Raw genomic sequence first — 57,671 nt, 5'->3', positions numbered from 1 at the left:
ACTATAACTTGTTATTAAATGGGTATGATTTGTGAAATGTTCAAGTCAAAAAGCTGAAAACTCTTCGGATTAATTACGCCAGATCACACTGGCCATACGACCTGTTTGACCATCACGTCGATAAGAGAAAAAATGTTGAGAGTCAGTGACTGTACATAGTTTATCAGTATACACCTTAGTCACGCCTAATTCGGCTAACTGACGAGTCGCAATCGCGAATATATCGGCCAAATATTTACCCGTATTTTGTTCAACAAAGTCGCTACAATGTGCGCTATCTAAATCACAAAATTGCGTAACAACTTCAGGGCCAACCTCAAACGCTGTAGGGCCGATAGCTGGGCCTAACCAAGCAAAAATATCACTCGGGTTACAATGAAACTTCGCTAACGTATTCGCCAATATACCAGCAGCCAAAGGTCGCCACCCGCCATGCACGGCAGCAACTTCTCCACCGCATTTGCTTGCTAATAATATAGGTAAGCAATCAGCGGTCATAATAGCAAGCGGCTGCAAACGAGCGTTAGTATACAAAGCATCGGCTTGCGGCCATGGCGTAACTGGCTTTTTTTCATTTGCGACAAATACACTGTTACCGTGTATTTGTTCAAGCCAAATGGCTTTAGCAGGTAGATAAGCACTAAGCGCTTGATGATTTTTTATAACAGCATCATGGTCATCACCCACATGATACCCTAGGTTAAAACCTAGGAATGGCCCAGTCGATGCACCACCACATCGTGTGGTTGATAATGCACCAACTTTATCTTGAATAGGCCAATTAGGAAGGATCACAGCAAAAACTACAATGCCAAATCGGGATTTTCTTTTGTATCTGCGCGTAACGCTTCAGTGACTATTTGCATGTCATCAGGAATAGGCGCTTCCCATGTCATAATTTCACCTGTAATTGGGTGAGCAATACTCAATTTGATCGCATGCAGTGCTTGGCGTTTGAAGTCTCTTAGTTGAGCAAATAACTCAGGTGTGGCATTACGTGGTGGGCGTGGTCGGCCACCGTAAAGTTGATCGCCAATGAGAGGATGATTTAAATGCGCCATGTGAACACGAATTTGGTGGGTACGACCCGTTTCTAGTCGTAAACGTAAACGCGTGTGCGCTCTAAACTTCTCAGCAACACGGTAATGCGTGATTGCCGGTTTACCCATTTCATGAATAGCCATATGTGTACGCTTAGTTGCATGACGACCTATCGGCTTTTCAACCATGCCACCCGCGGTCATTGTGCCATTACATAAAGCTTCATACTCACGGGTAAAGTTTTCACGCGCCTGTAAGTTCTTTACCAAATGAGTTTGTGCTTGAATTGTTTTTGCTACCACCATCAAGCCTGTCGTATCTTTATCTAGACGATGCACAATACCTGCACGAGGCACATTAATAATATCAGGGTGATGATGCAGTAGTGCGTTTAATACAGTCCCATCAGGGTTGCCCGCACCAGGATGCACAACTAAGCCCATCGATTTATTGATCACTAAAATATCATCATCTTCATAAACAATATTTAACGGGATATCTTGTGCCTCATATTCACGAGGTGCTTCAATAAGCGTTTCAATAGCCACCACTTCACCACCTAGTAACTTTTCTCTAGGCGTATTAAATACTTCACCATCAACGGTGATTTTATCATCCAAAATCCAAGTTTTTATTCTTGAACGTGAAAAATCGGGGAACAATTGCGCCAAAATTTGGTCTAGACGTTTACCACCTAGCTCAGTAGGGACTTCAGCTTGAAGAGAAATTTGCTCTGACATCTGTAACTTTACCTAAATTACCAGTGCAAGCTTTGCTCGACTGGGTTAGAATCGCATAATTGCATAGTTTACTCGGTTTTGCCCACTTGGCCTAGCCGAAGACAACAAAGGTAGTAAAATAAAATGATAATGAACTTAGGGAAGCGCGCCTTTGCTATCGTAGTAAGCGCCTCATTTTTAGGATTAGCGGCATGTTCGTCCGCACCAGAACAAGAAGATATCGAACGCGTACCAAATAAATCAGCGCAAGCATTATATGATGACGCAAAACAAACATTAGACTCCGGACTTTATGCTAGAGCCATTGAACTATTAAGTGCTATCAACTCTCGCTACCCATTTGGCCCTTATTCACGCCAAGTACAGATGGATTTAGTGTTTGCACATTATCAAACAGGCAATACAGAACAGGCGCTTGCCACTATCGACCGTTTTATTCGCTTAAACCCAAACCATAAAAACTTAGACTACATGTATTACATGCGTGGCTTGGTAAATATTAAAGCGGATAAAAATGCGTTCCAAGAATACTTTGGTGTTGACCGAGCTGACCGCGATGCAAGTCGCACTAGAGTTGCTTTTCAAGACTTATCTACACTGGTAAAAAGCTATCCGAGTAGCCCTTATATACCAGAAGCTAAGAAGCGTCTCGGTTGGTTGTTAAATAGAATGGCTCGATACGAAATAAAAGTGGCTGAATATTACTTTGAACGTGAAGCGTTCCTTGCGGCTGCTAACCGTGGAAAATATGTTGTTGAGCATTACTCTCAAAGTAGCTACCTCAATGAAGCCCTTATGATCATGGAAAAAAGTTATGACAAACTGGGATTACGTGATTTAAGTGAGCATGCTAAGCAAACTAGAGCCCTAAACAAGCGTTAACTTCTTTTTGAATAACAAAAAGCCGCAATATTAATGCGGCTTTTTAGTTTAGAACCAACCCCATTTAAATCGCTTCTTCGTCTTCTTCACCAGTACGAATACGTACTACGCGCTCAACATCAGTCACAAATATTTTTCCATCACCTATTTTACCTGTTTGCGCCGTCTTGAGAATAACATCAATAGCCCTATCGACGTCTTCATCTGCTAATACAATGTCGAGCTTAACTTTAGGCAGAAAATCAACCATGTATTCAGCACCACGGTACAGCTCTGTATGTCCTTTTTGACGGCCAAACCCCTTTACTTCACAGACAGTCATACCGGTAATACTAATATCTGATAATGCTTCTCTTACATCATCTAATTTAAATGGCTTTATTATTGCTTCTATTTTCTTCATGATTCTTTAGTTTTCCATTGGCAGTGTGTCGATTTTAGTCAATCCTAAAACCGTTAGCAAACAAAGAGATTGGATCTGAACAAAAAACAACGTCATAATGAGTAAAACTAAAGTATGAACCGCTGTCTTTAGGCTTGGAGTATACAATGAGAAATATACGTGGCTTCACCTTGATCGAATTATTGATCGCAATCGCTATCTTAGGAATACTTGCCGCTATTGCATTATCAGGTAGCAATAACCTCGCACAAAATAATCGTTCAGAAGCATTTCTGCTCGATTTAAAAAGAACGATTTCATTTGCCAGGGCAAAGGCAACAACCAGTGATGAAATTGTCATTGCTTGCCCTGTCAACCCTTCTAGGCTGGCTGCTCGTAGCAATATGTCATGTGAGAATAACTGGTCGAATAACAATGTTATTGTGTTTATTGACGCAGATAATAACGGTGCCTTTAACAACAATGATACTTTACTAAGAGCAATCGACATGTTGCCTGATGGTGATAAATTGACATTCAGTGGTTCAAGCAGTATTCGTTTTGATAGCAGTGGCAGAGTAACCTCTACCGTTGGCAGTTTTATATATTGCCCCGCGGGTGGAGACGGAAAAAGCAAAGCACTCAAATTGGCTTTGTCTGGTAATGCTTTTTACACCGGTGATGTTGACCAAAACTGCTCTTAATACAATAAGAAATAAATTGTAGCCTAAGGTGTGTAGTGTGGGCATGAACTACATTGACGTCTTCTCGCTTTTTACTAAAATTATATCAATTACATTAAAAGAACGATCAAATTTTACGGCAAATAAATACCTTAGTAACCGGAAAACATCGATATGTAATTAATCAGCATGAATAATTTTTTACACCACCAATACACCATTTAATTTACTGAAATGGGTTTTAGGAATATTGGTGTGTCACAAAAGACGATATGGAGATCCATGGATGGATACCTTAAAGAGACAAAATAGTTATGCGTTTACCATGATAGAGATGCTTATAACAGTGGCTATTATGAGTATTTTATCCCTACTTTCTTTGGCCAGTTACTCAGAGATATTATCTAACCACCTACCCGAACAGCACTTGCGTCTAGTGAAAAAAACACTCACATTCGCACGAAGTCAGGCCATGGTCTTAGATAAAAATATCACGATATGCCCTCTCATCAATAACAAATGCCAACCGAAACAGTGGCATAAACCGCTTACCGTTTTCATCGATAATCAAGATTTACGTATATTTGGTCAAAATGACAAACGACTTATTATTATTGATGCTATTAAGCATCCCCATAACTTCACATACCCACGCCGCGCTATTGTTTTTAAACCTAATGGCAGTATAAAAGGCTTCACAAATGGCACATTTGTATACTGCATCGAAAGAAAGTCAGGTAAGCAAGTCGGACTTGAGCTGACTTTGAGCTTGGCTGGCCGCTCTAGATTAAGAGCAACCGATAAATGCAAATGACTAATTTATCGTTCCCAACACTCATCTGCGGAGCCCGAGCCGGTATTTCCTTTCAGCCCTAGCTCATTTATTGTCAATGTTGTACATACTGAATCAGAACTGACAGGGCCCCCCTCTGCGGTTGCAGTAATAATGAACGTACTATTATTGACTGTCGCCGCAATAGAGAAGTAACCATTTTCACTAACAGCAGGTACACCAATGTCTTCTAAGTCTGTTGTATACTGCCGATTATCAACAAAGAATTGTTCTTGTTTATTCGCTGCATCCAATAAAATTACCATGGCATCGGCACGTGCAGCTCTTTTTGCATAGCGTTCATAGTTCGGAATGGCAATTGCTACCAAAATCCCGATAATCGCAACCACAATCAATACTTCTATCAAGGTAAAACCTTGTTGCCATTTTGCGCTATTTCTCATCATGTTCTTCCCTTTTATAAATATATAATTGCTGTGTTTGCAAACCAAAATTCAATGGTGCGGCTGTTAACACGACCTTGCCATCGATGGTGATCGGCGCGCCATCCCCCTTCACTTCAGGTGTAATAAACGGCACTCCCGATGCTGGTCCAAAGTCTTCACTATCATCACCCGAGGCAATGGCTGGCCCTATCATTCTCACTACGGCTCTGCAATAGTTTGAATCTGAGCTTGAAACCCCTGTTGGTTTTTCACAGGTGAAGTAAGGCTGAGGAGCTTCAGGTACAGCAGTTTGCGTATCAAAGCTCACATTATTATAAACTTTGGTACCATAATGTAAGTGAAACGCATAAAGTTTGCCGGCTCCTGCCTCTACTTTACACTTGGTTGCTGTGGTTGGAGGTGTAAACGATGTAAAATAAGCCACGCCTCCGGCAACCGAAGCTTCAGATAAAGACTTTTCAGATGAGCCCAAGCGGTATTTCCAGCCATGGAAGGTACCTAACTTCCCTTCTAAGTCGGTAAATCGTTCATAATTATTCAGCCGCTTCGAGAAAGGATCATTTGTGACATTTAATAAATCCTTTACTTTAATCGCCTCCGGAATATCATCTCCCTCAAAAGATTTCGTTACTGAATTTTCATCTCTTATCATAAATAAGAAATCAACGGTGCCTGTCGATGATGGGCGAGTTCGATTACCCGAACCAACTAAAATGGCTTCATAAGGTGTATCTTTTCGTGTTTTAAGGTCACCATTGCTGGTTTCTGTAACTGACACCTTACTAAAATAGGTTCTCGCGACTACTGGGGCATGATAAAAACGCCTGTCAGTTGATACCGAGTTACCTGCGAGCAGAGCCAATCTAAAGTGCGTCCACGGCTTATCTGAGTCCGTTGGGTCAGCACCTGGCATATCTACTCGCCATACACCACCGCCGGTATCTGCCATGTATAAACGATCATCAAAACCATCATAGTTTGAGTCTAATGCGGCAACCCCACCCACGATGCTATGGCGACCTTTAAAACCCTTGTCACGTGTTAACGCCCAAATTAGATCCCCTGTTTCAGCCTTAACAATAAAAAGCCCTTCCCCTATTGAATCATTACTTTTAGAAGTATTGTCTTTATTGGTATCGTATCCTGCGGTAAATATCACAACAGGATCATCACCTTGATTTTCTATATGTGTGACTAGAGGCTTGGCCCAAGTCTGACCGAGCTTTGCAAAGTCACCGGTTCCACCCGTGATTGGCCCGCCCCACATCATATTTGGCGAATCTGGGTTGGTAATATCTAAAGCGTAATATTGATTACCACCACGACGAAGGCCAAAAAACAACCAAACTTTGTCTCCGGATGACACGAGGTTATCACCATCTCTATCATCATGATAAAGTGTAGATTCTCCATCTACCCCATATAACTTGGTGTCTTCTTGATTATTTTTTTGCGCTTTAAGCACTGGTAGCAAACTTTCCGGAATAAAAGCCCAGCTTTCGGTCATCGTATTGCCTTCATCTTTAAACATGTGCAAAAAGCCGGCGTTGGTGCCAATCAAAAGTCGAACATTTGGATTAGCCTCGGTTCCATAATTGATAGACACCACTTTTGAGTGTAATGGGTCACCAAAAATCGTCTCTCGACGCTCATTATCATTGCCGTCATTATCTTCATCATCAACATCAATACCTGTCGCCCACTGCATGATGCTAGACAACTCCGTTGAAGATGCATTCATTTTGTCTGCAAATGTATCAATATCATTGCCATACTGGCGAAGCGCTTCCGCATATGTAAAGTCATGTAATGCTGCATCACCAAAATCAGAGTAAATTTTACGGGTATTTTGTCGACTCAATTGATAATTTACACCGCCTTTATCAACCGCATTGCCATCTTTTGAACCAGGCTCAGACCAGAATGTTGTCGCATTTTGATCTATTTTCCCATCACTATCGATTGCTGCTTTTCCCGCCATATCAACTAACAATTTATTATCCTGCACTTTGAGTTTTTTTAAATTGCCTTTCCACCGTGTATGAGTCTCAGGTAAAAACATCGTGTAATACAAAGAGTCGCTGCTTTTGGTTTGATTACCTGTATTTGCAGCAACAGGCAATGCAAAGCTGTCTGCTTCTTGACGAATACTATTTGTAACTGATTCGAATGCCGCTGATAGTTGAGAAGAGGTATTTGCTTGTAAATATTGCCCTCCCCCTAGCTCAGCCGTTTCTTCAAGAATACTCTCACCGCTAGGGCTCATACCCGTACCGAAACCAATGGTATATACTCGCCCTTTATGATTATTAGTTTCATCACCATCGTAAATATCAAAGTCATCACCGTTACCATGAATTGACCGAGCTAAGGCTGGCATATAATTATTACTAATCGGCGCCGCAACTCCAAAGTTAGCACGATACAAGTTTTTAATACTTTCATTTCTACCCGTATCTCCTGAGGGGTCACCATCTGTCATCACAATAATATTAACGGAGTTATCACACCGTTCAGGATCCCCTGCATTTCGATGAAATGGTGAGATATAGCTATCCCCATTTTCAATACTAGTGTCTCGTCCCCCAACATTCACAGAGTAGTCTCGTTTATCACCCGTTAGATATAAATACGCTTCCCACAATGTCTCACTTAAAGGCGTAGAGCCATTAGCAACTAAATTACCGATTTGTGACTTAATCGTTGATTGACTGGAACCTATACCAGCTAAAACATACCCACCGCTTCCCCCATTAAAGCGCATTAGGCCAAATTCAATATCCGAATTATCGTTGACTAAATCAGTAATCGCGCTTTTGGCCACACCTAGGCGACTATCCGAGCATAAATTATATCGACCGCGATAATAGTTGTAACCACAACTGCGACCTGTTTGGCTTGAAAACGCCATGCTGCCTGAGGTATCAAAAATAATCATCACCCGAGGCTTTTCATCTACCTCTATATTATGTTTTACGTAAAGCTCTATATCTTCGGCTATTGATTGAAATGTTGCCACGCAGCCAAGCAATAAAATTAGCATCATATTTTTCATATTATTTCCCCGCGCTCGCACTGATCATCTGCTGGCCAACACCCACCACAACTGTAAGCCGATGCTTTGCTCGTGTACCATATTCTACTGTCGTGCTGATCTCAGTTAAGTTACAAACAATGCCTTTGGTATATTTAAATGACCGAGGGCAGTCCAATTCTTTTGGGCCGTTATTTAAGCCTCGCATGACATTATCCGTGCCATGCATCCCATCAAATGTATTATTCTCGGCTAATTCAAGTTGATTAACTGACATCAAGAAACGACTCTGACTATTGCGATTCCCCTCTTCTAGAATAACCCTCTGTACCTCTCCAACCAGTAAGTTCTCAGCTTGTTCTCGCTCTTGTGCTGCATTGGTAATTTTTAAATCAATGCTGCTACTGCTCATTAAGGTCACAGCCACTGCCGTCACTGCAACAATCATGATCATCGCGGTTACCAATACAATGCCATTTTGGTTCTTTATATTCGCCATGCCATAGTCCCATTAAGCCTGATAGTGGTAGAAAAAACGGTACGTCGATAATAATCAGAAAACGTATGTGTTCTGCGGTCAGCATCAAAGCCTAACGTATAAGTCCGACTATTTAGCTGTAAACCTGGATCGGGCTCCAACGCTCGTACCAAGAGGTAAATTTGTACAGTTAAAATACCGTCATCATTTTCCCAGTTTGATGCTGTCATATCAGGCGTACTTCGATAAGTATCAACCCGAAAATCGCCGTTGGTATCTAGCCCAAAAACCAGTCGAAAATCTTCAATGCCTTCCATGACTGTTTCTTGATACATTCCCGTTCGAGTTAATCGTAAGCGTTGTAAAGTGGGGATGTCTCGCTCGATATTATTAATCGTTATTGTCTCAGTTGATAGATAGTAAACATGATGGCTGTATGGCCAAACTGTTGAATTTACAGTCGGTAAATTAATGGTATTGGCACCGGAAACAAACTCAGCTCGCTCTTGGTCTGAGATAAAATAGAATCTATTCTTATCAACCCCCTGAGCTACCCCTCCATTAAAAACAACAGGATTTCCTTCTAACAATTTTAGTTGAATAACATCAGTATTTTTTACACTACTAGCAATACAATCTAATACATTAGACCCATCTGACACCTCTGCGTAAACAGGCCTAAAATTCGTCGGCGTTTCATCCGGAAAGCTGCCATTATTTAACCCCCCAAAGCAATCGTTGCTTGGGTTTGACACACTTTCGACATTTTCTTCGGTAAACCCTTCATCGTAAAAAGTCCCCCAAAAGCCAACTTGCTCAATATCTCGTTGTAAAATAGACAAAGCTAACCGACCCGTTTCTTGCATTTCACCAATCGCCATCGTATCCCGAGTCGTCACCTTCATACTAATATAGGTGGCAATAACCCCTCCTAAAATCAATACCCCAATGAACATAGATATCATTAACTCAAGCAGAGAAAACCCATTCTTTTTCATTAAATCCCCCTCGCAAAAACAAAGCTATTCAGCACAACCAGTCGACGTTGATCATCATTTGTGCCGCAGTTTATCGCTTTAGTTTCATCCGTTGCCTTTATTTTTTGTCTGCCGCGCCATGACACAATCACTTCAACATCAAAACCTCGACCTTGGGTCCCTGCCGATGACTGAGGATTAATACACACCGTCGTGTCATCCAAGGTACCGGTATTCTCTCTCGCCCTAATCGCTAATTTCCATTGCTCTAAATCTAGCGCAGCAATTGCTGCACTCGAACACTGCGCACCAAAACAACGTCGTTGCGCATTTAATGGGGTCTGGCTTGTGAATGTTAACTTATAATTACTCGACAATTGCACTGAATCATTGACTCTGATCCTCTGCATAATATCATTTGCTAACGCGACGGCTGCCGCTCGCTGCATAGAATCGAAACTCGCTTGTTTGGCTTTTGCTTGCAGCGCTACCGCGCCCAATAACCCAAAACTCAGTACCATAAATGCAATCAGTACTTCCAATAGCGTAAAACCATTTTGACGGCTGTAAGAGGGGGCCATTAAAAAACCTCAGGTGAAAATCTTTGCTATATTAAGAATAAAATATTCTAAACGTAACTCAATAACCAATTCTCTGAACGGTCAAAATCTCAGATGAACGGATTGCCTATGAAGCAGGCGACTATAAAACGAGGGAGGAAGTGTATTTAATCTTGGCTGATACTAAAAACCGCAAAGGAACATGACAGGTTAACAACCGTTAGATGAGGCCTTTAAGGTCTTTTGCTGCGCGTCGGCTTACAGGTAAAAGCTCAGAAAATCCTTTTAATTTTAGTAACAACCCAGATGATGATGATCTCAGGGATTCAATTGCATTGCGCCGTACTAATGTATTTCGATGTATCTGAATAAACGCTTGAGGATAAGTCGCTAGTAAGCTTTTAAGACTTTCATCAATAACTGCCTCCCCTCCTTCAAACCAAATATGGGTGTACTTATCTTCCGCTTTGGCAACCATTATCTGAGCAACATCCACCGAACGGGTTTGTCCTGCCAGTTGATATTGGATTTTCGGAGAATAAAATCGAGACATAACAGCTTCTAACTGTTCAAACTGTACAGGCTTTACCAGAAAGCCTGATGCAAACACGTGAAACGCATCTAATGCAAATTCAGGATGAGCCGTTACAAAAACAATCTTAATATTGTGATTCGAATGACTTAAGCGCTGAGCCACCTCTAAACCACTCAACCCTGGCATATCAATATCAAGCAATAGTACATCCGGGTTTTCTTGATTCACAAGCTCTAACACTTGCGCTCCATGCTCCGCCATACCGCAGCAATCAAAGCCAGAAAGATTACCCATTAGCCTTTTGGCTCTTTGTCGCGCTAGTGGTTCATCATCTGCAATTAAATACTTCACAGCTTCACCTGTAGAGGAAGAGTTAGAGAGGCAAAATAACGCTTATTTGCTTGTTTTATTTCGAGCTTTGCCTCTGGACCGTAATGCAAAACAAGGCGTTCTTTTATATTGCGTTGTGCCATACCTTGCCCTTTATGTTTAGAAACATCAGTACCTATCGTATTACTGATGGTAACTTTTACAGCATGGTCGAATGCTTCAACTGAAATGCTTATTTCACCGCCGGCGATAAGTCCTTCAACACCATAATTTATTGCATTTTCAACTAAGGGTTGAACTGTTAAAACTGGCACCAAAATATCGGGTATAGTAGATGGAAGAGACCAATCTACTGACATTTTATTACCAAAACGCCACCGCTCAAGTTCAATATACTTCTTTGATAATGCAAGTTCTTCAGTAAGCGGAACTAGTTTATTAGGATGCATAGCCCATTGCGATAAATTTGCGAGCGTTAATACTGCTTGCTCAGCGAAGTCTGAGTCTTGTTGTGTAAGTTCTGCAATCGTATTTAAACTATTGTAAAAGAAATGCGGTCTGATCCTAGCATGTAAAGCATCAAGTTCTAATCTAGATAAAGTAGCATACGTGGTAATTTTATCGCGAAAAATAGCCATGAAATGCAAAAATAAAAAAGTAACAAATAGACAAATTGCACTATTCTTGGCGATAAAAGGCCAATCAAGAAACTCTGCGGATGTCACCTCAAATACGGCAACACCTAAGCTTAATAGGAAAGTGATTACTTGGAATACGATGACAATAACGCTGTATTCGAAAATACCTGAATATCTATTTAAGTAATGCTGTAGCAACGAAAGTACAGTAAAGCCAATGGCACTTACGCAGTGAACAAATAAACTTATTATGCCCAGCCGAACCCAAATAGATTCATAACTCATAGGAGAAAAGGCCAGTAATAATGCCAGAGTCTGCGAGGCGACTAGCATAGCCAGTACACCCCGTTCAGTGACTATAGCAGGGAGCAATCCATTGGTTAAATCAGGTGACTTAAACATGGCTGCATGCTTAGTTAACGCAATTCAATCGGCACAGCAAATACAACATTTTCTTCTTCACCTGGGTTCTCAATGACAGTTTCCCCCCCAAGTTCTTTCAAACGTGTAATAACCTGCTGAACTAAGACCTCTGGTGCTGATGCCCCCGCAGTGACACCCACACTGTTAATGTTATCAAACCAGCTTTCACTCATACTGCTCGCATCATCAATCAAGTATGAAATCGTACCCATTTTATCCGCAAGTTCACGTAAGCGATTTGAGTTTGAGCTGTTTTTTGCACCAACAACCAGTAACACATCAACTTTATCAGCTAAATCTCGCACTGCATCTTGGCGATTTTGAGTTGCGTAACAAATATCATCTTTACGCGGGCCATGTATATCAGGAAATTTACACCTCAGTGCATCAATCACATCCGCAGTGTCATCCACTGACAAAGTAGTCTGACTACAATAAAATACATTGCTCGGATCTTTTATCTCTAATGCGTTCACATCTTCTGGTGTCTCTACAAGGTAAATACCACCATCATCATTGGCATACTGCCCCATAGTGCCCTCGACTTCTGGGTGACCGTGGTGGCCTATCAAGATACACTCTGTGCCCTTACGACTCGCTCGTGTTACTTCCATATGAACTTTAGTCACTAACGGGCACGTTGCGTCAAATACCTTAAGCTCACGTCGTTTTGCTTCTTGACGCACTTGCTGAGACACACCATGTGCACTAAAAATAACAATGCTATCGTCTGGTACCTGATGTAACTCTTCCACAAATACAGCACCACGCGCTTTCAGGCCATTCACAACATATTTATTGTGAACAACCTCATGGCGGACATATATCGGGCTTTCAAAAATATCTAGTGCACGCTCCACGATGCTTATTGCACGGTCTACACCTGCACAAAAACCTCTTGGGTTGGCTAGTAAGATATCCATTAGTTGCTTACCTCAAGAATATCAACTTCAAACGTCACCTTTTGACCTGCCAGCGGGTGATTAAAGTCAACAGTGACTGACTCGCCAGCCACTTCACGTACAAGCCCAGGCAAATCGGTACCATCTGGTTGAGTAAATGCAATGATACTGCCAACCTCTGCGGGTGTATCAGCTCCGAATTTACTACGGTCAACATAATAAATATTATCTGGGTTTGGTTGACCAAACGCATCGTCAGGCTCTAAGTCAAATGACTTACTGTCACCAACAACCAAACCCAATAAACATTTTTCAAAGTTTTCAGTCAAGCTGCCATCGCCCATAAATAACTTTGCAGGCTTATTATGCACTTTAGTCGAATCAGCAGCAGAGCCATCCTCAAGCTTTATCGAAAAATGAAAAAGCACCTCAGACTGAGACCCTATCACTTGTTCACTCATGCTTTTTTCTCCTGAGAAGAATCACCTTTAAAGGCATCAAATAATAATAGACCAGCACCACCTACAATTGCCATATCAGCAATATTGAACGCCGGATAATGCCAGTTTTGGTAGTAAAAATGTAAAAAGTCAATCACGTAACCATGGACAAGCCTATCGACCAAATTTCCTATCGCACCAGCCAAAACTAATGAGTAAGCACCACACAAAACCCAGTTATTTGCCGGTAATTTGCGTAGCCAAAACAGCAATAACGCACTAATTGCCACTGCAATAAAACTTAAAAACCAACGTTGCCACCCACCCGCTTCACTTAAAAAACTAAACGCAGCACCGTAGTTGTGCATGTAGGTAAAATTAAAAAATGGCAGCAACTCGATTGACTCATAAAGTTTCATACTATCCATTACTGCAGCTTTGGTAACATAGTCTACTGCAAAGAGCAGTAGACTTAGCCATAACCAAACTAAACCACTTTTTTGAGTTGAGTCGGTCACATTATACTCCTATGCAAACTGACGCTGTTCGCCGTCACCTTCAACGTTAGTAATACAACGACCACACATATCAGTATGTGTCTCGTGACTACCCACATCATCGCAATAGTGCCAACAACGCTCACACTTTTGAGCGTCGGTTGCAGCAACAGTGATAAACAAACCATCGATTTCAGAGGCAATCGCATCTTCCGGTTTGTTACTCGCAGGTGCAATAGTCACTTTCGACGTAAGTAATACAAAACGTAGCTCATCACCTAGCTTTTGCAGCCCACTCGCTAAATCGCCATCAGTGTAAAGTGTCACTTCGGCCTGCAACGTCGCGCCAATGACTTCTTCTTTACGTGCACTCTCTAACACACGGTTCACTTCATCACGCACAGCAAGTACACCTTGCCAATATTCATTGCTCAACTGTCCTTCAGAGGCATCGTTAAGGCCTTCATACCATACATCGGTAAATACAAACTGGCTGCGCTTACCTGGTAATGCCTGCCAAATTTCTTGTGCCGTAAAGCTCATGATTGGCGCCATCCAACGCGTCATTGCTTCGGCAATATGATAAAGCGCTGACTGACATGAACGACGTGCATGGCTATCACTCTTTGCTGTGTACTGACGGTCTTTAATGACATCTAAGTAGAATGAGCCAAGCTCACCGGTACAGAAATTCATTAGCTTCTGAGTCACTACCAACATTTGATAGTTATCATAGGCTTTCAAAATTTCGGTTTGCAATTGCGCTGCTCTTGATACAATCCAACGGTCTAGCTCAACCATATCATCAATTGCCACTAAATCTGTCTCAGGGTTGAACCCGCTTAAATTCGACAATAAATAGCGACTCGTGTTACGAATACGGCGATAACGATCAGCTGAGCGTTTAAATATTTCATCTGATACCGTCATTTCTGCGGTGTAATCCGTTGATGCCACCCATAAGCGTAAAATATCTGCGCCAAGCTTGTTCATAATGTTCTGTGGAGAAATAACATTACCTAAAGACTTTGACATCTTACGGCCGTTTTCATCAACAGTGAAACCATGAGTCAGGACTTGTTTATATGGTGCATGACCATTAATAGCAACCGAAGTCATCATTGACGACATGAACCAGCCTCTGTGCTGATCTGAACCTTCAAGATATAGATCTGCTGGGCCTGTAAGCTCTTCTCGTGCATCCACTACACATGCATGTGATACACCAGAATCAAACCACACATCTAAAGTGTCTTGCACTTTCATATATTGCTCAGCGTCGTCACCTAACAGCGTTGCCGGATCTAAGTCATACCACGCTTGAATACCTTTGCCTTCAACTAAAACAGCAACTTGCTCAATAAACTCTTCAGTATTTGGATGTAGTGCGCCAGTGTCTTTATCTACAAATAGTGCAATTGGCACTCCCCACGTACGTTGACGAGAGATACACCAGTCAGGACGCCCTTCAACCATGTTTGCAATACGGTTTTCGCCCCATTCAGGTAGCCATTGTGTCTTGGCTATTTCATTTAAAGAGTCTTGGCGTAAGTTAGCCTGATCCATACTCACAAACCACTGCGGTGTTGCTCGGAAAATAATTGGCGTTTTATGGCGCCAGCAATGTGGATAGCTATGCTGCAACGCATGGTGATGCATTAATGCGCCTTTTTCACTCAGCACTTCAATCACACTCGCATTAGCCTTAAACACGTGTTGACCGCCAAATAATGGCGTATCAGGGAAATAAACACCGTTTGCGCCAACTGGGTTTGCAACTTCTAACCCATACGCTAAACCAGCGCTGAAATCCTCTTGACCATGGCCAGGTGCTGTATGCACAACCCCAGTACCCGAGTCGGTAGTTACATGCTCAGCAACAATTACTGGCACATCGAAGTCATAAAATGGGTGTGCAACACGCAAGTTCTCAAGGGCTTGACCTTTAACATACCCCAATACATGGAAATGATTAAAACCAAAACGATCCATTGCATCTTTGACTAGCTCAGATCCTAAGATTAGACGTTGAACTTTACCTTCATCTTCCACTTGAACAAGTGCATATTCCAATGCCTCATGTACAGCAACCGCACGGTTTGCCGGTAATGTCCATGGCGTTGTAGTCCAGATCACGGTGCCTACACTGCCTTCACCTTCATGACCTTCGGCTACATCAAACGCAGCTACTACCGCAGCTTGGTCTACAAAATCAAACTTTACGTCAATCGCCGGAGATTGTTTATCTTGATATTCAACTTCTGCTTCAGCCAATGCCGAACCACAGTCAGTACACCAATGCACAGGCTTTGAACCTTTATGCAAATGCCCACTTTTGATGATACGACCTAACACACGAATTGCGTTTGCTTCAAAGTCAAAGTTCATCGTCAAATAAGGTTTGTCCCAGTCACCAAACACACCTAAGCGTTTAAAATCAGCTTTTTGACCTTCGACTTGCTTTTGCGCATAAGCACGGCATTTCTCACGAAACTCGGCAGCGGTCACTTTTTTACCAGGCTTGCCCACTTTTTTCTCTACCTGTAGCTCGATTGGCAGACCATGACAGTCCCACCCAGGTACATACGGCGCATCAAAATCAGATAGTGTTTTCGACTTAATAATAATATCTTTAAGGATCTTATTTACCGAGTGACCTAAGTGAATATCACCATTCGCATACGGAGGGCCATCATGCAAAATAAATGGCTTCTTACCTTTTTTCGCGCTGCGGATCTGACCGTATAAGTCTTGTTCGTACCAAGTTTTCAACATTTTTGGTTCGCGTTGCGCTAAGTTACCACGCATTGGAAACTCAGTTTCCGGTAAATTCAGAGTGTGTTTGTAGTCGCTCATTTATCCTAGTTTCCGTATCGGCTACTTAAAATTAAAACATTGCTTAGCGTCAGCAACATCTGTTGCTATTTGCGCTGTTAACTGCGGCAATGTATCGAATTTTTGTTCATTGCGGAGCTTTTTAACCAGCTCCACTTGCATAAAATGTCCGTAAACATCTTGATTAAAATCAAACAGGTGTACCTCTAACAAGGCCTTGGTGCCATTTAGCGTTGGTTTTGTACCAACGTTAGCCACACCTTTGTACTGCTTGCCGTTTAAATTGACCCGAACAGCAAAAACCCCTTGCACGGGGATCACTTGTCGCTTTAACGCTATATTCGCAGTGCGAAAACCAAGTTCTCTGCCTTTTTTCCAGCCATGGATAACTCGGCCTGCAATGGTATATGTGTGGCCTAACATTTGATGTGCAGTATCTAAGTCGCCTTTTGCTAGCGCAGCTCTAATCAGAGTACTACTTACCCGACAATCATCGCGGCGTAAACTGGCCGTGCTTTTTACATGCATCGAGACGGACTCACCAATCTCTTTAAGCATATTAAAGTCACCTCGACGTGCATGACCAAATTTAAAGTCATCACCTACCGTTAAAGCCTTCACTCCAAGCTTTTCAACTAATATGTGCTGAACAAAATATTCTGCACTTTGCTGAGCAAATTGTTGAGTGAAACTCACACAAATCACGCGATCAATATCGAGCTTTGCTAACAAAGCCAACTTATCTCTTAATCGAGTTAGCCTTGCCGGCGCTTTATCTTTGGCAAAAAACTCTTGCGGCTGACGCTCAAATAACATAACTGTACTTGGCAAATTGTAGCGCTTAGCGTCTTGTACAAGGCCTTTTAAAACCTCGACATGCCCCAAGTGCACACCATCAAAGTTACCTATCGTTAACACACAACCAAAGTGATGGGGTCGAATGTTATGGATGCCTCTGATCAGCTGCATTACGTCATAGCCTTAATTGCGTGAATCTTCAAAGTGCCCGATTATACCCAAGTTGCCTAAAAATGCGAACTTCTGCATGATTAAGCACGCACATCTTTTATCGTTCTTAGCCTGACACCAAATACAAACATCAGAAGGAAATAAACAAACATCGCCAACACCAGCAATCCAACCAGTAGCATGACTTGTTCAAGCAGTAACCATGTATGCCATAAGTATTTACTACTTACATACCATACACACCCGGCCATTATACTCGCTGATACGATACATTTGGCCGCAAACCAGAGTGTAAAGTTCGACATCACAAATACCCCCTGTAGTTTCAACTTTCGATATAAAAGGTAAGCATTACAACTGGCTGAAAGTGATGTTGCCAATGCCAGCCCCAAATAGCCAATAAAAGGAGCCAGAGCAATGTTAAATAGCATATTTAATACCAGTGTGATGATACCTATTTTCACTGGTGTTTTGGTGTCTTGGCGTGCATAAAATCCGGGCGCTAGTACTTTGATCAACATAAAACTCACAAGCCCTACCGAGTAAGCCACAACGCCAAGGCTCACAGCCTTAACATGATCTATCTCTGTCTCGGAAAATGCACCATGATCAAACAGAACAGTGATAATTAGGGGGCTTATCACCATTAACCCAGTCATTGCTGGGAAACCTAAGAACAGCACAAAACGCACTCCCCAGTCTAAGGTAACTTGAAAATCATCCACCGCGTCATTAGCATGCAACTTTGATAACGCTGGTAAAATCACCGTGGCGATCCCAATGCCAAACAAGCCTAATGGAAACTCAATTAAACGATCTGAGTAATACAGCCATGCAATAGACCCTGTAACCAAAAGCGACGCTATTACCGTATCTAATAGCAAGTTAATTTGGCTAATAGAGACACCAAACATTGCTGGCAGCATCAGTTTTCGTACTTTTGTTACTTCAGGTGAATGCCATGCAAAGGTCGGCTTTTGCAACATTCCTAATCGAAACAGAAATGGGATTTGAAAGAGTAGCTGAGCCAAACCACCTACAAATACCCCAATTGCTAACGCATAGGCACCATTTTCAAACATGTCATGTAATAAAATAGCACAGCCAATAATTGCAATATTAAGAAGTACAGGTGTAAATGCCGCTACAGCAAAGCGATTGTATACATTAAGAATCGCACCACTTAACGCAACTAAACTAACAAAAAATAAGTAGGGGAAAGTGAACTTTAACAATGTACTGGCAAGTTCAAACTTTTCAGCGTTTTCTCCACCATGCCACCAATCGATAAACCAACCCGTCCCAAACAACGCTGCAATTATTGGAGAGCCAATGACCCCAACTAACGTAACACACAGTAAAATTGTGCCTAATGTTCCCGCTGCTTGGCCAACAAATACCCTTACTTTATCATCACCATGCTGCTCTTTAATTTCAGATAGCACTGGGACAAACGCTTGTGCAAACGCTCCTTCCGCAAATAGCCGACGCAAAAAGTTAGGGATTCTGTTAGCAAATAAGAATACATCAGCAGCTAATCCCGCTCCAAGTAAATTAGCAACTACTGCATCTCGAATTAAGCCCATAACCCTTGAAATCATCGTCATGGCGCTTACTATCATGCCTGATTTAAACAACCCCTTCGCCACATTTAACTCCAAAAATAAAAAACACGTAAATTATGCCACAGTCTTTTGCTTATGTTGATATCATCAACTTGAGCTTTGCCTGAATTAGAAAAATTTCTATATCTAACACTAGGTGTAAGAATCAAGATTTGATACACTACGGGCATTAATCACTGGATGCGAGAAACTCACACCGTATTTTTGTGGTTCATGTGCCTGTTAAAGTTGATCGCCAAACGCTAAAAGCCAAGGTTTTCGTCACTACAGGTTACAATTACGAAGAGACAAAGGTCGTGGTGGTCAATATATGTTGACTTTTGCCAATAAAACAGGCATATTCCTCGGCCATTAAATTAAGCTTATTTTAAGATTGTTAGGAGCACACCTTGGCTAACATCAAGTCTGCAAAAAAACGCGCTATCACTAGCGAAAAACGTCGTCAACACAACGCAAGCCGTCGTTCAATGATGCGTACTTACTTCAAAAAAGTACTAGTTGCTATTGAAGCTGGTAATAAAGAAGCTGCAACTGAAGCTTTCGCTGCCGCTACACCAATTCTAGACCGTTACGCAGCTAAAGGTCTAATTCACAAAAATAAAGCAGCTCGTCATAAGAGCCGTTTAAATGCAAAAATCAAAGCTCTATAATCTTTGATTTTATTGTGAATTAAAAAACCGACGAAAGTCGGTTTTTTTGTACCCGGTATTTAAGTTAACTCAAGTTCTGGATAAAACTTCTTCAACATTGCCGCAATTTTCTTTGGTGAGAAAGGTTTAACCACAAACCCCTTTGCCCCTCGCTCAATCGCATCTTTAACATTATCTACGGTTGAATGCGCAGATACCATAACGACATTAATATCAGCATTAATTTGATTTAGCTGGGCAATAATTTCCTTTCCATCACCATCAGGCAATTCAATATCCAAAAATACAATATCAAAGTGCTGTTCTTCACAGGCCTTGATACACTGGGTTGCGGTGGACGCCTCCCTAACGTGGTCAATACCTAAATGCATGAGTGTTTGGTGCAAAAAACTACGAACTGTTCCTACATCATCGACTATTAAAATTGAGATTTGCTGTTCCATTATCCTTTCCCGTAGGCTGCCAAACTAAAATAAGCTATTATAAACATAATAGATCTATTATAGAGTCCTGCAACCAAAAGGCCATACACAGGTATGTCAAAGCAAGCAAAAAAACAATCTTTACTCGGGCAAACGCAGCGTAAACAGTCAACCCGTAAACCTGCAAAGAAAAACAAAGCACCAACGCCTTCAGCACAAACGTCTATCGCTTCAGACGTCCCCTCTTCCGACGTTAAGAGTAAGAAAAAAATATGGGTTAGTTTATCGCTTGTGGCGTTACTCATTATTCTTTTTCCTAAACCTCAACTGATAACTTACGAAAAGTTAGGGTTAGTCGCACAAAGTATCTACTGGTCAGGTTTGCCTGGGTATGATCCTGTCCTTTTAGACTCAAAGCTTCACCCCCGCTCAGCATTACATCAAAACATTCTTTACTTATGCGTTGATAAAAATAACCCATCTACTTGTCAAAGATACCAAGTCATAGAACAAAAAGGGGTTATTCCCGCACTTCTCAAACTTATTTTAGATTAAAAAAACTAATCTGAAATATATAAAAATAATCGCTTGATGCATGATTAAAGGATCACCATAATGGCGCTCCTTTAATCAACTATGGAAAACCAAACAGACCATGCCCAACGAGTTCAACTGGCTCTTAAACACCATCTTGCTATTACTAGGCTTTGGCGCCTTTTTTATCAATCATTTAACTTTATTACGTGTTGCCGCAGTAGCAGCGTGTAGCCTGTTGTTTCTTTCGTTTAGTCTGGACTTGGTAAATACCAGTGTTGTTTCTAATTTAAGCCTCATATTAATTAATACATTTTATCTATTTAAAGTGTATACCTTCGGACAACTAAATCTAAGTCAGTAGTCAAGTCTTCTGAACTACGTTAGAATCCTAGCCATACTCACCTACTCAAGGGTTTTGTATGGCTATGACAGATGAAGAGCTATTTTTAGCATCAATGGGAGATGTAACACCTTTAGCTCATGACAATCAGGCTGAGTTAAGCAAAATAAAAGCCCAGCCGACAATTTCTCAATTAGAGAAACGTAAAGCTGCTGAGCAAGAATTAACATTTGATGTTAACTTCCTCTCTACAGAGTATGTGGATTTACTTGACCCATACGATTTAATGACATTCAAACGACAAGGTGTACAAGAAGGCGTATTTAAAAAGCTGCGCTTAGGGAAATACCAGATCGATGCCACAATTGACTTACATGGCAAACGCTTCAATGAAGCAAGAAAGACGCTTTTTGAATTTATCCTCGATTGCCATAACAATAATATTAGAGTGTTATTGTTGCGCCATGGTATTGGGCTAAAAAGCAAACCAACCCCAGCAATCTTAAAGAGCTACATTAATAAGTGGTTACAAGAAGTGCCGCAAGTATTGTGCTTTCATTCTGCACTGCGTTGTCATGGTGGAAGCGGTTCAACATACGTATTACTGAAAAAAAATGACGAACAAAAAACACAAACCAAAGAAATCTATGCAAAGCGTTAAGTCATTACCACTTAACGCTCAATGCCTATTTATTCCGTCATGTAGCTTGAGTAAATAAAGCAGAAACACCTAGCAGCACAACCGATAATACAACTAATGATAATTTCACCCCACTATGATTACTCTTCATCACCTACACCTTATTATTATTATATTTGATCACAACACCACATTACTGAATGTAATCAATTCTCTCAAGCTGTTTTTTTATACAGCAAATTAATTTTATTGTAACGGCATCAATAGCCTAAATGCTTGTCTACCGTATTCATTAATGCATTTTTATTGATACAAGCAGTAATATTGTAAACTATCTGCTCACACACAGAACTCATACTCGTCACTGCAGCGCAATGAGGCGTCAATGTAATTAATGGATGTTGCCAAAAAGCATGTCCACTTTCGAGCGGCTCATGATTAAACACGTCAAGTGTTGCTCCAGCTAGTTTTTGGTTATCTAATGCCCAGAGTAAGTCTTCTTCAATAAGATGCTCTCCCCGCGCAACATTTATCAATATGCAATGGTTTGGTAGTTGCTCAAACACTTTTCGATTTAAAATACCCGTCGTTTCACCGGTCAATGGTAATAAGCACACCAAATAATCGAGTTCAAATAAAAATGTCTGAAGTTCATCGATACCTGCAAAACAATTGATACCACTAATATTTTTTTTCGTTCTAGACCATGCGCTCACTGAGAAATCATTCGCTTTAAGTTTCCTAGCTGCAACTTGCCCCAACTCCCCTAACCCTAAAATACCAATATGATTATGCTTGAAAGCACGCTTAGGTTTCCAAACCGTTTGATATTGCTTATGTGCATACTCACGTATTCGTAACTTGTGCGCCATTACATGACCCAGAATATACTCAGCCATATCATCAGCCAGATCTGTATCAACAATACGTGTTACCTCTACGTGCTCTGGAATTCGCTGCAATGCGATGCCATCTACGCCTGCACCATAAGACTGCACCACTTGTAAATTTGGCAGTCGATCCCAGATTGATTCTGGGGCATTCCAAGCTATTACAAACTGTACCTTGTCTAAATTTGCACAATTGGGCCATTCATGTATTTCGACACCTGGTAAAGAAATTCGTAGATTTTGCATTAATTTCGTATTGTCTCGACCTTCAACACACACAAGTACTGACATGTCACCCTCTCTCTATTAACAAAATTTTATTGTAATCAAACCCCCCTTTTATTCATAGTGTGTCAGATATGACAACTGTCATATAACTGCCAGAACATTGCAACAAGGTTGTAACAAGATGTTTTTACTCTGTGCTTACAGTGTACACAACGAGAGTTCACAATGATCAGTGTCGATAAAGTCATCGAAGCAAATTTACCACAACTTGAAAACTCCCCAAAAGTGAAAGGCTTAGTAAAAAAAGGGTTAGGCTATTTACTCCACGAACAAGAATTCATTGCTTTTGCTGATGCATACCCGCACTTGCAGGGAATTGAGTTTGTAGAACAAGTTCTAGATGAACTCGATTTTGACGCCCGATATAAGCCAAAACAGATAGAACATATTCCAAGTGAAGGTAGCATTGTCATTGTCGCAAACCACCCTATTGGCTCCTTAGATGCATTAGCGCTGATCCGTGTTATAGCCAAAGTGCGACCAGACCTAAAAGTCGTTGCCAATCGAATGCTTATGTCGGTTACACCTATGCATTCGTTACTGTTACCCGTCGATAACTTATCTGGAACCAGCCGTCGTACTGAACTTGCCAATATTCAGCAACACCTAAATCAAGAGGGTGCATTACTGATATTCCCAGCAGGTGAAGTATCTAGATTAAGTGCCACCGGTATAAAAGATTGCAAATGGAATTCAGGCTTTTTGCGCATAGCTAAAAAAGCGAACTGCCCAATCTTGCCAATTTTTATAAAAGCCAAGAATAGTCCGCTGTTTTACGGCACTTCCCTTATTTACAAACCTCTAGCAAGTTTGCTTTTAGTAAAAGAAATGTTTAAGCAACGCCAAAAATCATTAGAGTTTGAAATTGGCGCGAGTATCCCGCCTGAATCTTACTTAATTGAGAATTTAAAAGATAAAGAAATTGTCAGTCTCATTCGAAAACAGCTTTATCGACTCAATAGCAAAAAATCAGTACCGCTAAAGACGCAGACCCCGATCGCGGTCCCTGAGTGTAAAAAAGAGTTAAAAAAAGCCATAGAAACCTGTGAGTTGTTGGGTCAAACCCAAGATGGAATGCAAATCTACTTATACAATTACCAAGGAAGCTCCGTTATTTTTAGAGAACTCGGTCGACTTCGAGAGATTGCATTTCGTGCAGTGGGTGAAGGCAGTGGGAAAAGACGCGATATAGACCGATATGATATGCATTATCAGCATTTAGTCCTGTGGGATACCGAGCAACTAGAGTTAGTTGGTGCCTATCGCCTTGCCAGTGCTAAACACATAATCGAAGAGCACGGTCAGCAAGGTTTATATACCGACAGCCTGTTTAGTTATACTGAAAAAATGCAACCATACTTTGAACGAGGCTTAGAGTTAGGCCGAAGTTTTGTGCAACCAAAGTATTGGGGTAGGAAAAGCCTTGATTACCTTTGGTATGGCATCGGTGCTTTTGTAAAACGCTACCCAGAGCATCGTTACCTTTTTGGTGCTGTCAGTTTATCAAACTCTTTACCTGATGAAGCAAAAGCTATGTTGGTTTACCATTATCAACATTACTTTTCGCGCCTAGCAAATCATGCCCAACCGAACAATGAATACACCTTATCAAATGCACAAATGACGCATTATAAAAGTTTATTTCATGGTTCAGACATCAAAGAAGATTTTGCAGAGCTCAAACATATTCTCGCCAATATGGGGGCTCAAGTTCCCACGCTATTCAAGCAATATACTGAAATTTGTGACTATGAAGGAGCTAACTTTTTAAGTTTTAGTATTGACCCTGATTTTAATAACTGCATAGACGGATTAGTCTTAGTCGACTTAGAAAAACTTAAACCCCAAAAAGCAAAACGTTATTTAGGGGAGTAATGACAGTACTATGGGGTGAGCAGAAGTTATGTATTTCACTTCTGCTCAATCACATAGTCACTGCGCCCATATTGAGTACCTGCCCCAACTTCGCAATGTTCTGTTACATTTTTCGGTTTTTTGAATGAATAAATAAGTAGTGTTAAGTGGTCTCTGTATATTAAGCTTCCCCCAACTCAACTACTCACATAACTATGCTCAAATATATAATACAATTAGGTTTATTAGTTTTTACGTTCACCGCAGTATCGACATATCAAGAACTTGGTATGTTAAAAGAAAATGGAAAAACGAGCGCGCCTTTCTTCTCTTTACCCAAGCTCGATGATCCGCAACAACGGATTGACTTAACATCTATTAAAGGAGAACAAACTGTTGTGTATTTTTTCGCACCTTGGTGCAGCATCTGTAAATACAGTATGCCAAACCTAGATAAGCTCTATAAAAATAACGAGCTCAATGCCATTGCAATAGCACTTGATTATCCAGATATACAGAGTGTTCACCAATTCTCTGAAGCGTTAAGTTTATCAATGCCTATATTATTGGGCGATAGTACTACCGCACAAAACTTCAAAGTAAAGGCTTACCCAACGTACTATGTAATTGATGAAAACCTCAAAGTGGTAGAGCGCTCTGTCGGTTACTCTAGTGAACTCGGTATTAAAATCAGACTGTAAGAAACTGTAGCAACACTCTACAGTTTCTTACCCAAACCTAAAACACTTATACACTCCATTTGGTTACACTGCTGCTGATATTCATTGTTGATTCACTTTTTGCACAGGGACCAAAATAATGTTCAAAGTAACGAATGCTAAGCTCTCACTTGCGCTTTCCCCCATCGTCATATGTATGGCACTCCCAAGTTACGCGGCCGAAGCCGACCAAACTTCTATGGAGCATATTGAAGTATTTTATAAACGCAGTAGTGTTACCAGTGAAATAACCGAAAACACCGAAAAACTAGTCACTATGCCTGGTGCAATGGGTGACCCGTTACGTGCGGTATTCTCTTTACCTGGAGTCGTTGCTGCTGGAGGCTCTATGAGTGAACCTGCGGTACGTGGTTCATCCCCAAGTGATAATATATTTGAAGTCGATTTTATGCCTGCCGGATATATTTTTCACGATTTTGGCAGTTCCATTTTCAACCGCCACATAATTCAAGATTTCCAACTCTACTCTGCTGGGTATGGTACAGGTTATAGTAATGCCACCGGTGCCGTGTTCGATGTGACTTTACGTAATCCAAAGTACCAACCCATTACAACAACTCTTGACTTCACCATGTTTAATGCTGGTATTTTTGTCGAAGGCCAAGCAACTGACAATACCGCCTTTTACTTCTCTGCTCGAAAAAGTACATTACCCTTATTTTTTTCCAAGGGCGAGGAGCTTGAAGATGATGATGGAAAACCTTCAGGGGTAACCATTAATGAGGCACCGGATGACCATGACTATCAGGGAAAATGGCTATGGGATATCAATAACAATAATACACTTACTTTCAATTTCACAGGCGCTGAAGATTCTGCCGCGGCAGGCTTTAATGAGCGAGCTCAATTAGCACAAAAGACCCCCGAATTCCAAGGTGATGCCGTATATATCCGAGACTTCAATAGTCAAAACTTACTCTGGGATCATTACAACAAACGTTTTCATTTAAGAGTTGCAGTTGGCGCCTTAGATCACTCAGGCCGACTGGAGTATGGTAAACGTGCTAGCTTAAGTAACGGTTTTTTTGAGCAAGAGTCAGAAAAACAATTTACTTACAAAGCCCAATTAAACTACCGCATTAACAAACAACATCGGCTAATTACTGATATGGCTTATTTTGATAATGAAACAACATACAGTTATGACTCTTTTCAATACCTCTGCACAGAACTTGACCCTGATTGTGACATAAAAAAAGGTGAACGTATTACTGGCAAGCAGAAGTTTGGGGTCGACTCCGGTTTTATCGGATTGACACACGTCTGGCAAATAGGAGACAAATGGCAAACTGAATTAGGTGGTCAATGGCAACACAATAAGTACACCGATGAAAGTTTTGTATCTCCTCGGCTGGCGATAAATTATTACGTAAGTGATCAAAGCACCATATCTGCCAAATTGGGCCGATATAACCGAATGCAAGATATTGATCATATCGCCCCAGATGTTGGTAATCCTAATCTTAAATCTCAAACCGCTAACCATGCAACTTTAGGGTTTAGTCAACAACTAGACAACGAATGGTCATGGTCTTTAGAAGGGTATTATAAAACAATGACCAACTTACCGTTGGCCATTGACGTACACGCGCAAGATGCACACCTTCTTTATAGTAACCAAGTTGAAGGTCAAGCATATGGGTTAGACTTACTAATTAACAAGAACAAAACAGACAATTGGTATGGTTGGATTTCTCTTAGCTATGCAAAAAGCGAGCGGACCGATACACGCCACCATATTACCAAAGACTATTACGCAGATACACCAGTGGTATTTAATGCTGTGTTACAGTATGAAATCAATGAATTATGGCTAGGTGGATTCAACTTTACAGCACGCAGTGGCCAAGCTTATACGCCGATTGTCGGTGTCCGTGAAAACCCTGACTTTGATAACCGCTTTCTACCAGTCTACGGTGATGCATTCTCCGAGCGGCATGACCTATATCATCGCCTAGATATTCGTTTTGAGCGTAAAACAGAAGTATTCGGCCTAGATGGTAAATTAATACTTGAATTGATGAATGCGTATGGGCAAAAAAATGTCAGCAGTATCGACCTAGATTATGACCGAGTTAAGTCGGTAAACGACCTTTATATTGAAGAAGAGGAAGACGACTTTGAAATACGTCCTTCGATTGGCTTTAGCGTCACATTTTAATTTAGGCATCTAGCATGACTATCGTGTCAGGGTTTTAATCTCAAAACCCTGACACATTTACTATTACGGCAAATTCATAAAATCGATTGCGCCTATCGATAAAACTGCCTTTCACATTTATGAAAAAACCTTACACTGTATCCAAGTCAACAAGAATTTACATAAGAGAGTATGAAGCTATGTTTACAGTGATTTTTGGCCGTGATGGCTGCCCATTTTGTGTCCGAGCTAAAGAAGTAGCAGAGCGCTTAAAAAATGAACGTGACGACTTTACCTATCGCTACGTCGATATTATTAAAGAAAACGTCAGCAAAGCGGATTTAGAAAAGTCAGCAGGGAAACCTTGCCCTACCGTACCTCAAATTTTCATTGGTCAAACCCATATTGGTGGATTTACCGATTTTGAAGCCTATGCTAAAGCAGAATTAGGCCTGTATAATTAAAAGTTGCGAACTTCCCACACATCAAGCGAAATTAGGGAGTTCGTAAACCGGATGTTAAATACCTCAAACAGGGTTGATTAAAAAACATACAACATCAAGCACATATAAATTAGTTCTAATTTATACAAGCATTTGCTAGTCTTTTCCTATACAATGCGCGCCTCTTTAAAATCGTTGAGGCGCATTAATGTCAGAACCAGTTACGTTTAAATCTTTAGATCTTTCTCCTGCAATTTTAAAAGCAGTCGAAGAGCAAGGATATAAGACACCATCTGAGATCCAAGCTCAATGTATACCGTTATTGCTAGAAAGAAAGGACGTACTGGGACTAGCGCAGACGGGTACAGGTAAAACTGCAGCATTTGCATTACCACTATTAAATAATATTGACCCGGCTACGAAGCAGCCACAAATATTGGTGTTAACACCAACACGCGAACTTGCCATTCAGGTGGCAGAGGCGTTTGAACAATATGCTAAATTTACCAAAGGTGTTGAAGTACTCGCACTTTATGGTGGCCAAAGCTATGGTATTCAACTAAGTGCTTTACGCCGTGGTGCACAAATTATTGTTGCTACGCCAGGCCGCTTAATTGACCATATTAACCGTAAAACAATCAACTTATCTGATCTTAAAGCGTTAGTATTAGATGAAGCTGATGAAATGTTGCGTATGGGCTTTATCGATGATGTAGAAAACATCATGGAAAAGACACCTGAAAATAAACAAACTTGTTTGTTCTCAGCAACAATGCCTAAGCAAATACAATCTATCTGTTCTAAATACTTAGATAATGCTGAGCAAGTTCATATCTCAGCTCGCAACTCAACAGTATCATCTGTAGAGCAGGTTTTTTGGCGTGCAAGCGTACACAAAAACAAAGCGATTGTTCGCTTTTTAGAAGCTGAACAGTATGAAGGTGCAATTGTTTTCGTTCGTACTCGTAACGATACAGTTCAACTTGCTGAGCTACTTGAGCAACAAGGTTTTTCTGCTGCACCTCTTAATGGTGACATGAACCAACAAGCGCGTGAGCGTACTGTTGAGCGCCTTAAGAGTGGCTTACTAGACATCGTTATCGCAACAGACGTTGCTGCTCGTGGTCTGGATGTAGATCGCTTAAGCTTAGTTATCAACTACGATATTCCACAAGACAGTGAAGCTTATGTTCACCGTATTGGCCGTACTGGTCGTGCTGGTCGTACAGGTAAAGCCATCTTATTTGTGAAACATAATGAGCGTTACTTACTACGTAACATCATGAAACACACCAAATCAGAAATTGCAGAAGTTGAATTGCCAAGTGCACAAGTCGTTGAAGAAAAGCGCATCGCTGCACTTCAAACTAAGCTAACGAATGCGCTTGAACATAAAGATATTAACTTCTTCAATGAAGTTGCCGCAGGACTTGCAGAAAAGCTTGAACTTTCTCAAGAAGACCTTGCTGGTGCAATGCTTTGCTTGGCACAACAACAAACACCTCTGAAAGTTGAAGATATTAAAATTCAACAGCGTGAGCGTCGTGACCGTGATGACCGTCGTGACAACCGTCGTGGCGAACGTAATGACCGTCAAGGTCGTGAACGCAATGGTCAAGGCCGTGAACGTAATGGTCAAGGTCGTGAGCGCTCAGAACGTGGTCCTCGTAATAGCAGTCAAGGCCCTATGGATACGTACCGTATCGAAGTAGGTCGTGATCATGGTGTTCAGGTTAAGAACATTGTTGGTGCCATTGCGAACGAAGCAGATATCTCTAGCAAGTTTATTGGTGATATCCGTTTATTTAACGAGCACAGCACCGTGCAGTTACCTCAAAACATGCCAAATGATGTATTGAACCACTTCAATAACGTTGTTATTTGTAAACGTCCTATGAAGTTGACTAAGAGCACACACAGTGCTGACCAAGGTGGTTCTGAGCGTCGTAATGACCGTGGTGGTGACCGTAAGCGCCCAAGTGCTGATAAACGCGCCCCTCGCCGTGACAGTGAAAATAAAGAACGTCGTTCTGTTAGCTTTAGCTAATAATATTCACTTCGATAAAAAGTCGCTTTCATAGCGGCTTTTTTGTTTCTTCTCCCCATGCCCATGATAACTTTCTAATATATCTCACTACCTTCGAAAATCTTACCAGCCTAGCACTCAGCGTACTTTATGCTACAGTTAGGGCTGTTATTTTTTGGGCTAAAGAATTATGCTTGCGATATACCGAGCTTATCATTTCATTTTAAAGTGTATTGTCATATTTATCGGCATACCTAACCCATTGCTGCATCGTAATAGAGACGGTCTCACTGCCGCGATAAGCGCGCTCAAACTTAAAAAAAGTAGTAATGTATTACTTGTAACGGATCAAACATTACACCAACTTGACATAACCAAAACGATTATCACAGCCCTCAATAATCAACATCTTAATGTAACTATATATAACCAAGTTTTACCAAACCCCACGATTGAGAATGTTGAAACAGGTTTTACGCTATATCGACATAACAGATGCCAAGCAATCATTAGTGTTGGTGGGGGATCCGTGATTGATTGTGCCAAGTTAATAGGTGCTAAAGTGGCAAGGCCAACAACGCATGTTAAAAAATTCAAAGGATTATTTAAAGTGTTGAAGCGCCTACCGCCCAATATTGCAATTCCAACAACGGCCGGTACCGGCTCAGAAACAACCGTTGCGGCGGTCGTTAATGACCCACTCACTCGTACCAAGTATGCAGCCACCGATTTTGCACTTGTTCCCCATCATGCGGTTATGCTGCCAGAACTGACGATTAGTTTGCCTCCTCACATAACGGCTACAACAGCTATGGACGCATTAACACACGCAATTGAAGCATTGTTAAGCATAAACTGTATGTCGTTCAGCGAGCAACGTGCATTGGCAGCCTGTGCACTCATATTTGAAAACTTACCAAAAGCATATACCAGCCCTAACAATATTGATGCTCGAGCATCTCTTCTTGAAGCTTCATTTTATGCGGGCCAAGCATTTACTAGAACGTCTGTTGGCTATGTTCATGCTATTTCCCATCAACTGAGCGCATGCTATAACACACCACATGGTTTGGCTAATGCTGTATTACTCGTTCCTGTACTTGAGTGGTATGGCCCTCGCGTACAACGACAATTGGCCCAAATAGCGAGGTACTGTCAACTAACATCAATTGACTACCCGATTGAACGTCAAGCAGAAGACACGCTAACAAAAATAAAACAATTATTGGCGTATTGTCAGATCCAAAGTTGTTTTACCGAAATAAATATACTCGACATTGAAAAACTCACAAGAAGTGCACTTGCAGAAGCTCACCCCGATTACCCCGTACCATTTTTCATGGAAGCTGATGAATGTGAGGGTATTATAAAGCAAGTCACTGCGACAACTTAAAGCGCTCAATTAACTTAATGATAGAACTAGCAAATTGACTTAATGATTCACTATTTTTAGCCATATGCTGCATCTCATCTGCGTTTTCTTTTGCCGTACCCTGCGCTTCACTCATCACAACTTCTATCTTCTGGCAATCCGTTGCTTGATTTAACGCCGCATCCGTTACGCGAGTGCTCATATCCACGACTTCTGTTAATGCTAACTCAATCTCAACGCTTGCAGCCGATAAAGCCTCACTTTGCTCTACACTGACCCCAACTTCTTTGCGCCCTTGTATAATCACTTGCAATGCTGTTTCTGTATCTTGCTGCAAAGTATCAATCATCTGGTTGATCTCTGTCGTTGATGATTGCGTTCGAGATGCTAACGTGCGAACCTCATCTGCAACGACTGCAAACCCACGGCCTTGCTCGCCAGCACGAGCTGCTTCAATTGCCGCATTTAATGCCAATAAATTAGTCTGCTCTGCAATCGATACTATGGTATCTAAAATACTCCCTATATTTTGGCTATGCTCAGATAAGCGTTCCATCACAGTTACAGCGTCACGCATTTTTTCACTTAAAGCAGTCATATGCTGCTTGTTATTGTTCGCTATGAGACTTACTCGCGTGCCTTGTTCATTTGCCGTTCGAATACCCGTTAAGCTTGAATTTGATTCATCGCTGACCAATTGCGCACTGTTTGAAATAGAGCTGCTTAACTCAGCAGCATTGTCCATCCGCTGCATTTGTGTCATCGCATTACCGGCAATCAAATTACTCCTAACTTGAGAAGATTCAGACAAAACTTCAAGTTCATGAACTTCTGACTTAATAGCCTCCAGTAAACCTTTTAAGTTATTTTTAACGGTGTTTATATTATCTATTAGTGCTCCAAATTCATCATCTTGCCGTTTTTTAACTTCTCTAGAGAAGTCTCCATCGGCTAAATACCCAAGCATTTTATTCACAGCAGCCAAAGGCCCTAGCATCGCCTTTGTCGTGTATATGGCAATAAACACAGCCAAACTTACAAATACCCCAGCTAACAACAAGGTCACCCTTTGCGCTTGCTCTATCTTTTCCTGCGCTATGTTCTCATAAAAAGTAAACTGGGATTTTGCCGCCATTTGTAATTGCTTTAACGATTGTTGTGCCAACCCCATAGACTTTTCAGCATCAGCGTAAACATTTAACACATTATCTTGCGACGATAACTTTGATTGAAGCGTTTGATAGATACTTTGAGGGCCATCAAGTAACACGGTAAAATGCTGTTGAGCTTGAATAAATTCACTAAACTGTGTTTGCGTATTTAACCCGGTTGCTTGTCGCTGCAAAAATCGAAAATTATCTTCCATATTACCCAATAGAAAACGCATATCATCCTGATGCTGAGCAAGGTTGACAAGTGATAGTGCCAAAATACCTTGGGCATTATTGCTCAGTGTAAATAACATATCATCAATCCGAATACCGGTGCCTACAACCTCATCTCGCAACTTAACGTTATCAGTTTCAATCAACTCTAAATCAAGCATAGCGCTACTGGCTTGCTCATAACTTTGTTGCAATTGAGAAAACTGGCTATGATACTCGGTGAGCTGTGCTATTACAGTTAACTTTGCCTTAAATAAAGCATTTCCGTGTTGTTCTAGTAATGATATTTGTTCAATTGCAGCTTGAATAGGTTGACTAAACTCTGTCCGGCCCTGTGTGAGAGTTTGCAATTCATGCTTTTTTGCTTGATATGTATCCATATACGTTACAAATGTTTTTTTAGAACGATTTAACGCCGCTACGTCGTTTTGTGAAAAAGCTTGTGTAATAAGTTTACTGAGCATTACTTGCTGCAACCGCAATTCATCCGCGATATGTAAGATTGGAACCGCCACCGATTTAACCTCGATATTCGCAGCCGATATTTGCCTTAAAGCCACGTATGCAAGCGCACTCGCCACTACCAGTAATAGCCCAAGGCCTGAAAAGCCCGAAATAATCTTCTGTTTTATCGATAACTGTTTAAACATGGTTTAATTGTGCTTTAAGCAACACCCTTTGTAAAAATTTAAGCCCCACTAGGGACTAATATCCCACAAATGATTTAACATTAGAATAATTACTTTATTTATCACGCCACCGTACGTCTCATAAATATCAATAATAGTTTTCCCACATACACAAAAAGTGGCACACACTCAGCATTCATACAACTTTTTGTGATAATTTAACCCTCTATTTTTTCTAATTAGGAAACCAGATGCGTGAACAAGTATTAAAGGAAGCAAAATCACTATTACGTGTCAGTACAATGGGTGTGCTTTCAACACATTCTCATACCATGAAGGGCTATCCGTTTGGCTCAACAGTACAATTCATAAACAGCGACGCTAATCAGGCTTATCTGTTTATTAGCGATATTGCCCAACATGCAAAAAACCTTTCGCATAACAGTGCATTGTCGTTAACTGTTTTTGATCAAAAAAGCCAAGATGATCCGGAGAATTCTAGGTTAACTCTCATTGGTGACGCAACCAAATTACCTAGATGTGAAAGCGTAATACTCATACAGCAATTTATCGAAAAATACCCGTCGGCCAGTCAATATATGGACTTAGCTGATTTCCATATCTGGCAAGTTGACGTTATTCGCGTTCGATTTATATCTGGGTTTGGTAAGATATTTTGGCTTGAACATAATGAGTGGCAGGCTTACTGCGCTTAGCAAAACCAAGGTATGTACAAATATTATAGGAGTCGTTTTGCTTTATATTTTTTCAGGTTTACCAGGTACAGGAAAGTCGACCTTATCACAGTTTTTAGCTCAATATCTTAATGCAACCTACTTTCGAATTGATTCAATCGAGCAAACGATGCGCAACACCAAGATTGAAAACCTCTATGATCATGGTTATCACATTGCTTTTCAATTAGCTAAAGATAATTTAAACATCGGTCAAACCGTGATAGCTGATTCAACTAACCCTATTTACGCTTCCAGAGTCGCCTGGTGGCAAGTAGCTCAAACATGTCATGTTCCTCATCGTGATATTGAAGTTATTTGCTCCGATTTAAAACAGCATCGTCAACGCGTCGAATCTAGACAAAGTGACATCCCTCACCTTAAACTTCCGACTTGGGACAATGTATGTCAACGAGAGTATGAAGTATGGCACAGTCAACGCATCATCATTGATACTGCGAATAAGACGCCTGAACAGTCTAAGAAAGATTTATTACTTGCCTTACAACTCACATAGACAATCAGTCGGCAAGAATCCCTTTCTTCACATAGATGAAACTCAGCAACATTTTAATTTAAAAAATAAATTACTGTGTATTCGTATTATTTTGATAAACAAAAAATCATGTAACAACTAACTCTCAAGCGAGTACCAGATTGATCGGTAAAACTCAGTATCAACATGTTTAAAGGAAGGGCTGGTTAGATACTAAAGGTTACAAAAAACTAAGGCGCAACCAGTGTGCGCCCTAATCTGACCACATCCATGCTAGGTATCCGATACCTTGCGTGAAGCCATCCTATTCATCATCCCCTGAACGGGTATACATCCTGAAAACCCGATCATCATCCTTGTCTTCATCCTAAAACACTTCCTGTGCTCCCTTTGCCATCTTGGCTGTCCTCTTCCCGCTAATCCATCGGGTGTTCCTTGCGCTCCTTGCGCACTCCTACCTATCCTTATTGCGCATATCCCATACACACCGCCACCTTGGCATCCTCTACACCTAATCCTTCTAGCGCTCCATTAACACATCCTGTGTTAGTCCTTCCTTTTTATAGCTCCGCTATAATCTCACATCCTATGAGTTCCTAAACCTTCAATCCTTGTTCCCTTTGCTCCTTGCAAATCAAAATATCCTTATTCTTACAATCCTTTAAGTAGCTGCTGCCACTTCGCCTTCCTGACATGACTAAGTTTACGCTTACATCACCAAACTAAAAGGTCAAAAAAGTAATATTTTTACATACTTTTTTTTGAAATAATTAACAACTCTATTTAAAACAATAATGTAGAATGATAATCATTGTTAATAACCCTGTTACAAAACACTTTTACCTACATCCATGTGAGAAAAATCCTACAAGCCATCTTCCATTATGTCCGTCGTTTTTGCTTTAAACATAAGCTCACCACTTACCTTGTTAAACTCTAACGTTTTTATTTGTTGATACCCATGACCTAAAAAGAATGCTTTTTGTTCTACATTGGTCACAAAAACTGCCATACCTGAAGATGCTTCATTGCTCAGTACCAAATCATCTAAGCCTGAGAGCAAATAATGCCCTAACCCTTGACCTTGTATATGCGGGTCAACAGCAATAAATGCTAAAAAGTAATAATGACCATACTCGTCAAGTGAAGCTCGAATAGTGTCTTCTTTTTCAATCAGCTGCTGAGTTTGTAAGTACCCTGCACTCATCATTAACTTTAGTCTCCAATGCCAATAACGAGATGCTTGAAGATCACTTTTCGCTTCGAAAATACACGCAACTGCAACCAAGCGGTCAGCCTCAAATAAACCAATCATTGGTTGACGTCCTTGACCAAAGCTGGCCAACTCTTCTCTGATCAATGCCCTTAATTTAGCTTCATAATCCAGCTCTTTCTTCGACTCTAGCATCGTTCTTAATATAGAGTCATCATGGTAAGCTTGGTATAATAGACTTGCGGCAACGCGCGTATCTTCTGGTGTTAGGTATTTTACCGCTAATTGGTCTTGTTGTAGAACTTGCATATCATACCTTCTTTATTTTTATCTGGTTGAGGTAACTGAAAGGTAACGCTATACCCAATATAGTTTCAGAGTATTTTTTAGGCAAATATTGACGCGATTCATGATACATTGCTAGGGACCACCTCTTAATTTGTTTAGGTTAGCAGACGAAATCAACACAAACGGTCTGCAACCTTAAGTACACCGCCTTAAACAATTAAATGAGTAATAACAGCTGAGTTGACGCTTTGTACAATTGTGCTGAGAATAGATAAATTGTGGTATCATTCCCTTTTATTCGGGAGACAATCATGCATAGTGCTGTACTTCATGCGATTACATCTTTACTCAATGAAGGTAAAACCCCCACAGTAGCGCTGACAAAAGCAAGGTTATCTGAGCCTGTCGCTATGCCACTCATCATTGCTGGAATTACAGCATATAAAAATAACCCTAAATGCATTAATGAAGTAACTCACACAAAGCAAAATGACACAGTTCAGTCAAATGATAATCAACTTGACCGTATTGAAAAAAAGCTTGATTTACTCCTGTCCCTTTTAGAAAAGAACTAATTATGTTTGTTGCTGATTTAACATTTGATTGTTACCAAGACACCACTTTAGATAATGCAGAACAAGCGATTAACCGCTTAGTAAATGCCCTGCGCTTTAATGGACAAATTATTGGGGACGAATTCCCTACAGTCCTAAAAGATGGTTATTTCATTACGCGTGTTATGTGTCCATTAGAAGATTCACTGCACCCTTTGCACCACAGCCCTTTTGTCAAATATGCCATTGAGCAGTTGCAGCAAGCGGGGTTACTTGCTCCAAAAGTCAAAATTATTGGCCAAGATATTCACGCTAATGGCGCTGATATATGCCAATCTCCTTCTAGTTATATTCTCTATACCACTTATGTTCATACATGTAGCCCATTATACTGTGGTGACGATTTTCTCCCTGTTCCGCTGTATAAGATCCCAGCGATTGCCAATGGCGATTATAAAGCACTGATTAAATGGCAAGAAGATTGGCAGGCATGTGATCAAATTCAAATTAATGGCGCGACGCGCTGTGAATTTCCCGCTTTAACTGAAATATCGAGTCCAGACAGTGATTTATTCCGTCGAGGCATGGACTTGTCAAAACGAATTCGTCATTTAACGCAAAAGAACGTCTATTACTATTTATATCGTGTCGGCGGTGAAAGCCTCGAAACCGAACAAAACCGAAAATGCCCCTCTTGCGATAACGAATGGGCACTGCCTGAACCTTGGTTTGGCATTTTTGATTTCAGATGTGAACAGTGCCAACTCGTATCTAATATCTCTTGGGATTTCCAGTAAAATTAATAGGATAAGCCTTGCAGAAGCTCTTCTAGCGAGGCTGCTAGCACATGATGGGGCTCTTTGCCGACATACTCAAGGCATACTTCTCCCGTATTCAATTTTACTGTAATTAGCAAATCATCTTGTTCTGTTAAGCCAATAAATATAGTATCGGTTTGCTTGAGCTTTCGCTTCATCAACACATGACCGGTAATATTTTGTTGCAGCCTTTGAAAGTCATCATGATTCCACGCCTGCAGCAATTCAATTTGATGACCTTCAAATTGCGCTACCACATTACCCGCATAAAATTGGCTGTAAAATATATTTAATTGCTCTGGGAACTGGCACTCTAATGCTAGCGCTAAGGCATTTAAATTATGTTCCTCTGCCACAGGCTTTGCCTGCCACTGGATTTGCCCATCAGCCATTGGTTCACCCACTTCACACTCACTAGGCCATGTTTTATCATAATACATACAGGGTAACGTCTCATGTTTGCTTTGATATGCCTGCGCGTAATCTTTATGTACTTGCGTTAAAATCTGCTTTATCACCTTACTGCCAACTATTATTCGATAGGTTATAATGAGCCTCATTGTAACCACAAATGGTGAAACATGACAGATTACGCCAATGCCCCAGAACTAAAAGCCTCTGTATTAGGCAAAACAACAAATTATGCACAGCAATATGACCCAAGTTTGCTCCACCCAATTGCACGCAAGTTAAATAGAGATCAAATCTCAGTTGACGAAGCCGCTCTACCATTTTTCGGTGAAGATACTTGGACTGGATATGAACTCTCATGGCTCAATGAAAAAGGGAAGCCACAAGTTGCGGTCGCAACGTTTACATTTCCCTGCCAAAGCAGTCACATTGTTGAATCTAAATCTTTTAAGCTATATTTAAATAGCTTTAATCAATCTAAATTTGTAGATCATAAAACGGTATCTGAAACATTAGAAAAAGACTTATCAATCGTCACAAACTCTGACGTACAGGTTATGCTATATACCGCCGATGAGCACGCTTGCATACCTTTTACACCAATGCCCGGACTGTGTATTGACAGTTTAGACATCGAGGTCACACATTATAGCCCTCTTTCTGGTTTACTTAAACGCGCATCAAATGACATCATTTCAGAAACATTGCATAGTCATTTATTAAAATCGAACTGCTTAATTACCTCGCAACCTGACTGGGCCTCCATTATTATTGAATACACTGGCGTAGCTTTATGTCATGAATCATTATTACGCTATCTGATCTCTTTTAGGAGCCACAACGAGTTTCACGAGCAATGTGTAGAGCGCATTTATTGTGAACTCCAGCGTACATTTAACTTTGAAAAGCTTGCTGTTTATGCGCGTTATACTCGTCGCGGTGGCTTAGATATCAACCCCTTTCGCTCCAGTGAACAAAACGAAACGCCGTATAATATTAGAACTAACCGCCAGTAATTTTTTCAATTGGTACACTGATAGAGCACACATCGGCATAATTTGGCCGCTCAATAAACCATGTTTCAGGGCGGCTTTTTCTAGCTTCAATCAATGCGTTAAATTCAATATGCTCAGTATTAAACACTCTGAATTTTGAGGTGTCTTCACTGTGAATATCGCTTAATACTCTCGCTTTAGTAATTAAATTAAATGCCTGCCCCACTGCGGGATTTCGCATTAATCGATAAACATGCTCCATGCCATCAAGCACCCGACCGAATACCGAAATATTACGATCTAAATAACGTGTCGGAGCCAAAGTTATATAAAACTCTGTACCGCCACTATCCACATCATTATCACGAGCCATAGCAAAAACGCCTGTGCAGTGCGTTTGCCAAGTGTGTTTTCCGTCAGCGGATTGAGCTACTGCAAAGCCATTTAAAAAGCCAGTAACTGGTGCATAACCATCTATCATTCTTAGTGAAGTAATGGGTAATCTAGCCTGGCTTGTTAAATAAAACTCCGCAGGCAATGACTTTTCGGCAAACTTCAATCTCTTTGTGCCTTTTTGATCTCCTCCTTGTGCGACAAACCCTTCCACAAAGCGGTAGATGTTCAAGCCATCATAAAACTGCTCTCGAACCAGCTTTTTCATATTCAGTACATGCATAGGTGCAAGCTGGGTATTGAGTTCAATATACACAGCACCTGTTGCCAGTTCAAACTTGATGATATTCTCACTCTCTACAGTACGCCATGCGTCAGAAGGTGCATTCTCGACAATCTCATGAGGCGCACGCTGTACAATAGTCGATGCGTTACTCATAGTCGCAATCATACTCATAGCGAGAGTAATGAACGCAATACAGTCCTTTTTTATAGACAACATATCACTTAACTTCCTTTATTATTTTTATACCAATAGATGGGGTTACTTAAAGGCGCACTTGGTGGGAGCAATGGATTAATAAGATCGATCTGTTTGCGAGAAGAAAAATTAACATCTTGAAGCTGCTCGGCAAAATAACGATTGAACAAAGTATCAAATTGCCCATCAGCTTGTGCTGCTTCCAAACCCATCTTCAGTTTTTGATGTAATTCAGTGTCTGTTTTAGCAACAAAAAAGTATACGGCTGATGGATAATAATAAATATGATAGGGGTCAATCTGAATTCCTGATTCTGTGTCTAAATACACACCGTTCAATACATCCATTGGCAAAACATCAAATCGTCCAGAGCGCAGCATTTCATACGCATTTCCCTCTCTTGGATATGAGACTACTTTTAAATTATTTTTCCTAAAAATATCCAAATCAGGCCAATCATCCCGCAACCCAAAATGGAGTCCATAAAAATCGCCAATGGTGTTTAGTTTTTTCATCCGTGCTACATCTGACTTTCGGATCAAACCTAATCGGTAACCCAACACCCCTTTCACTAAGGGTATTCGAATCGCTCGAGCGAGTTTTTCCCTCTTTGAAGAGGTCACAGACCAAAATACATCAATACCATTGTCTTTACCAAGTAACCTTATTGCCCGTTTTTGGGTGGGAATATCATTCACAAACTCTAATTGCACATCCTCCTCATCATAAGATAATGCCAGTTTCAATAATGCTTGGATATATGGATCAGCCCCTACTGTAATTCGCACTGTGGTCTTCGCATGCGCAAGACCAATAGATAAAAATAATGCCATTACTACTAATACAAACCGCATTACTCACCTCTATCAAATTTATACAGCAAGTCTATACTATCGTATAAACCACTCGTTGCCTCAATATACATTTTAGAAAACACACGATAACGCACCGCTATTTCACTTAAAGAGTCAAAAACACCAACGCGATAACTCACTTGCACATTGGGAGCGATATACCCAGAGACTTCAACCTGAGTATCATCCCCACTGCCTTTTGCTGTTAGGCTAACATCTTCAAATCCGAGCTTCTTACCTGTTTTTGCCACAATACCTTCACTTCGATCTATACTTTTCGACAATAAAAACTGCGTCAACATGGCATTATTACTGCTCTCACCAGACCCTAACGGCTCTCCATTTAATAAGTACTCTAACGCTTTTGCTTGGTCCATCGATGGCTCAGAAAAAATTGTTAATGTGGGGTTGTTAATATTCCCTGTGAGCTCTACACCCGCTTTCACCCTATCTGCCGTCACTTCAGGATTACGAATAGCGCTAATATTTAAATAAGGTTTATCCAGCGCACCATTAAATCCGATTTGTCCTGTTTCAATGAGTAGGTCCTGTCCAAATGCCCGGTATTTGCCTTCTTGCAATTCCATTTCCCCAGTTGCTAACAAGGGGCTAGCAGGTTCTTTTGTCAGCATAATCTCACCGGAAATATAGCTATCAAGGCCAAGTGCGACAACTCGAAAATCATCAAGTACTTTCACTGTAACATCTAAATCGTAATCGAATGGAACCAAATTTCCTTGTTCACGTTGATCCCCCACAATATATTGGTCTTCGGATGTTTTGATCACACCTTTTGGTAGTTGTGCAACCTCAACTCGACCATAAGGTAAAACGAGCTCACCTTTCACATGTGCTTTGCGATTCGCAAAATTAACATTCAGCAATGGGGATAAGCTCACCTCAACACCCGGTTGAGGTGAAATTAAAAATTCTTTACCTGTTGCACTAATATCTGCGGCAAATGCTTCGTACCATTCTAGATTTCCTGAAATATCTAAGTGACCACCATGCACTGCATTTAGTTGCCCTGCTAAATTAGCTTGGTGCTCTGCTAAAGAAATGACTAAACTAGATTGATGCAATGCGACGGGACTCATTGGACTGGCCATTTCAAATTCCGATAACCGTATTTCTCCTCCCATTTTTGGGTTATCTAAACTACCTAACAACGTGACATTTCCCGTCATAGCCCCTGAGAGTGAAACCGGTTGCATCATTACTTGACTCACTAATGGCGTGAATGGTGTAAGCTGTAATTCTTTAATTTTTAATTTTGCGCGAGTCGAACTTCGGTCCGTCGTCGCCATCGTAATATCGCCAAGTAGTTGGCCAAACAATGAAGAATCAATCTGCCAATCTAGCGCGACCTGGTGCTTGTCACTATGCAAAGATGCATGCAGCGATTCAATAGGAAGCTGAGTATGATACTCTCCGCTAGGTGTTATTAGCTGCATATTTTTAACTGCTAACTTGCCATCTGCTCGGTGTAATTCATCAGCTTGCCAGTTCACCTCAAGCATGCCGTTTGCCTGTCCAGTTAAAGCCCATTCACCGACCAGTGGATTAAGATCTGCTAATTGAAATTGCGAAAATGACAAAGCCGCTCGCCCACTTCTATTACCATGATCTTCTTGTTTAGCCTGCATGCATACTTTGCTTTGCTTAATAACCCAACAGTGTGGCATGACGAAGCTCGCTTCTGTCGATAAAACAATACCCGTCGGCTCCGCCAACATGATAGGGAGCCCTTGATAGTTTAACTCAGCGGTAGCAAGTTCAGCTTCCCAACGCGCATTTTTCAATGAGCCATTGAGCTCGATATCGGTCTGAATAGACCCTTGAGAGTGCACTGTTAGCGTATGCTTTTGCCTATTTCCATCAACAGTTAGCGCAATATTATCAAATTTTTCTTGCTCGGTAACAAGCTCTGCCACACTCACCTTTATCGCACCTTGCCATTGTTGCGCTAAGTTGATTTCACCGAATATATTGGCATTCTTCAATTCAAATTGCTGATGACTTATCCGCGTAGCATCACTGTTCAAAAAAATATGTGGGCTTTTATGTGTACCTAGTACTCGTAATGTGCCGTGCATTACAGCGTCTACTGGCAAGAGCTTATCGCGTGTATGGTCAAGATTAAACAGCCCATCTAATTCAACCTGTTCTGCCAATATCCCTTGTGAATTGAATACACTTTTTCCATAACGCAAAGAAAGTTCATCAATAGAACCATAACCATGCTCATTAACTTTTAACTTAATATCCGCTTTAAGCGCTTTTTCCTGAACGATACCTGTGAGAGATAGCTGCTGTACAAACAGCTCCCAAGCGTTATTTTTTTGCATAATTTGGGTTTTAAACTCACCGCTCAACTGTGTATTTATATCATCAATAAACACCCCTAACGGCAACGCCTTAAGGCTCCCCCGGATATCAATCATCAGTTCATTGTGCCATTGAACTTTTGCGCTCACATTAGCTTGCGCCTGCTCTATCTGCAATTGAGCTTCTGAGATATCGATATGACCCATAGACCCTGTTAGCTGGACCTTACTTTCAATGCTCCCCAGTTGAGATGCACTGGCTTTGCCATTTAAGTCGATAACATATTGCTGTGCATTCCCAGTGCCTGCTAAATAAATACGGCCAGCAGACACATCCCCAACTAATTCTAACGGTGTTATGAAATCGCTTTGTTGCTCAATCACCCCATTAATTTTAAATGGCCAATTTAATGTCGTCATGTCAACTTGGCTATTTACTTTACTGGCGACTCCTCCTTGAGTTGTCACCCCTATATTCAAGTCGTTCAAACTCCCGTTAGTTTGAAGAGACAACAACCCATGTGGGGATGTTAACGTGGTAAAGCTACTAATGTTCCACTGTTCTTCTGTATCCAAGTTGATATTTGAGCGTAAAACGAACTGCTGATAAGCCAAGGTCATATCACGTAACAGTACTTCTGTGCCGTGCAATTTGGCCGATAACGCAATATCAGAAAGGGCATGTTGCTGACTGCTTTTCTCTATCACCACATTATCGATGTTGAGTTGTGTGATCTTAACCGCCATTGGTATAAATAGTTCAAATACTTCAAACACAGGCAAAGCCGTCATTTTCGGCTCATCTCTTGGCGCTGGCTGCTCAGGTAATATTGCCGAAACATTATTCAAATGCAAAACATGTACTTTCAGGGTATTATTAATCCAATCCGCGACAAGATGGGTATCTGTTAACAGCACCTTTGCTTCTGGCGTTGTGACCGATAATTTTTTAATTGAAAGCAATTCTAATACGATATCAACAGGTGCTGAAATTTGCTCCCTCGCTTCAATTTTTATGGACTCCCGCGTCGATTTATTTTCAGTGCCACTCAGTTTCTGGTTATGTAACGTCATATCCAGTTGTTGTGCTACAACAGACACACAGACCGTTGCGCAACTAAACCATGACAATTCTATGTTTACATTCTTGCCTTCAAAATCAAACTGCTGTGTTTGATAATCTATATTAATATCACCACCAGAGAATATGCGTCTATTGACAACACTCACTTCAAGCCCCGGCACTAATTTGCTTACACTCGCCAATAACAAGTGGTTACCTGGTACAGTAAAGAAAATACTGACGACAATTACGATGAGTACTGCGCACGTATACGAAAAACGGTATTTTTTAAATTTATTCAACATTAAATTTCTGGACCTATTACTATACTCAAGCGGGTACTTTTACTATCTTTACTCAATCCCCAAGCATGGTCTAATCTGATCGGCCCTACGGGTGTTAGATACCGCAGACCAAAACCGGCACCAACAGACCATTTTTTTAAAGGGCCATTTGCGACAGCACCAGCATCTACAAATATTGCCGTGCGCCAATTAGGCAAAAACTGATAATTGTATTCTGCTGTCGTGGTTACCCTATACTTACCACCAATCAGGGTACCGTCATCTTCTCTTGGGCCGATACTTTGATATGCAAAGCCACGCACACTCTGGTCTCCACCTGCAAAATATCGCATATTAAACGGAACTGCTTTGATGTCATCAACCAAAATTCCACCCAAATCAATGCGACCATAAAATAGATGCTTTGTATCATAATTTCGTAGCCACGCATTGTTCCAATTTAGCTTAAGTAATGAAGTAGATGAAATGACTGAACCGCTGGCAACCTCAATAGAAAACAATTGCTCATTACCCCAGTATGGTAACGCTCCGCCCTGAGACTGTTTCTTAGCGTAACTCACCCCTGGAATAAGCATTTCAGTTTCGAGCAGCTCGGTATTTTGTTGTTTACTCGTTTCATGCTCTCGCTTGATAAAAGCAGTGCGCACCCACCCATGTTCAGTTAACCATTGACGCTGAAGCTGAATATTCCAAATAGTCGTTTCTACTTTATCGTTAATTTCATCTTGACGCTGATAACCACCTAAAACCCGCCAAATGTCATCATTTGGGTTGCCCACTGGAATAGTATAACTAGCTGTAATATCTTGTAATTGCTGAGATAATGATAAGTTACTCTCTACGAAATGACCATCTTCACTGATCCAAGGCTTAGACCACTTAAACCTTGCTCTCGCGCCTAAGTCAGTACTATAACCTCCACCTACTTCAAAGCTATTTCCCGGTTTTTCGTGCACATCAATACGTATCGGTACTAATCCATTGTGACGATTTTTTAATAAAGGATAAACTTTGACCGACGAAAAGTACGGTGTTGCATTCAGTGATAAGTTGAAATCTGACAACAAGTGAGTACGATATTCTGAATTGCGCTTAAAAGGTGATAAATTACGAATATATTGTTCCGCTTTAGGTGCACCGCTCACCTTAATATCACCAAAGCGATATCGAATCCCTGTATTGATATGTAAAATCACATTCGCTTGCCTACGCGCTTTATCTATTTGCAATCGGCTTTGAGCCCATTTAAAATCAAAATAGCCACGTTGTAACAATGTGCTTTCTAGCTGCGCTTTGGTTTGCTGGTATTCATCGTGCCTTACAGCTGCGCCATTTTTCAAAGGAACCGTTGAGACTAGCTTTTGAATAACAGGGTCTCGCTCAGCATCGTCCCCAATTATGCTTATCTCTATATCATGCCAGTACAATCGTTTTTTAGGGTTTATCGTCACCAACAAGGTTTGCTTTTCATCAGTCAATTGTAACTTAATTTCACTAAAGTAGTAACCTAACGCCTGTAACGCTGTTTCAACTTCTTTTCGCGCAAGCGTATAATCTGCAACACCAAATGGTCGCGCTAGAAAAGGCTGTAAAAAACCCGTAATATTTTCTTCTACAGCTTGGTCAACTCCTTTAATATTCAGAGTCTGCAGTTGTGTGCCACTTTGCGCATTAGCCGCATTCCCCAACAAAGCATTAATCATCAAAAAACAAACAAGTAACTGCTTTAACACTTAATGTAGTTCCATCGTTATGGCCAAAAAGCAATACTATCATACGATAGATCAACCCCCTATGAACAATATCGCATTGTCTCTGTGAAAATTTACAGATCCCTCTTTTTATTTTATAACGGATCACCGACAATATAGATAATTAGTTAAAGTGGATAAAAACATGCAATTTCCGGACGATGATAATGGCCAGCTGCTCAGTGAAATAGCTGAAGCCGGTATAGATTTAACACAATTTCATAACGTCGATTTTTTCATCTTATTTGAGCAAAAACTTCAAGCTGATAAATTTGCTCAAGTTATTGCCAATGATGAACTCAGCCCCACAACGCAATTACAACAATGTCCAGATACTGGTATTTGGGAAGTTGTGACATCAGTAAAAATGGTGCCAGTTCATGAGTTATTAGGTCAAACAGAGCAATATATCGAAAGTATCGCCAATGCCCACGAAGGTTATGGTGATGGCTGGGGTATTATGGCACCAGAATAAACATAGCTGGATGCAAGGATGCAGCCAACATAACATTTGATGCGCTATGATTTATCGGCTTTTCTATAGCTCCCTTCATAATCAAAGATTTTTTCACTGACTTGCCAGCCATATTTTTTATGCTGTTTTGCAATAACAAAGTCTGGGGCTAATAACTCTTTACCTGCAGCCACAACCTCTTCTGCATAGCTCCAATTAACCTGAGAATAACATCCTTTAACACGTCGACTATAATATCGATGAAATACATAACGACTTTTTTTATTAGAAAAATCATAAACTTCATCACAACAAGCACCATCCTCGTCATAATAACTGACTTTTATCAATTGCTCTTTAAGTTGAATAACAGATAAACCAGAACAACGCAGCACCATCGCGTTTTTTAAATTGAGTGCAGCGCGTAATTTATCATCAGGATCAGCCATTACAGCATCACACTGGTGACATTGACGCGCAGCTATATCATTCTCCGCGCCACAGCTATCACACTCCTTAAACCTAAAGCGGAAATCACATTGTTGCTGTGACTGTCCATCATCCAATAGCCCCTGGCAACGACGTCCATAATGCTCGATCAGCTTGCCACCGTCATCCACTTTCCCCCAAAAAACATTCGCAAAGCCACAACCAGGGCACAGAACTTGGACAGGCTCACTGTCTGGGTTTGGTCTCTTTGAGCCGACTTCTGGGTGATAAAGGTTAAAATCATTTCCTGCATAATCCAACACAATACAATCTTGCTTATTATCTGCAAGCCTAAGCCCTCGTCCTATTATCTGCTGGTATAAACTAACGGACTCCGTTGGCCTTAAAATAGCAATTAAGTCAACATGTGGCGCATCAAAACCCGTAGTTAATACAGAAACATTGATTAGATATTTAATTTTCTTGTTTTTAAATTCTTTTATTATCTCATCACGGGTTGTGTTCTTTGTATCACCAATAATTAACTTCGTATTATTTTCTGGTAAATAACCTGTAATTTCTTTCGCATGCATAACCGTTGCAGCGAATATCATCACCCCTTGGCGATTTTGACTACTTTCAATTATATGGCTAATTATACTTTTTGTGGCACGCGTTTGAGCTGATAGTAATTTATTCATATCTGATTCAGCATAACCACCAAGTGCATTTGTATTTAAAGCTGAAAAATCATAGTTTGCTGATGCTGGATCAATTTCATTTGGAGGCGTTAAATACCCATTTTGAATCATGTAGCGTAACGGTAGCTCATATATACATCGTTTAAAAGGTGAGTTCTTTGTTCCACGAATAAATCCGTGATAATGCTGATAATATATCCAGCCCATTCCTAAACGATATGGTGTTGCTGTTAACCCCAGCACTTTTAAATCCGTATTAAAGCGTTTAATTTGCTGGATCACCTGTTGATATTGACTGTCATCACTTTCACTTACGCGATGACATTCATCAATAATTATCAATGAATAAAAATCTTGTAATAAGTCTAAGTTTTTTGCAATCGACTGAATACTCGCAAATGTAACTTGCTTTTCAAGTGACTTCTTTTTTAGTCCAGCAGAGAATATACTCGCTTGCAGATCAAAGCTCATATATTTCTCAGCATTTTGTTGTACCAGCTCTTTAACATGGGCTAAAACGAGAATTTTATGTTTTGCTAATCGTGCAAGTTCCGCAATCACTAAACTCTTACCCGCCCCCGTAGGCAAAACAATTACTGCAGCATCATTACATTTCTTAAAGTGGGATATAGTATTATTAACGGCGTCTTGTTGGTAAGGCCTAAGCGTGTAAATGGTACCTCCTAGCAGCTTAGATGCTACAAAAATAAACGCTCGCTTATGCTAAGCGAGCGTAGAAGATAATATAACTAAGCTAAATTAGATCGTATAGTCGTCTAAGTTAACGTCAGCAAAAGCTTTTGGTGTTTTCCCACGGCCTGTCCATTCAAAAACTTGACCATCTTTTTCTATACGATATTTAGCTTTTACTTTTGCGCGCTTGTCCGATTGAACGCCACCGACTAAATCTTCAAGGGTTAACCCTTTTTCCTTGATAAGTGCTAATACTTCGTCTTTTACTTGCTGTTGTTCACGCTGGCTATCTATTGCTTCGTTGATTAATTCAGCAGCTTTCTCTAGCTCGTTAAAACTCGCAGACTTAATAAAAGATTTAATTTCACGCATTGGCAGTTCTCTTGTATTGATAATGATATAAATTTACCTACAAACGGTAATATATTAATCAGAAATAAAATTAGCTGATCTCTTTATTATTTTTACATATAAAAATAATAAAGCAAATAATTATAAGCGATTTGATATAATAATAAGAGTAGTTAGGAAAGAATAAAATGATAAAGGAGTAACAAGGCTGTTACTCCAATTTAAAGCAGGCTTATACAGCAACTACATTTTCAGCTTCTGGACCTTTTTTACCTTGCTTAACATCAAAAGATACAGCTTGGCCATCAGTCAGAGTACGGAAACCGTCACCAGAAATAGCGCTGAAGTGTACAAACACGTCAGGACCATTCTCTTGTTCAATAAAACCAAAACCTTTAGATTCATTGAAAAACTTTACTTTACCTGTTTTAGAAGTAGACATACCTATTATTCCTGTAGATCAAATCAAAATTAACACTTGCCAATATGGCTTCCTCCCTGAGTTTGCTTATCAACACATCGGAATAATAAATACAGCAGATCATACTAATGTTACCAAGTGTAAGTACCTAACCGGTAACTACAAGTACATTATTCTTTACCGCAACTTTTACATCCATTGAATTGCAAAAACTCAAAGCATAGCTAGCCTAACATATAAACTGGCTTTCTGTACAAACCAAGTCCCATTTATTCTAAAATAAAACGACTTAGGATAAAAAAAAAGCGCACTTTTTGGGTACACCGCTATTAAAAACTAATGACTATTCAGTAATTAACCAATCAATCATATCACCTGCTTTGATAGGAACCACATCAGCTCCGCCTAACGGGTAACTTTCTGGTACTTTCCAAGGCGATCTTGTTAAAGTAATAGTGTCGGTGTTTCTCGGTAAGTCATAAAAATCCGGGCCAAAATGACTTGCGAAGCCTTCCAATTTATCAAGTGCGTCAACAGCTTCAAACGCTTCAGCATAAAGCTCTAAAGCAGCATGAGCCGTATAAGCACCAGCACATCCACATGCCGCTTCTTTTTTATCTTTCGCATGCGGTGCTGAGTCTGTACCTAAAAAGAATTTTTGACTACCACTTGTTGCGGCTTCAATTAACGCTTGTTGATGTGTGTTACGCTTTAATATTGGTAAACAATAATAATGCGGCCTGATCCCACCAGCAAGCATATGATTGCGATTATATAATAAATGGTGCGCCGTTATTGTGGCTGCGACATTATCCGAAGCTCCTTTAACAAACTCTACAGCATCTTGAGTTGTAATATGCTCTAACACCACTTTTAAGTTTGGAAACGTATCGACGATTTTAGACAATTTAGTTTCAATAAAGATCTTTTCACGGTCAAAAATATCAATTGATGAGTCTGTTACTTCACCATGTACTAATAAAAGCATACCAACTTCTTCCATTGCTTCCAGCACTGGGTAGATATTCTCAATGTCTGTAACGCCTGAATCCGAATTAGTCGTTGCACCTGCAGGGTATAATTTAGCCGCCACAATATGGCCACTTGCTTTTGCTTTTTTTATCTCTTGTGGTGTTGTTTTATCTGTAAGGTATAGCACCATTAAAGGCTGAAAATCACCTTGAGGTTCAGCAGCTAAAATGCGATCTCGATAAGAGAGTGCGGTTTCTGTGCATGTTGCTGGAGGCACCAAATTTGGCATTATAATAGCGCGTCCCATATAGCGACTAATATCTCGTACCGTATCTTTTAACTGTACGCCATCGCGTAAATGTACATGCCAATCATCTGGGCGAGTAATAGTGAGGGTAGTTACTGTGCTAGTCATTGCTCTTTTCCACTGCTGAATTTGCCCGATCATAGGCAGTTAAGGGCCGTTAGTAAAGTATTTCACATCCGCTTTATATTTAAAGAAGGCTGACTGTTTGCGTAGTTTTACAGGCTAAATAACTTTTTCACTTAAAAACATGTTGTTTCACTCTTAAGTACGATAAATTATGCGCACTCTCAAATATGAGTTATGAGCATGCTTTCACACAAAAAACTAGAATCAAAAACCGAACAGCTCAGCATCATAAATCAATTCTCATCGTCATTACTGCAGATCACACAGTTAGATGAGCTATTTGATTATGTCACTTCTCAAGTAGTTAGCCGACTGGGGTTTGTCGACTGCGTTATTTATCTATCAGACGAACATAGTGAATATTTAGAAGAAGTTGCCAGTATGGGACTGTCGCATCAAAATACTAACTATCAAATAACCCAAACACGTATACCAATAGCACAAGGGATCACGGGTTACGTTGCAAGAACAAGAAAAGCATTTGTTTCTGCTGATGTATCTAATGAGCCCAAATATATCGCAGACTCAAGGCCTGCTTTATCTGAGCTATGTGTGCCATTGATTTATGAAGAGCAACTGCTTGGCGTGATCGACTGCGAGCATCCTGAACAAAACTATTTCACTGACGGACATTTACAAATCCTATCTACTGTCGCTCACTTACTCAGTGCAAAAATAAATCAAGTTAGAACACTTAATCATTTAACACAAACTGTCGAGCAGCTAAATCAGGCACAGCTACTAGAAAAGTCGCTACTTAAAATAGCGAATATTGCGTATCAATCTGAAGACTTAGATGCATTTTATGATGATTTGTATTTAATAATTAATAGCCAGTTACCGGCCGAGAACTTTTTTATTGGTTTATACGACAAACAAATTGATGTATTGGAAATTAGCTATTTAATTGAAAGTGAAGTTAAATGCAATGCGTCACAGAAAGTATCAAAAGCTCAATTAAAGGATACAGCCTCCTATTTCATTATAAATAGCGCCCGCCCATTATTATGTAACCATCAAGAGTTTGAACAGCATATTGCTTCTGGGGACTTTAAAATGGTGGGACGCTCTCCACGTTCATGGTTAGGCGTGCCATTTACGGTTAATACCCAGTATCAAGGTGTCATAGTGATACAAAGCTACCGAAACAATAAAGCCTTTAATCGCCACCACTTATCGATCTTAACCTATATAAGCCGTCAAGTTAGTATGGCTATTGATAGGCAATTATCTCGACAAGCTTTAGAGCATAGAGCCCTGCATGATGAACTCACAGGGCTAGCAAACCGCTATCTCCTGCTAGAAAGGATCAAGCATGCCATTTTATCTCATGAAAGAGCTTCTGAGCCAAATTTGCATTGCCTACTGTATTTAGACCTAGATCGATTTAAAAGTATTAATGATGCATTAGGTCACGACGTTGGCGATCATTTTTTAATTGCTATCGTTAACGCTATCCAATCAAGCATTAGGCGTACAGACACGTTTGCACGTTTAGGGGGGGATGAGTTCGCCATCTTTATGGAGAATGTACAAGATAAGCAACAAGTTGAGACTGCATTAGAGCGAATAAACAGCGCCATTGCAAAACCGTTGCACATTGATGGTCACATTTTACAGGCATCTGGCAGTATTGGAGTTGCATTTACCAATGAAGCAACCGACAGCGCCATTGGGTTACTACAACAAGCTGATGCCGCCATGTATGAAGCTAAATCTTCTGGTAGAGGTCGCGTTCGTTATTTTAATAATGCAATGCGTAAAAAGCTAAAACGTCAAGCTGATATCGAAAATGACCTGCAGCATGGGATTAAAAATGATGAATTTGAACTCTATTTTCAGCCTATATTTACGCTCAACCAGCCTCATATCGTTAGTTTTGAAGCACTGGTTCGTTGGCACCACCCAAAAGCCGGATTAGTTTCCCCTGACGACTTTATTCCCATAGCGGAACATACAGGTCAAATCATCGACTTAGACTTGCACTTGCTGCACGTTGCTGCTGCACAATTACAACAATGGCGACGTGCCGGAAACCCTACGATTAGAATCACCGTTAACGTCTCATCTCGCCACTTTGCGAGTTTAGATTTTGTCGATTTTATGCGTTCATTGTACATTAAGTATCAACTACCTAACGGTACTCTATGTCTTGAGATCACAGAGTCGGGTCTGATCGAAAACCTGACACTTGCGACACGAATAATTCACGGGTTAGCGCCTTTAGGCGTTAAGTTATATCTTGATGACTTTGGCACTGGTTATTCTGCATTAGGTTACTTACACCAATTACCTATCCATACGTTAAAAATTGACAAAAGCTTCATAGATAAACTGACGAACAAAGAAAACCCTCTGGTTGATGCTATTTTGTCTCTCGCTGAATCGCTTAAGTTAAATGTTGTCGCGGAGGGAATAGAAAACCCAAAACAATGGGCGTTATTAAAACGAAAAGGCTGTCAATTAGGACAGGGGTATCTAGTTTCAAAACCTTTACCAGCACAAAAAGCAATGGCACTATTGATAAAACATACGGAAGTAGCGCTGTCTATATAAAAAATATATACGTTATCCTATGAGAGCGGCGCATCGCTTTATTAGTCAAAAAGCCTCTGTAACTATAGAGGCTAGCTCTTCATTAATCATGTTATTAACCAAACTCGGCTCTCCATGCTATCTATCACGCCTCCTACTCCCACCGTATTTTTAAACCGATACCATACAATTCACCGCTTTTTATCTATTAATGATAAAAACCAGCATGTGGTGATTGAATTGATTGCAACTCATGCCCCACCAAATACAACATGAACAAAATTAATTTGAATTTTTTGCAAAAAAGTTAAAATAAAAATGACAACGCTGTCAAAATTGGTGCTATAGTGATTTTGTTATAAATTAATCACTGCACGCTGGTTTTATAGACGGCCAACCTCTATTATGGCGATGTTAACCATGCTGCTTGGTCATAATTTGAGTTTCACTCACTATATAAATGAGATTTATTGAAGATGATAGACATAAAACACCTAAAAACCATATCTACTCTGAAAGAAACAGGCTCATTAGTTAACACTGCGCGTGAATTATTTTTAACGCAATCTGCTTTGTCACATCAAATTAAAGATCTCGAAAACAAGCTTGATTGCCAATTATTCGAACGGAAAACACAACCCGTGCGATTTACGCCTCAGGGCATGCTGCTTTTAGAATTAGCTGGCGAAATTCTGCCAAGAGTCGAGGCCACCAAATGTCGGCTAAAAGAAAGCTTGAACCAACCTATTTCTCAGCTACGACTTAGTGTTGAATGTCATGCTTGTTTTCATTGGCTATTACCTACTATTAAAGAGTTCAACAATTTTTGGCCTGATATTAAAGTCGATTACGAACGAGGCTTTAGTTACGATGCCATTCCAGACCTTATGGATGACGAATTGGACCTAGTACTGACATCTGACATTCGCGAGCCAGATAAACTAGAGTATGCACACCTGTTTGACTTCAAGTTGAAATTAATAGTTGCACCGGATCATGAGCTGGCGAAAAAAGCCTATGTTACTGCGCTTGACTTAAAAGATGAAACTATCATCTCATACCCCATTCCAAAAGAACGCCAAGATATTTTCAAGCACTTTATACAAAATGCACGGTTTGATGGAACTTTAAAAACAGTCGATCAAGGCTTATTAATATTCCAACTGGTTAGTGCCGGGATGGGCGTAGCCGCATTACCTGATTGGTTAGTAACACCTTATGAAAGTCAGGGGTTAATTAAATCAATTCCATTAGGTGCGTTGGGCTTAAATAGGCCGATGTTCTTAGCGATGAAGAAAAACATGAAAGATAACCCTGTTTATCGCCATTTTTTAAACACCTGCAAGCTAAACAATGGTCGCTAGCCTGTTCATCTCCACGCGACTCTAATACACTATAACCCAACGTTCAAGGTTGGGTTTTTCATATGTTCGAATTAAAAAAAATTATTGGCAGCTTGCTAATGCCTCTCCCATTTACACTCCTACTCATTGCTTTTTGCTTGTTATTTATAAATAGAACTCACATCAAATCATATTTAACCTGTTGGGTTCTGATATTGTCTCTGTGGTCTATCAGCACTCCTCACATTGCAGCCTTAATTATTACCCCCCAAGAAGCAACACTAAAACCATTTAATTTATCTCAATATGCGCATCTAGATAAAATTGTGGTTTTGGGTTGTGGTGCTAACCCAAACTCTCAATTACCAAGTAATGCACAACTTGGCGGATGCGCACTCGCAAGGTTAGTTGAAGGACTCAGACTCGCAAAGCACTACCCCCGGGCAGAATTAATTGTTTCTGGGGTACATTCAAACACCACATTAATGTCAAAGACTGCTGTTTCTTTGGGGGTGAAAGCGAGCCGTATTAAGCAGAGCCCAAAAGCTTTAGATACCAAAGATGAGGCCAGACTCTTAGCGCCCCATTTAGTTGATAGGCAAGTCGCATTAGTGACTTCGGCAAGCCATATGGCCAGAGCCATTGATTTATTCCAAGCACAAGGTGTTTCAGCTATAACAGCCCCAACACAATTCTACTCATTTTCTCATCAAACCTCATCGAGGCAATTTATCGCACAAGCTAGCGTATTACATGCAGTCACCACACATTGTCATGAATGGTTAGGTAAGCTTTGGATTTCACTCACTAGAGCGCTCGACCCTGAAGCTCTATAGCCCCTTTTTGTTGATATAGCCCCATCAAACGGGGTTATCTATATCAACAAACGTCACATCCAAGCCATACTGCCTACCTAAATACTCACCAAGCGCTTTAATACCATAACGCTCTGTCGCATGATGGCCCGCAGCAAAGAAATCTATATTTTGTTCTCTAGCACTGTGTATCGTTTGCTCTGATGCTTCACCGGTTAAATACGCGTCTATTCCTTGTTCAGCAGCCAAATCAATATAACCTTGACCACCACCTGTACACCAAGCTATGGTTTCTATTTTCTTTGCTCTAGGCGCACAAACTAGCGGCTCCCGCTTTAACAGCTTTGCTATTTTTTGCGCAAACTCATCAGCCATTATAGGCGTTTGTAACCGTCCTCTAACAGCAACACTGTTCGGTCCACTCTCTAAGCCACCTTCCACCTCCATATCCAACAAGTTTGCAAGTTGCGCATTATTGCCAAGTTCAGGATGAATATCGAGCGGTAAATGATAACCAAATAAATTAATGTCATGCGCTAACAAACTGGCAATACGACGTTTTTTCATACCTGTAATTGTTTGCTGTTCTCCTTTCCAAAAATAGCCATGATGAACCAAAATCGTATCCGCACCGAGTGAAATTGCCTCATCAATCAGCGCTTGACTGGCGGTTACCCCTGTCACTACCTTATTAACTACGTTTGAGCCTTCTACTTGTAATCCATTCGGTGCAAAATCTTTAATTGCACTCGGTTTAAGTAACTCAGTTAAAATTTGTGTGAATTCTGAACGCTTCATGACGTACCCACTACTTTGTAGAAAATAATCGCAAATTTTGGCGTCAAATCGAGCTAATTGGAAGCAAAAATCGTAAAAAATTGAAAAATTGCCCAAATATGGGTATAACTACTCTTTAAATCTTAATCCCGCATATCCGCGTATAAAACGACTAGGATCTACGATGAGTAAACTAGATAAAACTGAAGTATTAAGCGCTTTTGAAGTGGCTTATGAAGCTGCCCATGGTAAAAAGCCAGAAATAGAAACCAAGCCAGGCTGGTATAGCATTGATGGTGGCAAAAATATGCGCCTTGCTGACGTTGCAGCACTCACTGAAGAACTATCTTCAGGTTCAGCGACCCCTAGCAAAGCTGCGCCTGCTAAAAAAGCAAAAACAAAGAAAGCTGTTGCTCCAGCGACAACTAAGAAAGCCCCTTTCATCGTGATAAAAGAGAATGAAGAAGGTTACACCGCTGAAGAGCTTTGGATTGTAGAACTTGCTCGTAAAGACCATGATTGTCGTTTACCGCGCGGCGTTGTTTAACTTTTAAACAACCCTCTATTATCTCAAAAAGACCGCTTAATAGCGGTTTTTTGTTGCCCCTTTCCTGCTCTTTATTGGACTTACAACTACAAGCATCACAGTCAATATGAGTAACTCTCCATATGACTGATGATCCATTAAACGCATGAACACTGCCATTTAGCCAAATCATTGCCATTCGCTTAATTATATTTATTGTAATCAACTAATCGTCTTAAATGATTCACCACTTTTACAAGCTAAAGCTCCCTCCGACTGCATCGATTCTTTCATAGAACACCCAAAGCACCTATAAATAAATTTTCGGTATTATGGGGCACTTTTCGAGTGAAAATACACTCTATACATAGCGTGGTGAGTATCATAAATTACGACTTCAAATTTTAATAAATAAGTTTAACAATCATATATTACATGTGGGGCTTTCAAAAAACCGAATCAGAGGGTGACGATTTGATTCTTTAAACAACAAAGCTCCACCCTAAATTGCGAGGGTGAAGCTTTAACAATCAAAATGATTACTTACCTCCTTTGGCTCTGTAGAAGGCGATATCTGTCATAATTCATAGTTTCAGCTATTTTAAGCCAACAGATATTAATTGAAGCTTTGGAGTAACCATTGATGATTTTTCTTTCAACAACACGCGCCCAAATATCCGAAGTGGGATCCGACCTTTGCTATCTTGTAACCTTACGTCGTACCCAAACTCACTAGATACCACTTCGATTTCATAATTTTGCCAATTTTTTGTCGTGTTTTCCGTTTTAATTTTTTCTATCATCTTAGCTTCTGCCTGCGCTAACAGGCTTTGCTTATACTTACTTGAAATCTCCCAACTAGTATTTTCAGGAATATTTATATCGAATGCCAACCCAGCATGCGACACTGCCATATCGTTCGCATTTAACTTTACAGCAGGCATAACATCAGGTGTTACTATCCATGCATCG

Annotated in this window: 54 protein-coding genes (1 of these 54 cut by a window edge); 23 read left to right on the top strand and 31 right to left on the bottom strand. The window is 40.5% G+C overall.

What is annotated here, in order from left to right:
- Positions 1 to 69: 69 nt before the first annotated feature.
- Both pgeF and rluD read right to left on the bottom strand, forming a co-directional pair.
- Positions 70 to 795 (bottom strand): peptidoglycan editing factor PgeF, encoded by a 726-nt coding sequence (pgeF, locus tag PAUR_RS05100; protein ID WP_192506736.1) that lies wholly within the window; start codon positions 793 to 795, stop codon positions 70 to 72.
- Positions 796 to 803: 8 nt separating this feature from the next.
- The gene (gene rluD / locus PAUR_RS05095; RefSeq protein ID WP_192506735.1) at positions 804 to 1,781 is read right to left on the bottom strand and encodes a 23S rRNA pseudouridine(1911/1915/1917) synthase RluD; all 978 of its coding nucleotides are present in this window, start codon (positions 1,779 to 1,781) and stop codon (positions 804 to 806) included.
- A 123-nt stretch (positions 1,782 to 1,904) separates the two neighbouring features.
- Between rluD and PAUR_RS05090 the strand changes: the two genes are divergently transcribed.
- A complete protein-coding gene (locus PAUR_RS05090; protein WP_192506734.1) occupies positions 1,905 to 2,663 on the top strand; it encodes an outer membrane protein assembly factor BamD in 759 nt (252 codons plus the stop codon).
- A 64-nt stretch (positions 2,664 to 2,727) separates the two neighbouring features.
- On the opposite strand, the gene glnB is transcribed toward PAUR_RS05090, so the two are convergent.
- Positions 2,728 to 3,066, bottom strand: coding sequence for a nitrogen regulatory protein P-II (gene glnB, locus PAUR_RS05085; protein ID WP_010362263.1), 339 nt, complete (start codon positions 3,064 to 3,066; stop codon positions 2,728 to 2,730).
- A 146-nt stretch (positions 3,067 to 3,212) separates the two neighbouring features.
- On the opposite strand from glnB, the gene PAUR_RS05080 reads away from it, so the two are divergent.
- Both PAUR_RS05080 and PAUR_RS05075 read left to right on the top strand, forming a co-directional pair.
- A complete protein-coding gene (locus tag PAUR_RS05080; RefSeq protein WP_192506733.1) occupies positions 3,213 to 3,749 on the top strand; it encodes a GspH/FimT family pseudopilin in 537 nt (178 codons plus the stop codon).
- Positions 3,750 to 4,014: 265 nt separating this feature from the next.
- Entirely contained in the window at positions 4,015 to 4,542 is a 528-nt protein-coding gene (locus PAUR_RS05075; protein ID WP_192508506.1) for a GspH/FimT family protein, read from the top strand.
- A gap of 5 nt (positions 4,543 to 4,547) precedes the next feature.
- Here the strand turns inward: PAUR_RS05075 and PAUR_RS05070 are convergent, their stop codons facing one another.
- From PAUR_RS05070 to murJ, 13 genes are all read right to left on the bottom strand, one after another.
- Positions 4,548 to 4,967, bottom strand: a complete 420-nt coding sequence (locus PAUR_RS05070) for a type IV pilin protein (protein WP_192506732.1) — start codon at positions 4,965 to 4,967, stop codon at positions 4,548 to 4,550.
- Complete coding sequence (locus PAUR_RS05065; RefSeq protein ID WP_192506731.1) at positions 4,954 to 8,022, bottom strand: pilus assembly protein; 3,069 nt, start codon at positions 8,020 to 8,022, stop codon at positions 4,954 to 4,956. Before PAUR_RS05065 ends, PAUR_RS05070 begins: the two co-directional genes overlap by 14 nt.
- Position 8,023: 1 nt before the next feature.
- A complete protein-coding gene (locus PAUR_RS05060) occupies positions 8,024 to 8,500 on the bottom strand; it encodes a pilus assembly protein PilX (RefSeq protein WP_192506730.1) in 477 nt (158 codons plus the stop codon).
- Positions 8,488 to 9,477 (bottom strand): PilW family protein, encoded by a 990-nt coding sequence (locus tag PAUR_RS05055; protein WP_192506729.1) that lies wholly within the window; start codon positions 9,475 to 9,477, stop codon positions 8,488 to 8,490. Before PAUR_RS05055 ends, PAUR_RS05060 begins: the two co-directional genes overlap by 13 nt.
- A complete protein-coding gene (gene pilV, locus PAUR_RS05050) occupies positions 9,477 to 10,037 on the bottom strand; it encodes a type IV pilus modification protein PilV (RefSeq protein WP_192506728.1) in 561 nt (186 codons plus the stop codon). The genes PAUR_RS05055 and pilV overlap by 1 nt, the downstream gene beginning before the upstream one ends.
- Before the next feature lie 199 nt (positions 10,038 to 10,236).
- On the bottom strand, positions 10,237 to 10,902 hold the full coding sequence (locus PAUR_RS23895; RefSeq protein ID WP_192506727.1) for a LytR/AlgR family response regulator transcription factor: 666 nt from the start codon (positions 10,900 to 10,902) through the stop codon (positions 10,237 to 10,239).
- Positions 10,899 to 11,921, bottom strand: a complete 1,023-nt coding sequence (locus PAUR_RS05040; RefSeq protein WP_192506726.1) for a sensor histidine kinase — start codon at positions 11,919 to 11,921, stop codon at positions 10,899 to 10,901. Before PAUR_RS05040 ends, PAUR_RS23895 begins: the two co-directional genes overlap by 4 nt.
- 14 nt (positions 11,922 to 11,935) lie before the next feature.
- On the bottom strand, positions 11,936 to 12,865 hold the full coding sequence (gene ispH, locus PAUR_RS05035) for a 4-hydroxy-3-methylbut-2-enyl diphosphate reductase (RefSeq protein ID WP_192506725.1): 930 nt from the start codon (positions 12,863 to 12,865) through the stop codon (positions 11,936 to 11,938).
- Positions 12,865 to 13,305, bottom strand: coding sequence for an FKBP-type peptidyl-prolyl cis-trans isomerase (gene fkpB, locus PAUR_RS05030; protein ID WP_192506724.1), 441 nt, complete (start codon positions 13,303 to 13,305; stop codon positions 12,865 to 12,867). The genes ispH and fkpB overlap by 1 nt, the downstream gene beginning before the upstream one ends.
- Entirely contained in the window at positions 13,302 to 13,802 is a 501-nt protein-coding gene (lspA, locus tag PAUR_RS05025) for a signal peptidase II (protein WP_192506723.1), read from the bottom strand. Before lspA ends, fkpB begins: the two co-directional genes overlap by 4 nt.
- 9 nt (positions 13,803 to 13,811) lie before the next feature.
- The gene (gene ileS / locus PAUR_RS05020) at positions 13,812 to 16,637 is read right to left on the bottom strand and encodes an isoleucine--tRNA ligase (protein ID WP_192506722.1); all 2,826 of its coding nucleotides are present in this window, start codon (positions 16,635 to 16,637) and stop codon (positions 13,812 to 13,814) included.
- A gap of 21 nt (positions 16,638 to 16,658) precedes the next feature.
- Entirely contained in the window at positions 16,659 to 17,585 is a 927-nt protein-coding gene (gene ribF / locus PAUR_RS05015) for a bifunctional riboflavin kinase/FAD synthetase (RefSeq protein WP_192506721.1), read from the bottom strand.
- Positions 17,586 to 17,665: 80 nt separating this feature from the next.
- Entirely contained in the window at positions 17,666 to 19,234 is a 1,569-nt protein-coding gene (gene murJ, locus PAUR_RS05010) for a murein biosynthesis integral membrane protein MurJ (RefSeq protein WP_318782597.1), read from the bottom strand.
- Positions 19,235 to 19,599: 365 nt separating this feature from the next.
- Between murJ and rpsT the strand changes: the two genes are divergently transcribed.
- Positions 19,600 to 19,860, top strand: coding sequence for a 30S ribosomal protein S20 (gene rpsT / locus PAUR_RS05005; protein WP_010362279.1), 261 nt, complete (start codon positions 19,600 to 19,602; stop codon positions 19,858 to 19,860).
- 59 nt (positions 19,861 to 19,919) lie between these two features.
- Here the strand turns inward: rpsT and PAUR_RS05000 are convergent, their stop codons facing one another.
- Entirely contained in the window at positions 19,920 to 20,303 is a 384-nt protein-coding gene (locus tag PAUR_RS05000; RefSeq protein WP_010362280.1) for a response regulator, read from the bottom strand.
- A gap of 93 nt (positions 20,304 to 20,396) precedes the next feature.
- Here PAUR_RS05000 and PAUR_RS04995 point away from each other — a divergent pair, with 93 nt between their 5' ends.
- The 3 genes from PAUR_RS04995 to smrA all read left to right on the top strand — a co-directional run bounded on the left by PAUR_RS04995 (position 20,397) and on the right by smrA (position 21,820).
- Positions 20,397 to 20,837, top strand: coding sequence for a hypothetical protein (locus PAUR_RS04995; protein ID WP_192506720.1), 441 nt, complete (start codon positions 20,397 to 20,399; stop codon positions 20,835 to 20,837).
- A 100-nt stretch (positions 20,838 to 20,937) separates the two neighbouring features.
- Positions 20,938 to 21,180: a hypothetical protein gene (locus tag PAUR_RS23545; protein WP_225738292.1), complete on the top strand. Its 243-nt coding sequence runs from the start codon at positions 20,938 to 20,940 to the stop codon at positions 21,178 to 21,180.
- 58 nt (positions 21,181 to 21,238) lie between these two features.
- Entirely contained in the window at positions 21,239 to 21,820 is a 582-nt protein-coding gene (smrA, locus tag PAUR_RS04990) for a DNA endonuclease SmrA (RefSeq protein WP_192506719.1), read from the top strand.
- Positions 21,821 to 22,059: 239 nt separating this feature from the next.
- Here smrA and PAUR_RS04985 read toward each other — a convergent pair whose 3' ends face one another.
- Complete coding sequence (locus PAUR_RS04985) at positions 22,060 to 22,980, bottom strand: 2-hydroxyacid dehydrogenase (protein WP_192506718.1); 921 nt, start codon at positions 22,978 to 22,980, stop codon at positions 22,060 to 22,062.
- Between the two features lie 162 nt (positions 22,981 to 23,142).
- Here PAUR_RS04985 and PAUR_RS04980 point away from each other — a divergent pair, with 162 nt between their 5' ends.
- From PAUR_RS04980 to PAUR_RS04955, 6 genes are all read left to right on the top strand, one after another.
- The gene (locus PAUR_RS04980; protein WP_192506717.1) at positions 23,143 to 24,852 is read left to right on the top strand and encodes a GNAT family N-acyltransferase; all 1,710 of its coding nucleotides are present in this window, start codon (positions 23,143 to 23,145) and stop codon (positions 24,850 to 24,852) included.
- A 269-nt stretch (positions 24,853 to 25,121) separates the two neighbouring features.
- Positions 25,122 to 25,532 (top strand): TlpA family protein disulfide reductase, encoded by a 411-nt coding sequence (locus PAUR_RS04975; protein WP_225738291.1) that lies wholly within the window; start codon positions 25,122 to 25,124, stop codon positions 25,530 to 25,532.
- 118 nt (positions 25,533 to 25,650) lie between these two features.
- Complete coding sequence (locus PAUR_RS04970) at positions 25,651 to 27,732, top strand: TonB-dependent receptor plug domain-containing protein (RefSeq protein ID WP_192506715.1); 2,082 nt, start codon at positions 25,651 to 25,653, stop codon at positions 27,730 to 27,732.
- Positions 27,733 to 27,911: 179 nt separating this feature from the next.
- Positions 27,912 to 28,175 carry a GrxA family glutaredoxin gene (locus PAUR_RS04965; protein WP_192506714.1) on the top strand — a complete coding sequence of 88 codons (264 nt, stop codon included), beginning with the start codon at positions 27,912 to 27,914 and terminating at the stop codon, positions 28,173 to 28,175.
- 187 nt (positions 28,176 to 28,362) lie between these two features.
- Positions 28,363 to 30,201, top strand: a complete 1,839-nt coding sequence (locus PAUR_RS04960; RefSeq protein ID WP_192506713.1) for a DEAD/DEAH box helicase — start codon at positions 28,363 to 28,365, stop codon at positions 30,199 to 30,201.
- A gap of 169 nt (positions 30,202 to 30,370) precedes the next feature.
- Positions 30,371 to 31,573 carry an iron-containing alcohol dehydrogenase gene (locus PAUR_RS04955; protein WP_192506712.1) on the top strand — a complete coding sequence of 401 codons (1,203 nt, stop codon included), beginning with the start codon at positions 30,371 to 30,373 and terminating at the stop codon, positions 31,571 to 31,573.
- Here PAUR_RS04955 and PAUR_RS04950 read toward each other — a convergent pair.
- A complete protein-coding gene (locus tag PAUR_RS04950) occupies positions 31,557 to 33,587 on the bottom strand; it encodes a methyl-accepting chemotaxis protein (RefSeq protein ID WP_192506711.1) in 2,031 nt (676 codons plus the stop codon). The genes PAUR_RS04955 and PAUR_RS04950 overlap by 17 nt on opposite strands.
- A gap of 230 nt (positions 33,588 to 33,817) precedes the next feature.
- Between PAUR_RS04950 and PAUR_RS04945 the strand changes: the two genes are divergently transcribed.
- Together PAUR_RS04945 and PAUR_RS04940 are read left to right on the top strand one after the other, a co-directional pair.
- Positions 33,818 to 34,282, top strand: a complete 465-nt coding sequence (locus tag PAUR_RS04945; RefSeq protein WP_192506710.1) for a HugZ family pyridoxamine 5'-phosphate oxidase — start codon at positions 33,818 to 33,820, stop codon at positions 34,280 to 34,282.
- A gap of 37 nt (positions 34,283 to 34,319) precedes the next feature.
- Positions 34,320 to 34,817: an AAA family ATPase gene (locus PAUR_RS04940; protein WP_225738290.1), complete on the top strand. Its 498-nt coding sequence runs from the start codon at positions 34,320 to 34,322 to the stop codon at positions 34,815 to 34,817.
- Between the two features lie 844 nt (positions 34,818 to 35,661).
- Here PAUR_RS04940 and PAUR_RS04935 read toward each other — a convergent pair.
- Positions 35,662 to 36,318 (bottom strand): GNAT family N-acetyltransferase, encoded by a 657-nt coding sequence (locus PAUR_RS04935; RefSeq protein ID WP_192506708.1) that lies wholly within the window; start codon positions 36,316 to 36,318, stop codon positions 35,662 to 35,664.
- A 290-nt stretch (positions 36,319 to 36,608) separates the two neighbouring features.
- Between PAUR_RS04935 and PAUR_RS04930 the strand changes: the two genes are divergently transcribed.
- Entirely contained in the window at positions 36,609 to 36,872 is a 264-nt protein-coding gene (locus PAUR_RS04930) for a hypothetical protein (RefSeq protein WP_192506707.1), read from the top strand.
- 2 nt (positions 36,873 to 36,874) lie between these two features.
- A complete protein-coding gene (locus PAUR_RS04925) occupies positions 36,875 to 37,648 on the top strand; it encodes a Zn-ribbon-containing protein (protein WP_192506706.1) in 774 nt (257 codons plus the stop codon).
- A gap of 2 nt (positions 37,649 to 37,650) precedes the next feature.
- Here PAUR_RS04925 and syd read toward each other — a convergent pair whose 3' ends face one another.
- Positions 37,651 to 38,229, bottom strand: a complete 579-nt coding sequence (gene syd / locus PAUR_RS04920) for a SecY-interacting protein (RefSeq protein WP_192506705.1) — start codon at positions 38,227 to 38,229, stop codon at positions 37,651 to 37,653.
- A 21-nt stretch (positions 38,230 to 38,250) separates the two neighbouring features.
- Here syd and queF point away from each other — a divergent pair, with 21 nt between their 5' ends.
- Entirely contained in the window at positions 38,251 to 39,096 is an 846-nt protein-coding gene (queF, locus tag PAUR_RS04915) for an NADPH-dependent 7-cyano-7-deazaguanine reductase QueF (RefSeq protein WP_192506704.1), read from the top strand.
- Here queF and PAUR_RS04910 read toward each other — a convergent pair.
- The 4 genes from PAUR_RS04910 to PAUR_RS04895 are packed head-to-tail and all read right to left on the bottom strand — an operon-like array spanning position 39,083 to position 46,231.
- Positions 39,083 to 39,970, bottom strand: coding sequence for a peptidylprolyl isomerase (locus tag PAUR_RS04910; RefSeq protein ID WP_192506703.1), 888 nt, complete (start codon positions 39,968 to 39,970; stop codon positions 39,083 to 39,085). The two genes, queF and PAUR_RS04910, sit on opposite strands and share 14 nt — an antisense overlap.
- A 5-nt stretch (positions 39,971 to 39,975) precedes the next feature.
- Positions 39,976 to 40,803 carry a substrate-binding periplasmic protein gene (locus tag PAUR_RS04905; RefSeq protein WP_192506702.1) on the bottom strand — a complete coding sequence of 276 codons (828 nt, stop codon included), beginning with the start codon at positions 40,801 to 40,803 and terminating at the stop codon, positions 39,976 to 39,978.
- A complete protein-coding gene (locus PAUR_RS04900) occupies positions 40,803 to 44,498 on the bottom strand; it encodes a translocation/assembly module TamB domain-containing protein (RefSeq protein WP_192506701.1) in 3,696 nt (1,231 codons plus the stop codon). The genes PAUR_RS04905 and PAUR_RS04900 overlap by 1 nt, the downstream gene beginning before the upstream one ends.
- Positions 44,498 to 46,231, bottom strand: coding sequence for an autotransporter assembly complex protein TamA (locus PAUR_RS04895; RefSeq protein ID WP_192506700.1), 1,734 nt, complete (start codon positions 46,229 to 46,231; stop codon positions 44,498 to 44,500). The genes PAUR_RS04900 and PAUR_RS04895 overlap by 1 nt, the downstream gene beginning before the upstream one ends.
- A 163-nt stretch (positions 46,232 to 46,394) precedes the next feature.
- On the opposite strand from PAUR_RS04895, the gene PAUR_RS04890 reads away from it, so the two are divergent.
- On the top strand, positions 46,395 to 46,724 hold the full coding sequence (locus tag PAUR_RS04890) for a ribonuclease E inhibitor RraB (protein WP_192506699.1): 330 nt from the start codon (positions 46,395 to 46,397) through the stop codon (positions 46,722 to 46,724).
- Between the two features lie 44 nt (positions 46,725 to 46,768).
- On the opposite strand, the gene PAUR_RS04885 is transcribed toward PAUR_RS04890, so the two are convergent.
- The 4 genes from PAUR_RS04885 to pyrC all read right to left on the bottom strand — a co-directional run bounded on the left by PAUR_RS04885 (position 46,769) and on the right by pyrC (position 50,685).
- The gene (locus PAUR_RS04885; protein WP_192508504.1) at positions 46,769 to 48,508 is read right to left on the bottom strand and encodes a DEAD/DEAH box helicase family protein; all 1,740 of its coding nucleotides are present in this window, start codon (positions 48,506 to 48,508) and stop codon (positions 46,769 to 46,771) included.
- 84 nt (positions 48,509 to 48,592) lie between these two features.
- Positions 48,593 to 48,898, bottom strand: coding sequence for an H-NS histone family protein (locus PAUR_RS04880; RefSeq protein WP_192506698.1), 306 nt, complete (start codon positions 48,896 to 48,898; stop codon positions 48,593 to 48,595).
- 211 nt (positions 48,899 to 49,109) lie between these two features.
- Positions 49,110 to 49,319 (bottom strand): cold-shock protein, encoded by a 210-nt coding sequence (locus PAUR_RS04875; protein WP_010362305.1) that lies wholly within the window; start codon positions 49,317 to 49,319, stop codon positions 49,110 to 49,112.
- A gap of 322 nt (positions 49,320 to 49,641) precedes the next feature.
- Entirely contained in the window at positions 49,642 to 50,685 is a 1,044-nt protein-coding gene (gene pyrC / locus PAUR_RS04870) for a dihydroorotase (RefSeq protein ID WP_192506697.1), read from the bottom strand.
- A gap of 198 nt (positions 50,686 to 50,883) precedes the next feature.
- Between pyrC and PAUR_RS04865 the strand changes: the two genes are divergently transcribed.
- From PAUR_RS04865 to PAUR_RS04855, 3 genes are all read left to right on the top strand, one after another.
- Complete coding sequence (locus tag PAUR_RS04865; RefSeq protein ID WP_192506696.1) at positions 50,884 to 53,259, top strand: bifunctional diguanylate cyclase/phosphodiesterase; 2,376 nt, start codon at positions 50,884 to 50,886, stop codon at positions 53,257 to 53,259.
- Positions 53,260 to 53,714: 455 nt separating this feature from the next.
- The gene (locus PAUR_RS04860; RefSeq protein ID WP_192506695.1) at positions 53,715 to 54,602 is read left to right on the top strand and encodes a LysR family transcriptional regulator; all 888 of its coding nucleotides are present in this window, start codon (positions 53,715 to 53,717) and stop codon (positions 54,600 to 54,602) included.
- 62 nt (positions 54,603 to 54,664) lie between these two features.
- Positions 54,665 to 55,417, top strand: a complete 753-nt coding sequence (locus PAUR_RS04855) for an ElyC/SanA/YdcF family protein (protein WP_192506694.1) — start codon at positions 54,665 to 54,667, stop codon at positions 55,415 to 55,417.
- 24 nt (positions 55,418 to 55,441) lie between these two features.
- Here PAUR_RS04855 and PAUR_RS04850 read toward each other — a convergent pair whose 3' ends face one another.
- A complete protein-coding gene (locus PAUR_RS04850; RefSeq protein WP_192506693.1) occupies positions 55,442 to 56,194 on the bottom strand; it encodes a Nif3-like dinuclear metal center hexameric protein in 753 nt (250 codons plus the stop codon).
- Between the two features lie 163 nt (positions 56,195 to 56,357).
- Here PAUR_RS04850 and PAUR_RS04845 point away from each other — a divergent pair, with 163 nt between their 5' ends.
- Positions 56,358 to 56,720, top strand: a complete 363-nt coding sequence (locus PAUR_RS04845; RefSeq protein WP_192506692.1) for a hypothetical protein — start codon at positions 56,358 to 56,360, stop codon at positions 56,718 to 56,720.
- Between the two features lie 575 nt (positions 56,721 to 57,295).
- Here PAUR_RS04845 and PAUR_RS04840 read toward each other — a convergent pair.
- On the bottom strand, positions 57,296 to 57,671 hold the end of the coding sequence (locus PAUR_RS04840; RefSeq protein ID WP_192506691.1) for a hypothetical protein. It continues 1,256 nt past the right edge of the window; the window shows 376 of its 1,632 coding nt (coding positions 1,257–1,632); its start codon lies off the right edge, out of view; the stop codon is at positions 57,296 to 57,298.

Origin of the sequence: Pseudoalteromonas aurantia 208, assembly GCF_014858725.1 — a bacterium.
Classification (GTDB): domain Bacteria; phylum Pseudomonadota; class Gammaproteobacteria; order Enterobacterales; family Alteromonadaceae; genus Pseudoalteromonas; species Pseudoalteromonas aurantia.
Note: the sequence above shows the minus strand (reverse complement) of the source record. Positions and strands in the feature narration are given on the sequence as shown.

Bases quoted from the DNA above. Each gene is read 5' to 3' on its own strand.
- rluD (WP_192506735.1), bottom strand. From the start codon at position 1,781: ATGTCAGAGCAAATTTCTCTTCAAGCTGAAGTCCCTACTGAGCTAGGT.
- PAUR_RS05090 (WP_192506734.1), top strand. From the start codon at position 1,905: ATGATAATGAACTTAGGGAAGCGCGCCTTTGCTATCGTAGTAAGCGCC.
- glnB (WP_010362263.1), bottom strand. From the start codon at position 3,066: ATGAAGAAAATAGAAGCAATAATAAAGCCATTTAAATTAGATGATGTA.
- PAUR_RS05080 (WP_192506733.1), top strand. From the start codon at position 3,213: ATGAGAAATATACGTGGCTTCACCTTGATCGAATTATTGATCGCAATC.
- PAUR_RS05075 (WP_192508506.1), top strand. From the start codon at position 4,015: ATGGATACCTTAAAGAGACAAAATAGTTATGCGTTTACCATGATAGAG.
- PAUR_RS05070 (WP_192506732.1), bottom strand. From the start codon at position 4,967: ATGATGAGAAATAGCGCAAAATGGCAACAAGGTTTTACCTTGATAGAA.
- PAUR_RS05065 (WP_192506731.1), bottom strand. From the start codon at position 8,022: ATGAAAAATATGATGCTAATTTTATTGCTTGGCTGCGTGGCAACATTT.
- PAUR_RS05060 (WP_192506730.1), bottom strand. From the start codon at position 8,500: ATGGCGAATATAAAGAACCAAAATGGCATTGTATTGGTAACCGCGATG.
- PAUR_RS05055 (WP_192506729.1), bottom strand. From the start codon at position 9,477: ATGAAAAAGAATGGGTTTTCTCTGCTTGAGTTAATGATATCTATGTTC.
- pilV (WP_192506728.1), bottom strand. From the start codon at position 10,037: ATGGCCCCCTCTTACAGCCGTCAAAATGGTTTTACGCTATTGGAAGTA.
- PAUR_RS05040 (WP_192506726.1), bottom strand. From the start codon at position 11,921: ATGTTTAAGTCACCTGATTTAACCAATGGATTGCTCCCTGCTATAGTC.
- ispH (WP_192506725.1), bottom strand. From the start codon at position 12,865: ATGGATATCTTACTAGCCAACCCAAGAGGTTTTTGTGCAGGTGTAGAC.
- fkpB (WP_192506724.1), bottom strand. From the start codon at position 13,305: ATGAGTGAACAAGTGATAGGGTCTCAGTCTGAGGTGCTTTTTCATTTT.
- ileS (WP_192506722.1), bottom strand. From the start codon at position 16,637: ATGAGCGACTACAAACACACTCTGAATTTACCGGAAACTGAGTTTCCA.
- ribF (WP_192506721.1), bottom strand. From the start codon at position 17,585: ATGCAGCTGATCAGAGGCATCCATAACATTCGACCCCATCACTTTGGT.
- PAUR_RS05000 (WP_010362280.1), bottom strand. From the start codon at position 20,303: ATGGAACAGCAAATCTCAATTTTAATAGTCGATGATGTAGGAACAGTT.
- PAUR_RS04995 (WP_192506720.1), top strand. From the start codon at position 20,397: ATGTCAAAGCAAGCAAAAAAACAATCTTTACTCGGGCAAACGCAGCGT.
- PAUR_RS23545 (WP_225738292.1), top strand. From the start codon at position 20,938: ATGCCCAACGAGTTCAACTGGCTCTTAAACACCATCTTGCTATTACTA.
- smrA (WP_192506719.1), top strand. From the start codon at position 21,239: ATGGCTATGACAGATGAAGAGCTATTTTTAGCATCAATGGGAGATGTA.
- PAUR_RS04985 (WP_192506718.1), bottom strand. From the start codon at position 22,980: ATGTCAGTACTTGTGTGTGTTGAAGGTCGAGACAATACGAAATTAATG.
- PAUR_RS04980 (WP_192506717.1), top strand. From the start codon at position 23,143: ATGATCAGTGTCGATAAAGTCATCGAAGCAAATTTACCACAACTTGAA.
- PAUR_RS04975 (WP_225738291.1), top strand. From the start codon at position 25,122: ATGTTAAAAGAAAATGGAAAAACGAGCGCGCCTTTCTTCTCTTTACCC.
- PAUR_RS04970 (WP_192506715.1), top strand. From the start codon at position 25,651: ATGTTCAAAGTAACGAATGCTAAGCTCTCACTTGCGCTTTCCCCCATC.
- PAUR_RS04965 (WP_192506714.1), top strand. From the start codon at position 27,912: ATGTTTACAGTGATTTTTGGCCGTGATGGCTGCCCATTTTGTGTCCGA.
- PAUR_RS04960 (WP_192506713.1), top strand. From the start codon at position 28,363: ATGTCAGAACCAGTTACGTTTAAATCTTTAGATCTTTCTCCTGCAATT.
- PAUR_RS04955 (WP_192506712.1), top strand. From the start codon at position 30,371: ATGCTTGCGATATACCGAGCTTATCATTTCATTTTAAAGTGTATTGTC.
- PAUR_RS04950 (WP_192506711.1), bottom strand. From the start codon at position 33,587: ATGTTTAAACAGTTATCGATAAAACAGAAGATTATTTCGGGCTTTTCA.
- PAUR_RS04945 (WP_192506710.1), top strand. From the start codon at position 33,818: ATGCGTGAACAAGTATTAAAGGAAGCAAAATCACTATTACGTGTCAGT.
- PAUR_RS04935 (WP_192506708.1), bottom strand. From the start codon at position 36,318: ATGCAAGTTCTACAACAAGACCAATTAGCGGTAAAATACCTAACACCA.
- PAUR_RS04930 (WP_192506707.1), top strand. From the start codon at position 36,609: ATGCATAGTGCTGTACTTCATGCGATTACATCTTTACTCAATGAAGGT.
- PAUR_RS04925 (WP_192506706.1), top strand. From the start codon at position 36,875: ATGTTTGTTGCTGATTTAACATTTGATTGTTACCAAGACACCACTTTA.
- syd (WP_192506705.1), bottom strand. From the start codon at position 38,229: ATGAGGCTCATTATAACCTATCGAATAATAGTTGGCAGTAAGGTGATA.
- queF (WP_192506704.1), top strand. From the start codon at position 38,251: ATGACAGATTACGCCAATGCCCCAGAACTAAAAGCCTCTGTATTAGGC.
- PAUR_RS04910 (WP_192506703.1), bottom strand. From the start codon at position 39,970: ATGTTGTCTATAAAAAAGGACTGTATTGCGTTCATTACTCTCGCTATG.
- PAUR_RS04905 (WP_192506702.1), bottom strand. From the start codon at position 40,803: ATGCGGTTTGTATTAGTAGTAATGGCATTATTTTTATCTATTGGTCTT.
- PAUR_RS04900 (WP_192506701.1), bottom strand. From the start codon at position 44,498: ATGTTGAATAAATTTAAAAAATACCGTTTTTCGTATACGTGCGCAGTA.
- PAUR_RS04890 (WP_192506699.1), top strand. From the start codon at position 46,395: ATGCAATTTCCGGACGATGATAATGGCCAGCTGCTCAGTGAAATAGCT.
- PAUR_RS04880 (WP_192506698.1), bottom strand. From the start codon at position 48,898: ATGCGTGAAATTAAATCTTTTATTAAGTCTGCGAGTTTTAACGAGCTA.
- PAUR_RS04875 (WP_010362305.1), bottom strand. From the start codon at position 49,319: ATGTCTACTTCTAAAACAGGTAAAGTAAAGTTTTTCAATGAATCTAAA.
- pyrC (WP_192506697.1), bottom strand. From the start codon at position 50,685: ATGACTAGCACAGTAACTACCCTCACTATTACTCGCCCAGATGATTGG.
- PAUR_RS04865 (WP_192506696.1), top strand. From the start codon at position 50,884: ATGCTTTCACACAAAAAACTAGAATCAAAAACCGAACAGCTCAGCATC.
- PAUR_RS04860 (WP_192506695.1), top strand. From the start codon at position 53,715: ATGATAGACATAAAACACCTAAAAACCATATCTACTCTGAAAGAAACA.
- PAUR_RS04855 (WP_192506694.1), top strand. From the start codon at position 54,665: ATGTTCGAATTAAAAAAAATTATTGGCAGCTTGCTAATGCCTCTCCCA.
- PAUR_RS04850 (WP_192506693.1), bottom strand. From the start codon at position 56,194: ATGAAGCGTTCAGAATTCACACAAATTTTAACTGAGTTACTTAAACCG.
- PAUR_RS04845 (WP_192506692.1), top strand. From the start codon at position 56,358: ATGAGTAAACTAGATAAAACTGAAGTATTAAGCGCTTTTGAAGTGGCT.